General features: G+C 69.9%; 33 protein-coding genes and 1 tRNA gene (1 of these 34 running past the window's edge). 16 read left to right on the forward strand and 18 right to left on the reverse strand.

Translation table 11 applies throughout. The annotated features are described in order from the left end of the window. Positions 1-817 precede the first annotated feature (817 nt). The 3 genes from ABGB10_RS19975 to ABGB10_RS19985 form a co-directional block, all read right to left on the reverse strand. A complete protein-coding gene (locus ABGB10_RS19975; RefSeq protein ID WP_347662367.1) occupies positions 818-2,977 on the reverse strand; it encodes a hypothetical protein in 2,160 nt (719 codons plus the stop codon). A gap of 55 nt (positions 2,978-3,032) precedes the next feature. Then, positions 3,033-3,160: transfer RNA gene (locus ABGB10_RS19980), tRNA-OTHER, on the reverse strand. Then, the gene (locus ABGB10_RS19985) at positions 3,138-3,566 is read right to left on the reverse strand and encodes a hypothetical protein (RefSeq protein WP_347662368.1); all 429 of its coding nucleotides are present in this window, start codon (positions 3,564-3,566) and stop codon (positions 3,138-3,140) included. Before ABGB10_RS19985 ends, ABGB10_RS19980 begins: the two co-directional genes overlap by 23 nt. 38 nt (positions 3,567-3,604) lie before the next feature. Between ABGB10_RS19985 and ABGB10_RS19990 the strand changes: the two genes are divergently transcribed. Both ABGB10_RS19990 and ABGB10_RS19995 read left to right on the forward strand, forming a co-directional pair. Then, positions 3,605-4,072, forward strand: coding sequence for a hypothetical protein (locus ABGB10_RS19990; RefSeq protein WP_347662369.1), 468 nt, complete (start codon positions 3,605-3,607; stop codon positions 4,070-4,072). After that, positions 4,065-4,991, forward strand: a complete 927-nt coding sequence (locus ABGB10_RS19995) for an alpha/beta hydrolase (protein WP_347662370.1) — start codon at positions 4,065-4,067, stop codon at positions 4,989-4,991. Before ABGB10_RS19990 ends, ABGB10_RS19995 begins: the two co-directional genes overlap by 8 nt. A 40-nt stretch (positions 4,992-5,031) precedes the next feature. On the opposite strand, the gene ABGB10_RS20000 is transcribed toward ABGB10_RS19995, so the two are convergent. Continuing rightward, entirely contained in the window at positions 5,032-5,571 is a 540-nt protein-coding gene (locus tag ABGB10_RS20000; protein WP_347662371.1) for a DUF664 domain-containing protein, read from the reverse strand. 196 nt (positions 5,572-5,767) lie between these two features. On the opposite strand from ABGB10_RS20000, the gene ABGB10_RS20005 reads away from it, so the two are divergent. Further along, on the forward strand, positions 5,768-7,450 hold the full coding sequence (locus tag ABGB10_RS20005; protein ID WP_347662372.1) for a hypothetical protein: 1,683 nt from the start codon (positions 5,768-5,770) through the stop codon (positions 7,448-7,450). Positions 7,451-7,604: 154 nt separating this feature from the next. On the opposite strand, the gene ABGB10_RS20010 is transcribed toward ABGB10_RS20005, so the two are convergent. From ABGB10_RS20010 to ABGB10_RS20025, 4 genes are all read right to left on the reverse strand, one after another. Further along, entirely contained in the window at positions 7,605-8,432 is an 828-nt protein-coding gene (locus ABGB10_RS20010; RefSeq protein ID WP_347662373.1) for a metallophosphoesterase, read from the reverse strand. A gap of 186 nt (positions 8,433-8,618) precedes the next feature. Further along, positions 8,619-19,460: an amino acid adenylation domain-containing protein gene (locus ABGB10_RS20015; RefSeq protein WP_347662374.1), complete on the reverse strand. Its 10,842-nt coding sequence runs from the start codon at positions 19,458-19,460 to the stop codon at positions 8,619-8,621. Continuing rightward, complete coding sequence (locus tag ABGB10_RS20020) at positions 19,457-20,722, reverse strand: MFS transporter (protein WP_347662375.1); 1,266 nt, start codon at positions 20,720-20,722, stop codon at positions 19,457-19,459. Before ABGB10_RS20020 ends, ABGB10_RS20015 begins: the two co-directional genes overlap by 4 nt. Before the next feature lie 39 nt (positions 20,723-20,761). Further along, positions 20,762-21,793 carry a MupA/Atu3671 family FMN-dependent luciferase-like monooxygenase gene (locus ABGB10_RS20025; protein ID WP_347662376.1) on the reverse strand — a complete coding sequence of 344 codons (1,032 nt, stop codon included), beginning with the start codon at positions 21,791-21,793 and terminating at the stop codon, positions 20,762-20,764. A gap of 516 nt (positions 21,794-22,309) precedes the next feature. Here ABGB10_RS20025 and ABGB10_RS20030 point away from each other — a divergent pair. The 11 genes from ABGB10_RS20030 to ABGB10_RS20080 all read left to right on the forward strand — a co-directional run bounded on the left by ABGB10_RS20030 (position 22,310) and on the right by ABGB10_RS20080 (position 45,230). After that, positions 22,310-25,795: a condensation domain-containing protein gene (locus ABGB10_RS20030; RefSeq protein ID WP_347662377.1), complete on the forward strand. Its 3,486-nt coding sequence runs from the start codon at positions 22,310-22,312 to the stop codon at positions 25,793-25,795. Continuing rightward, positions 25,785-31,253 (forward strand): SDR family NAD(P)-dependent oxidoreductase, encoded by a 5,469-nt coding sequence (locus ABGB10_RS20035; protein WP_347662378.1) that lies wholly within the window; start codon positions 25,785-25,787, stop codon positions 31,251-31,253. Before ABGB10_RS20030 ends, ABGB10_RS20035 begins: the two co-directional genes overlap by 11 nt. A 28-nt stretch (positions 31,254-31,281) precedes the next feature. Beyond that, positions 31,282-33,633 (forward strand): lantibiotic dehydratase, encoded by a 2,352-nt coding sequence (locus ABGB10_RS20040; RefSeq protein WP_347662379.1) that lies wholly within the window; start codon positions 31,282-31,284, stop codon positions 33,631-33,633. Further along, entirely contained in the window at positions 33,634-34,059 is a 426-nt protein-coding gene (locus tag ABGB10_RS20045) for a phosphopantetheine-binding protein (RefSeq protein WP_208648746.1), read from the forward strand. Then, complete coding sequence (locus tag ABGB10_RS20050; RefSeq protein ID WP_347662380.1) at positions 34,056-36,809, forward strand: amino acid adenylation domain-containing protein; 2,754 nt, start codon at positions 34,056-34,058, stop codon at positions 36,807-36,809. The genes ABGB10_RS20045 and ABGB10_RS20050 overlap by 4 nt, the downstream gene beginning before the upstream one ends. Further along, entirely contained in the window at positions 36,806-37,621 is an 816-nt protein-coding gene (locus tag ABGB10_RS20055) for a hypothetical protein (RefSeq protein ID WP_347662381.1), read from the forward strand. Before ABGB10_RS20050 ends, ABGB10_RS20055 begins: the two co-directional genes overlap by 4 nt. Positions 37,622-39,933: 2,312 nt before the next feature. Then, positions 39,934-41,058: a branched-chain amino acid aminotransferase gene (locus ABGB10_RS20060; protein ID WP_347662382.1), complete on the forward strand. Its 1,125-nt coding sequence runs from the start codon at positions 39,934-39,936 to the stop codon at positions 41,056-41,058. 274 nt (positions 41,059-41,332) lie between these two features. Next, positions 41,333-42,541: a histidine kinase gene (locus tag ABGB10_RS20065; RefSeq protein ID WP_347662383.1), complete on the forward strand. Its 1,209-nt coding sequence runs from the start codon at positions 41,333-41,335 to the stop codon at positions 42,539-42,541. A gap of 17 nt (positions 42,542-42,558) precedes the next feature. Further along, on the forward strand, positions 42,559-43,167 hold the full coding sequence (locus tag ABGB10_RS20070) for a response regulator transcription factor (protein ID WP_347662384.1): 609 nt from the start codon (positions 42,559-42,561) through the stop codon (positions 43,165-43,167). Between the two features lie 234 nt (positions 43,168-43,401). After that, entirely contained in the window at positions 43,402-43,875 is a 474-nt protein-coding gene (locus tag ABGB10_RS20075) for an acyl-CoA thioesterase (protein WP_347662385.1), read from the forward strand. Continuing rightward, complete coding sequence (locus ABGB10_RS20080) at positions 43,872-45,230, forward strand: cytochrome P450 (protein ID WP_347662386.1); 1,359 nt, start codon at positions 43,872-43,874, stop codon at positions 45,228-45,230. The genes ABGB10_RS20075 and ABGB10_RS20080 overlap by 4 nt, the downstream gene beginning before the upstream one ends. Positions 45,231-45,303: 73 nt before the next feature. Here the strand turns inward: ABGB10_RS20080 and ABGB10_RS20085 are convergent, their stop codons facing one another. Beyond that, positions 45,304-46,110: an AfsR/SARP family transcriptional regulator gene (locus ABGB10_RS20085; RefSeq protein ID WP_347662387.1), complete on the reverse strand. Its 807-nt coding sequence runs from the start codon at positions 46,108-46,110 to the stop codon at positions 45,304-45,306. 261 nt (positions 46,111-46,371) lie between these two features. Between ABGB10_RS20085 and ABGB10_RS20090 the strand changes: the two genes are divergently transcribed. Then, on the forward strand, positions 46,372-47,337 hold the full coding sequence (locus tag ABGB10_RS20090; RefSeq protein ID WP_347662388.1) for a DUF1702 family protein: 966 nt from the start codon (positions 46,372-46,374) through the stop codon (positions 47,335-47,337). A 72-nt stretch (positions 47,338-47,409) separates the two neighbouring features. Here the strand turns inward: ABGB10_RS20090 and ABGB10_RS20095 are convergent, their stop codons facing one another. Together ABGB10_RS20095 and ABGB10_RS20100 are read right to left on the reverse strand one after the other, a co-directional pair. Next, positions 47,410-48,285, reverse strand: a complete 876-nt coding sequence (locus ABGB10_RS20095; RefSeq protein ID WP_347662389.1) for a MaoC/PaaZ C-terminal domain-containing protein — start codon at positions 48,283-48,285, stop codon at positions 47,410-47,412. A gap of 33 nt (positions 48,286-48,318) precedes the next feature. Further along, positions 48,319-49,659 (reverse strand): extracellular solute-binding protein, encoded by a 1,341-nt coding sequence (locus tag ABGB10_RS20100; protein WP_347662390.1) that lies wholly within the window; start codon positions 49,657-49,659, stop codon positions 48,319-48,321. 192 nt (positions 49,660-49,851) lie between these two features. Here ABGB10_RS20100 and ABGB10_RS20105 point away from each other — a divergent pair, with 192 nt between their 5' ends. Then, complete coding sequence (locus ABGB10_RS20105) at positions 49,852-50,727, forward strand: alpha/beta hydrolase (RefSeq protein WP_347662391.1); 876 nt, start codon at positions 49,852-49,854, stop codon at positions 50,725-50,727. An 85-nt stretch (positions 50,728-50,812) separates the two neighbouring features. Here ABGB10_RS20105 and ABGB10_RS20110 read toward each other — a convergent pair whose 3' ends face one another. The 7 genes from ABGB10_RS20110 to ABGB10_RS20140 all read right to left on the reverse strand — a co-directional run. Then, on the reverse strand, positions 50,813-51,982 hold the full coding sequence (locus tag ABGB10_RS20110) for a pyridoxal-phosphate dependent enzyme (RefSeq protein ID WP_347662392.1): 1,170 nt from the start codon (positions 51,980-51,982) through the stop codon (positions 50,813-50,815). A 17-nt stretch (positions 51,983-51,999) separates the two neighbouring features. Continuing rightward, entirely contained in the window at positions 52,000-52,983 is a 984-nt protein-coding gene (gene sbnB, locus ABGB10_RS20115; protein WP_347662393.1) for a 2,3-diaminopropionate biosynthesis protein SbnB, read from the reverse strand. A gap of 9 nt (positions 52,984-52,992) precedes the next feature. Continuing rightward, positions 52,993-53,958, reverse strand: coding sequence for a 2,3-diaminopropionate biosynthesis protein SbnA (sbnA, locus tag ABGB10_RS20120; RefSeq protein ID WP_347662394.1), 966 nt, complete (start codon positions 53,956-53,958; stop codon positions 52,993-52,995). Between the two features lie 69 nt (positions 53,959-54,027). After that, complete coding sequence (locus tag ABGB10_RS20125; RefSeq protein WP_124773869.1) at positions 54,028-54,237, reverse strand: MbtH family NRPS accessory protein; 210 nt, start codon at positions 54,235-54,237, stop codon at positions 54,028-54,030. Between the two features lie 111 nt (positions 54,238-54,348). Continuing rightward, positions 54,349-55,404: a phosphopantetheine-binding protein gene (locus ABGB10_RS20130; protein WP_347662395.1), complete on the reverse strand. Its 1,056-nt coding sequence runs from the start codon at positions 55,402-55,404 to the stop codon at positions 54,349-54,351. A 4-nt stretch (positions 55,405-55,408) separates the two neighbouring features. Further along, complete coding sequence (locus ABGB10_RS20135) at positions 55,409-56,989, reverse strand: AMP-binding protein (RefSeq protein WP_347662396.1); 1,581 nt, start codon at positions 56,987-56,989, stop codon at positions 55,409-55,411. Beyond that, a protein-coding gene (locus ABGB10_RS20140) for an FAD/NAD(P)-binding protein (RefSeq protein WP_347662397.1) crosses the window boundary here: on the reverse strand, positions 56,986-57,671 show its 3' portion. It continues 1,177 nt past the right edge of the window; the window shows 686 of its 1,863 coding nt (coding positions 1,178-1,863); the start codon falls outside the window, past its right edge; its stop codon occupies positions 56,986-56,988. Before ABGB10_RS20140 ends, ABGB10_RS20135 begins: the two co-directional genes overlap by 4 nt.

Below are 57,671 nucleotides of genomic sequence, written 5' to 3' on the forward strand. Positions count from 1 at the left end.
GCCGACCACCAGTCACCACCGACGGCAGATACCGCGACAACGCATCCCACTCAACGTCAGACAACTCATAGCGACGACCCACGCCCTACATCATCCGACACCATGATCCTTTGAAGACACTGCCTAGGCCGGCAGGTGCGCCGGCTGGATCTGGAACCGGTAGCCGGGCGGTGCTGGCCGGGTTGTCGAGGTTGTTATCGCGGGCGCGGTGATCGGCGTCTTCGTCACCCCGGTCACAGTCGACCCGGGCCGGACTGGATATGACGCCGGGTCTGAGCGAGCCCACCGAGCATGCCCACATCGCGGACAGCCTGACTGGCGACATGCTGCGAATGCTCGGCGCCCACGAGACGCTCGTGGCCGAGTCACTGGCCGCCCCGTGTCCGCCCACTTCGGACGTGTCAGCCCAGCCAGCCCAAGCGTGACGTGAAGAAGCATAGAGCTCGGCGTACTGGTCACAGGTCGGGTGCAGGGCTGCGGCCGCGCTGCAAAGGTTGAGCTGGAACTCCTGCTCGGCCTCGGCCGCCCGGCCCCGCCACACTTCCGGGACGTCTCCAGCGGTGGTGACGACATTACGGCCGACTTCGAGCAGCGCGTTGCCGATGATCCGCCAGGCCGAATGAGGTGCGCCGTCGAGGCAGCGTTGCGCTGCTTCGACGCTCGGATCGCATGAGGATGAGGCCACAGGATTCCTGTGGCTCGCCCGAGAGCCGAGGAAAGCGCAGGGGCTGGAATAACCACATCCTCCGCTTGCGCGGAGGTTCCCGAGTTGAACGGGAATAGAAGGAAGCACCTGCATGGCCTCGGCTGTCGCCGCTTACTCAGGGATCAGCTCACTGAGTCGATCCAGTGTATATGCCTCCGACCCGTCTGGCAGGTCCTCGGGCGCCTGAATGCCGATGAACGTGACCGGCTCGTCCGGTAGCCGACCGTCCCACGTCATCACCTCGGCCCGTGCGCGCCAACGGTCGACAAGGTGGGCGACGGTTAGGTAGCGCCGCTCCATCAGTGCTCGTACTCGGTCGGCTGTGGTGAACGTGTTGTCCTCCACCCGGTTGAACGACGGCGTACCCCGCAGGTACAGGTGAAGCCAGACAGCCTGCCAGCCGTCCTCGCTCCTGGCGAACACCATCGGCAGCGCGACCCGGCCCTGGCCGCGTAGGTGCGAACGCGCCCGGACCGTGCGTGCGTCAAATGGGGCACCGAGCTGGCCCTGTGTGCGGGTCTGGTAGCCGAACATCGACTCGGCGACGTCGTCGAACGACTCACCCGCGTAGATGTAGACCTGCGGAACAACATAGTGCCCACCGGCCGTCATGGGCATGTCGATGAACTCGGTCGCACCGTTCGCCGCGTCGGTGATGTCGCCGGAATGAACCACACCGTTGTGGCGGTAGTTCGTCCACGACACTTGGCCTGCACTGTGGAACTCGTCATCGAGAAGCAGCACCGACAGGTCATAGTCGGTACGACGACTTGCCTGACGCCAGTACAGGAAGAAGCGCAGCAGCTCACCAGACACCGGTGCCCGCGAGCCCCTTGGCAGGACCGCGAAGCCGCCCTCTGCCGCCTTGCCGGACAGCGGCAGTGCGACGTCGAGCACCTCCGGGTCCACTAGCAGCGGCCGGTCCTGCTGCGGTAGTCGGGCGCTGATCTCGGTGTCGAGCAGCGACGACAGCTCGGCCACCAGTTCGGCCGGCAGCGGTGGCCGCTCGTCGGGACCTACCCACGCGCTGCGCGAGCGGCTCGCGTACATCCGGGCCGACGCGGGCGTCAGCCGGTTGTCGACATGCTCCCGCAGCGAGAGCAGCACTCGACCCGACGCCGAGCCGAGCGCGTCGGTGACTGCGTCGACGACAGCGGTTCGCTCCGGCTCCGACGCCAGCCGCAGCAGCCGGTCCGCAGATCGCAGGAGAAGGCCCGGCGCCGCGGACAGCACCGAGGTGGCCGAACTGATGGCCCCGGCGCGGATCGCCGCCTCCGCGCGACCGGCGAGGTTGCGTACTCGCCGCTCACCACGCGCGACCTCGAACACCGCCTGTGCGTGCGGCCACTGGTCGTACTCGTGCGGATGCAGCCGTTCCCCCAGCCGCTTCCACCGCTCCGCGTAGCGCACGACATCGCCGAGCTTGCCTGGACTCGCGCCGACGACATCGTTCAGCGCGGCGAGAAGCACCCGCCGCTCCGGGCGTCGGAAGGCGCGGAATCGCGTGGGTGTCACGAGCGATGCGTCCCCGCCCGAGACCTGGCAGGCGAGGCGCAGCACGTCGGTCGTCGTGTCCACGCCGACCAGCGGGCGGCCGAGGACGAGCCGGATCCCGTTGAGCACGGCGCGGTTCTCCCGTACCGGGATCTCGGCCGGCTGCGTGCCGTCCACGCAGGCGACCGCGAGCTCGCTGAGGATCGCGAGGTCCGCTTCGCCAAGCGGCGTTGAGCTACCGGCCAGGGCCAGATACAGCCGCGTTGCCTCCACGTCGACGGCGTCGCCGAGGCGTAGCAAGGTCACCCGGTCACCGGCTGCGGTGATCAGTTCGTCGTGCGCGGCCAACAGGTCGGCATAGGTGTGCTGGTAGGTCCCATAAGCCGGCAGGTCCAGCAGGTTCACCGCACCCGAGGCGGCGGCGTCCCGCAGCTGCTCGTCGGTTGCCGTGCCTCCGCCGGCGAAAACGGCCGCCCGCAGCCGGTCCGTCCAGAACTCGGCGGTGTCCGGCACGGCATCAGGGAAACCGATGAAATATGCGTTGTGCTGGACATGGTCGCCCACCAGCTCGCGCACCGCCGAGACGACCAAAGCTGCCAAGTCCATCGCCGACGCGGGGGCCAGGGCGCCGATGTGCTCCAGCAAAGCCCGCGACGCCGAAAACCCGACATCGAGCAGGGCCGCATCCAGTTGCCGGGCCACCGCCGTGCCATCGCCGGCCGCGCCTGTGCTGGCCGGCACGCGCAGGGTCTTCTGGATGATCAGCTTCTCGAGCACGTGGTTCCCCGTTCCGCTCAACTCCGGCTGTTGCCGGCCCGCAGCTGCGGCACAGTGGGTCGCCGGGGACTCGAACCCCGAACCCTTCGATCCCCTAGGAGAAGGAAGCGCACCCATCACCGCGCAGGCGGAGAGCGGACGCGCTACTCAATCGAATGCTCTATCCAGTTGAGCTAGCGACCCAGATGTCGATCATCGCACCGGCCGGGCTGACATGGCTATCCCGTTTCGAAGTCACTGCCGGATCACGGCTCCGGCAAAGTCCTGAGGTGCTCGGCTTGAGGTGGTTGGTGTAGAGGCGCCTTTCCTGGTGGCAGCAGGTCGGGCGTGACCGGTTCAGAAGGTCATCGAGGTTCCTGCGCCTTGTTGATCTGTCCGAAGTGGGCATGCCCGCGCCGAACGGTTCCGCCAGTTCCCGCGCGTCTACGGAGCCGATCCAGGCGTGGAACTCGTCCGCCGATCGGATCAGCCGGCCCGCGTCGCCGCGCAGCGCCACCGCCGCGATGTCCGGCGGTCCCACGTAGCGGTAACGCCACCGGCCGACCGTCCCGCTAACCGGCTCGCCATCGCGCTTGACACCCATCGTCAAGTACTTGACGATGGGTGTCAAGTAACGGAGGAGGCAGCATGTCGCCAACCCACGAGGAACTGACCGAGCAGCTCATCCGGTTGATCGACATTCGCCTGCTCGACCCCCTCGAAATCCTGGTCGACGGTCACGACGCCATCGACCCGTTGCGCGCCGTCATCCGGGAGCGGGCCCGATCCTGGGCCACCACGATCGTCAGCGGCGACGACCGGGCCGCCGTCAGCGTGGTCATGCGGGCGATCTGCACCCTCTACCCGGGGGACGGACCGTTCGACCCACCCGCCGACTGGTGGCGCAGCCCTTTCGGTCAGGCCGTCGCGCGACGGGTCGGCCACCCGACCGCCGAATCCGTGTCGTACGCGGTGGCCGGCGCCATGCTCGGCATCACCCGCCAGGGCGTCCACGACCTGGCCTCCCGCGGCAAGCTCTCCCGCCACCCCGAAGGTGGCGTGCGCTCCGCCTCCGTACGCGACCGACTGCTCAACGAAGGATCCCGACGTGTCTGAGACCATCATCGACTCCGGGACCGTGCCCATCGCGATCCGCGACGTGGGCGGACCCGGACAACCGCTGCTGCTCCTTCACGGCGCTGGCGGCAACCTGGCCCAGATGACCACCCTCGCCGAGAACCTGCGTCCGACCCACCGGGTCGTCACCGTCGACCTGCGCGGTCACGGCCGGTCCGGAGACGGCCCGTGGCGCTGGGACGACGTACTCGCCGACCTGGCCGCCATCACCGACCGCCTCGGCCTCACCTCCCCCGCGGTCGTCGGCGCCTCCCTGGGCGGCATGCTCGCCACCCTCTGGGCGCAGCGTCACCCGGAGTGCCCCGGTGCCGTCAGCCTGGACGGCAATCCGCCGTTGAACCGTCCGGACCAGCTCGCCGGGCTGGATCCGGAGCAGGCCGGGACCGAGCTGGCCAAGTTGCGGGCCGTGTTCGACGGGATGGCCGCGATGCTGGCCGAACCACTAACCGCCGAACAGGTGGCCGCCATGCTGGCGGGGCAGCGCGCCATGGCACAACGCTACGGCGGCGCACCCGACGACTGGGCGGCGGCCTTCGAACGCAACCTCATGCCCGGCGACGACGGCCGCGGCCGGCTGCGGCCCGGCCCGGACCTCACCCGGCAGCTCCGGGACGCCATGGACTCCCTCGACCTGATGCCCGCCTACCGAGACGTCCGCTGCCCGCTGCTGCTCGTTCTCGCCACCGAGGACCTGCCCGAACAACAGCCGTTCCACAGCCTGTACGAGGCGTACCGCAAGGTCATCGCCGAACGGCTTGCCACCGTGAACAACTCGTCTCTGCGGGTGTGGCATCTCGCCGACGCCAGCCACGCGATGGTCGCCGAACGCCCACAGGAGCTCGCCACCCTCATCACCGACTTCCTCAGCCCTCGCGCCGCACGCGGGATTCAACCCTGATCCTGTTCGGATCGCTCGGCTGGCTCGACGGGCGGGGAGCTCAGTCGCCGGTTGCCGCATCGATCTGTTCGGGCAAGGTGTCGGCACGACCGGCGTGCCGGGCCATCTCCTCGATCATGTGGACGTAGGTCCAGCACAGTGATACCCAGCCGAGTCGATGGTGCGGCACGGTGTCGTCGAGGGCGCAGCGGGCCGCGATCCGCCGGGCCTCAGTGCACGCCTCGATGTATTCGGCGACCACGTCGGCGATCATCCCGTCCGCGGTGACCTGCCAGCTGGCGCCATCGCCGCGGGAGTTCCCGCTGATCTGTTCGCGGGGCTGTTGAGCGACGTTGATCTGCGCCAGGACGATCTGTTCTGCCTGGTGCAGTGCGGCCAGCAGGTGCACCTGGGCCCTGGTCGGCCCACTGCCGCGCAGTGTCCTGCCGTCGACCGCGATCACTCGTCTGCCGGCCCCGGTCAGACGCCGCTGCACCGATCGCGACTCCTGCGTGACCAGGCGCCTTTGATAGACAGCGTAAGGCCCGGCTGCCGGAACGACATTGATCGACGTCTTGACTCTATGCGCCGCCCTGCTCATGATTTACTGCGGCGGTTCAACAGTGAGGGTCAATGTTATGACGCAGGTAGAGCCACCGGCAGGAGGCCCCACATCAGCCGTCACTCTCAGCGAGCCTGGAAAAAATAGCCGACTCGCGCGCGCCGGTCGAGGCACGAGGGACTGGCTGACACGTGGGGCGCATCGGCGGGAGTTGAGCATCGCGAGCCTCGGTTCAGTGCTCCTCGCTGTCGCGATGATCTGGCTGATTCCGCCGTACGCGATTCGCGTGATGACTGCCGGCGCCAGGACTGTGCCGATCGCCGACCCGGCCCACACCATCGTCGGTGACGCGGGTGACCCGACGGCCCAAGCATGGCTGGTGGGATGGGGTGGCCACGCTCTCACCCACGGTCTGCGTGGCCTGTGGGATACCAACGCTTTCTATCCCGACAAGTACGGCCTAGCCCTGAACGACAGCCTGCTCGGCTATGCCCCGGCAGGGCTGATAGGCAGCGGTGTAGTCGGTGCCGTGCTGCGCTACAACATCCTGTTCGTGCTGGCTTTCGCGCTCGCCTTCCTCGGCGGCTACGCGCTCCTGCGCCAACTTGGCGCGAACAAGGTCGCCGCCGCGGTGGCCGGGGCCGCCCTCGCCTACGCGCCCTGGCGCTACGGCCACGACGGCCATTTGAATATTCTCTCCACCGGTGGTATCACTCTGGCCCTGGCGATGCTGGCACGCGGTCACGGACTCTCGTTCACCCGCGGCTACCTTGCCGAACGAGTCCGGCCGGGATGGGCGTTCGCTGGCTGGCTGGTCGCGGCCTGGCAGGTCAGCCTAGGCTTCGGCGTGGGGCTGGGATTCGTATACGTCCTCGCCGCCCTCTGCCTGATCACACTGACAGCCTGGCTGATCCACCGCCCACGCCTTGGCCGCCGGCTGATCGTCGGTGATCTGATCGGCGGGCTGGTCTTCACCGCGGTGACCGGATACTTCGCGTACGCGTACCAAAACGTGCGCGAGCTCAACCCAGCTGTCACCCGGGACTGGGACTACGTTGCGCACTTCTCCCCGACACTGCGCGGACTTCTCGTGGCGCCGCAGTCCTCGCTGCCCTGGGGCACCCTGCACAACGACGCCCGCACCGCTCTTGGTGGCGTACCGACTGAGAAAGTGCTGCTATGCGGGTATGCACTGTATCTACTGGCCTTCGCCGGCCTGTTCCTATCCCGCTGGTCACCGGTGCAACGGCTTCTGCTGCTGTTCGGGGCGGTCGTCGGAGTGTTGCTCGCGCTGGGCACGAACGGGCCGATCTACCGCCTGCTCTATCTTTACGTGCCCGGGTTCGATGGATCCCGTACACCAGGCCGCTTGATCTTGTGGCCCACTCTCTGCCTGGCCATCCTCGCGGCCGGCCTGGTTACCCACCTGGCCGAGGTGGCTCGCAGGGGCGCCAAGCCGAAATGGTCGGTGGGAGCGGCACGGCTACTGACCGTTCCGTTGCTGGTCCTCGTCCTAGCTGAGGGCCTGCCTGACCTGAACCACCCCCAAACCCCAGCCAAACCGGCCGCGATGGCGCTAGCCTCCGCGCACGCTCCCATCATGGTATTGCCGTCCAACGACGGCATCGACCTCAACGTCCTACTTTGGTCGACCGACGGTTTTCCCACCATGGTCAACGGTGCGGCCAGCTACACCACACCCAACCGTCAGGCGATCCGCGACGTTATGGCGACCTTCCCCAGCGAGCCGGCCTTGGATCGGTTGCACCAACTCGGCATCCGCAGCGTCGTCCTGCTGCGCGACCGGGTCCAAGGCACCCCCTACGAACCACTGCTTAACATCCCCGACGTACCCGGCATCACCCGCCACGACGTCGGGTCAGACGTCGTTTTCACCATCGACACCAACACGAAGTGATCTTGGGCGTGTCCTCGGGATACGAGGATCGTTCTGTCTGAACGTGAGGAGGGTGAGCAGCCGCCGTGGATCGTCTCGGACGAACTCTGGGCCGAGGTCAAACGAGCCAGACGAACTGGGCGACCTCTTACGCCGAACGGCAGCAGCCGCGCGATCACCGCGATCCCCCGAAGATCCGCCGCATCGGCTGGGGCGTGTCACCGCGCCGCCGCCACTCCCGGGGGTAGCCCAGCGACACCTCCTCGAAGCGCACGCCATCGTAGTAGGTGGTGCGCGGGATGTGCAGGTGCCCGTACACGGCCACGGCGGCACGAAAGCGCAGGTGCCAGTCCGCGGTGGCGACGGTGCCGCACCACTGCGCGAACTCCGGGTACCACATCACCTCGGTAGGCGCCCGCACCAGCGGCCAGTGGCTGACCAGCACCGTGGGCAGCATGGGGTCGACGGCGGCGAGGCGCCGCTCGGTCTGCGCCAGTCGGGCGTGGCACCAGGATTCCCGGTCCGGGTACGGGTCGGGGTGCAGCATTCTCTCGTCGGTGCACACGACGCCGACGTCGTACGCTCGCCGCAGCGACTCCTTCTTCGTCATCCCCGGCGCCCGGAACGTGTAGTCGTAGAGCTGGAAGAGTGGAGCCACCGTCACCGGCCCGCCCGTTCCCCGCCACACCGGGTAGGCGTCCTCGGGGGTGAGCACGCCGTTGTCGCGACACATGCGCACGAGCGCCTCGTAGCGCGCCACGCCGCGCAGCTGTACGGGGTCGGAGGCGTGCGTCCACAGCTCGTGGTTGCCCGGGGTCCAGATCACGGTGTGGAACCGGCGGCGCAGTTGCCGCAGGATCGCCTCGACGTCACCGAAGATCTCGCCGACGTCGCCGGCCACGACGAGCCAGTCCTCGTCCGACTCGGGTCGTAAGTCATCGGCGACCTGCCTGTTCTCGGCGTACGAGACGTGGAGGTCGCTGATCGCGAACAGGGAGGCCACCTCTACATCGGTCCTTCCGTGTACCTGTCGCCCAAGCGTGTCGAAAGGCGTTCCGGGATTGACAATGGACGACCACGATGCGCACCGTTTCGCGGAAGGCGTCCGCCGGTGGCCGCCCCACCCGCCTCCGGTGTTGAAGAGTCGGCCGTGCGCTCGCGCGCCCGACCTCGGGCGTCATCTGACGATTCACCTGGCCGCACCAACAATCTCGGCGAGGAGATCCAGGAACCTCCTACTCCACGTCTCGATCGTCGACTGGTCGAACAGTTCGGTGGAATACTCGACCACGCCACGCATGCCGTCCGCGAGAGGCGTGACGACCATCGCCAGGTCGCGCCGTGCGCAACCGAGTTCCTGGTCCGACACCTGCACGAGGAGGCCGGGCAGCTCGACCTGCGGCATCCCCGGGTTCATTCCGAACAGCATGGTGGCTACCGGCGGGGCGCCGGTGTGCCACTCGGGATCAACCGCCGCGTAGATCGCGGGCAGGGGTGCCGGCTGGTGTCGGATCGCGTCGAGGAACGCCTGCTCGGTGCCGGCCACCAGTTCCGTAAAGGACGCCGCGGTCTCGAGCGGTGGCCGCAACAGCAGAGGGCTGGTGAACAGACCGACCACCGACTCGTAGCTCTGATCATCGCGGTGGGCGTAGGGGCACGCGAGCACGATGTCGCCGCTGCCGGTCAGTTCGCGCATCAGGGAGGCGTAGGCCGCTGCCAGGACCGGGAAGATTGTGCTGCCGCTGTCGGCCGCGAAGGCTGTCAGCAGCGCGGTCAGGTCCGCGGGGATGTCGAAGGTGAACTCCTCACCGCGGCCGGACAGGCGGGCCGGCCGTGGTCGGTCCGTAGGCAGCGCCAACGTCCGGGGAGCGCCGGCGAGCTGGCGTCGCCAGTACGCGAGCACCGCGGGTTCCACCTGCGTGGCACGCTGCCGGCGCGCGTACTCCAGGTAGGTGGGGGCGGAAGGCGCTGGGACTGTTCGGCTCCCGCGCTGTGCCGCGGCGTACCCGAGCCCCAGCTCGTGGAGAAGCTGGAGCATGGACCACCCGTCGCCGTGCAGGTGGTGCACGACGAGCATCAGCACCCAGGTTTCGTCGTCGACCCGGGCGAGTCGGGTGCGGAGCCAGGGGCCGGCCTCGTCGGGGAACGCCTCCCGCCCGACCCGTACACACCAGTCGTCGACCTGGTCGGCAGGAAGGTCGGCCACGGGCAGCATCACCTTGCCCGCAGGCAGGACCTCCTGGGTCAGCTCGCCGTCACGATCCACCAGGCGGGTCCGCAGGGCCTCGTGCCTCGCGACGAGCCCGTCGACCGCACGTTCGAGAGCGGGCAGGTCGAGCCGGCCGGTGAGGTCCATCCGTACCGCCATGTGTACGGCGGCCGGGTTGGGTGCCTGGCGCTGGCGGCGCCACATCAGTTCCTGCTGGTACGTCGCTGGCGCCCGGTCCAGGACTGCGTCGCCATCCGCCGGCGACAGGGCCGCCGCCATCTCCCGGATGCCGCGGCTGCGCAGCACCTCGTGCACGCTCACCTTGACCTCGGCGAGCGCGGTCAGGCGGTTGGCCAGACGTACGGCGGCGAGCGAGTGGCCACCGGCCGCGGTGAAAGGCACGTCCACCGACAGCCGGGGCAACGCCAGCTCGGCGCACCAGGCGTCGTGGACGAGCTGTTCCCGGCTCGTGCGGGGCCGCTCGTCGCCGGGCGCGGCGGCTGGCGCCGGCAGTCGGGTGGTGTCCACCTTGCCGGCTTCGGTGGTGGGCAGGGCCTCGAGCAGCACCCAGGCCGTCGGCATCAGGTGGTCGGGGAGGCGTTCGGCCAGCCGGGCGGCGAGCCGCGCGGTGCGGGTCTCGGCCGACCCGTCGTCATCATCGGTCACCACGTACGCGGCCAGGTAGGCATCGTCGCCCCTGTCGTGGCGTGCGATCACCGCCGCCTGCCGTACGCCGGGGAGCAGTGCCAGCTCGGCGGCCGCCTCGCCCGGCTCCACCCGATGTCCGGCAATCTTGACCTGCTCGTCCACCCTGCCGACGAACTCCAGGGTGCCGTTCCCGCGCACCCGGACGAGGTCCCCGGTGCGGTACATCCGGTCACCAGGCTGGTGCCGGTCCGCCACGAAGACGGCCGCGGTGTCGGCCGGTCGTCCCAGGTAACCCCGGGCAACCCCGGTGCCGCTCACGCACAACTCCCCGACCGCCCCCGTCGGCACCGGCAGGCCGGCCACGTCCAGGACGTGCAGCCTGTGATTGTCCACCGGGGTGCCGATGTCGATCGGCCCGGACCCGTCCGGCGACACCGGGCCGGCCGTGGTCACGATGCTGCACTCGGTCGGCCCGTAAGCGTTGATCACCTCCGCGGGGAAACCGGCGGGTGGGCGGCGCCGCAACTGGCTGCCCCCGACGACCAGCGTCCGGAGGGTGGCGGACGGCCGGGCCGGCAGCGCGAAGACGAGCTCGGCCAGGGGTGCCGGCAGTAGTGCGACGGTGACGCCGTGGCGGGACCACTCGTCGACCAGGGCAGCCGGATCGGACCGGACCTCTGCGGGGACGATGTGGACGGTGGCGCCGGCGGCGAGCGCCGGGTGGATCTCGGCGAGGTTCGCGTCGAAGCCCAGCCCCAGGCCGTGCGCCACGGTGTCCGCCGAGGTGAGCGCGAGTGCCCGCACGTGCCAGGACACCGCGTCCACGGCGGCCTGGTGCGGTACCAGGACTCCCTTCGGTCGGCCGGTCGAGCCCGAGGTGTAGACGCACCAGGCGACGTGCTCTGGTGAGGGCACCCGGTCGGGCAGCGGCAGGGTGGGATCCACCGGCGCTTCCACGAGGACGTACGCCACATCGGTCGGGTGATCGATCTCGGCGGTGGTGAGCAGCAGCCGCGCGCCGCTGTCCGCCAGCAGGGCGTTGACCCGGGCGATCGGCAGCGCCGGGTCGAGCGGGAGGAACCCGGCACCGGCCATCAGGACGCCGAGCTGCGCGGCGATCAACTCGGGCCGGCGTGGCAAGAGCACCGCCACGATGTCGTCCGGTCCCACCCCGGTACCGGCGATTCGTCGGGCCAACAGCTCGGCCCGCCGGTGCAGCTCCCCGTAGGTCCACCGGGTCTGCCCGCAGACCACCGCGACGGCGTCGGGCGCGCGGTACGCCTGCCTGACGAACGGGTCGTGCAACCGATCGGCGAGCGGTTCGCCGCGTGGCCCACGAAGCTGATCGGCGGGTGCGTCCAGAGTTGTCGCCAGGCGGGACAGGTGATCCCCCGGCTGCCGGGTCGCCGCGTCGAGCACCCGTCCGAAGTAGTCGAGGAACCGCTGCACAGTGGTGCGGTCGAACACCTCGGTCCGGTACTCCACGTGGCAGTGCACGCTGTCGCGGTGGGAAAGGTAGACGATGAGATCGACCGGGGCCTTGTCCAGACCGACTCTGAGGGGCGTGGCCGTGACCCCGGGCAGGTCGAACGCGAAGAGTTCCTCGCCGCTCTCGTACTCGACGACAACGTCGAAGAGCGGATGGTGACCGGCCTGCCGGTCCAGGGCGAGTGCGTGGGCAAGGACGTCGAACGGGACGACGTGGTCGTACCCGTCGACCGCGCTGGCCTGGATCCGGGCGACCAGCTCCCGGAACGTGGGGTCGCCGCTGAGGTCCAGTCGCAGCGGCAGGGTGTTGACGAAGAACCCGACCAGGTTCTCCGATGTCTCGTCCCGTCCGCTCGTGCCGGTGCCCACGACCAGGTCGGGCTGACCACTGAATCGGAACAGCATCACAGCGAACGCGCTGAGCAGCGTGCTGAAGGCGGTAACTCCCTCTGCCCTGCTGAATCGCCGGATCCGGTCGCTCAGGTCGGGGGGGAGGTCCACGAAGAGGCTCTCGCCGGCGGCCGACGGGACGGCTGGCCGCTGCCGGTCGGACGGCAGGACCAGGGTGGGCGGCAGCGGGTCGAGCTGGTTGAGCCAGTAGTCGAGATGCTTGTCAGGCTCGTCGGCGACGGCACGAGCCCGGGTGAGTTCCGGGTAGCTCACCGACAGCGGGGGCAGGTGCGGCTTACGGTCGGCGACCCGGGCCTGGTAGCACGCCGACACCTCTCGGGTCAGCACAGAGTACGAGCCGCCGTCGGTGGCCAGGTGGTGGAACGACATCACCAGCACGTGGTGCGTCGGGGAGAGGCGCAGCAGCTCGAATGCGAACACCGGGCCGTCGAGGAGGTCGAACAGCCGTACGCTCACCGCGGCCATCGCCGCCCCTACGACTGTCTCCTCGTCGGCTCCCTGGTGGTCGCGTACGGGGATGTCGACCTCCAGTCGCGGATGGATGATCTGGCGGGGCTCCCCGTCGATCTCCCGGTAGGTGGTCCGCAGCGGGGCGTGCCGGTCCACGACGTCCTGCACGGCGCCGCGGAGCGCAACCGGGTCCAGCGCGCCCTGCAGCCGTACCGCCGCACCCTCGGTGTAGGCCGAGGTGCCGGGATGGATCTGTTCCGCCAGCCACAGCCGCCGCTGGCCCGGGGAGAGTGGTGCGATGTCGACGACGTCAGCCCTGGTCCGGGAAACCTGGCGGCGGGTCGACCGGCGTAGCGTGTCGATGACCGGCAGCCCGTTGCGGACCGCCTGCGCCGGCAGGCCGAAGTCGACGAAGCAGGCGACCTCGTCGGCACCGGCCTCGAGGATCTGGTCCAGCACAGGCCGGCAGCTCTCCGGCGAGCCGATGAGCGCCCGCTGGTCGCAGTACCGCTCGTAGGCTCGGGAGAGCACGAACCGTACGTCGTCGTCGGGGGTGTCAGCGAGGTCGATGTTCATCCCGAGGCTGTTGACCACCTGTCCGAGCAGGCTGAATGACGAGCGTAGGTACGCGCAGAACGGCTCGAACGCCGTCGCGCGGGCCTGCTCGGCGTTCTCGTCGAGGTACGTGTGCATCAACACCACGACCCGTCCGGCATCGGGGTCGAGCCCGTGCTCGGCGCGGGTGCGGCGGTACAGCGCGATGTTCTCTGCCAGCTGCGCGACGTCCTGCGTCATCAGATTGGTCACCACACCCAGATCGCGGCGGGCGGCCTCGCGGTAGCTGTCCGGGTTTCCGACGATGGCCGTGAAGATCGGCGGCTCGGCCTGCACGGGGCGAGGGAATAGCCGAACGTCGATGTCGTCACCGCTGCCGGACCGGGCCCGGACGGCCTCGCCGCGCCACAGCCGCCGGACGGTGTCCAGGTTCTCGTACATCACCTGCTTGTGGCGTGGGTAGTTCTCCGGAAAGAACACGAAGTCGTTGGCGTGCCAGCCGGATGCACAGCCGATGCCGACCCGGCCTCCGGAGAGGCGGTCCACCATGGACCATTCCTCGGCGACCCGGATGGGATGGTGCAGCGGCAGCACCACCGACCCGGCGTTGAGCCGCAGCCGGTGGGTCCGCACCGCGAGAGCTGCGGCGAGCACCGAGGGATTGGGAAAGATCCCGCCGAACGAGTGGAAGTGCCGCTCCGGCAACCACACGGCGTGGAAGTCGTGGGTGTCGGCGAACTCGGCCGCGTCCAGGATGACCTCGTACGAGTCGTCCCGGTCCTGGTCTGCGTAATCGCCGAAGAAATAGAGGCTGAAGTCGACGGTGTCGGCCGCCTCGACGTCCCGTGCGTCCGGCACCCGCCGCGGGTGGACCGCCGGCCGCGGGACCGGAACAGGCTGCGGCGGTGGCACGGGTTGGATCGATGGGGCTGACGGGGCCGGGACCGCACTCCCGAGCAGAGCCAGCTGTTCCCGCATCAGTTCGAGCTGGCCGCGCACCACAGCGACGAGATCGGCCGACACCTCCCGGGTGTCGTCGACCGGTGACACAGGCAGCGGTGCGGGCAGCAGCGGCGCTGCCGTCGCCGGCTCCGCCGCCGGCCTCGGCACCGTCACCCGCGAGGTCGACGGGGTTGGCGGACTCGACTGGGCCGCCGAGGTCGCCGCCGCCGAGGCACCGCCGACCACCGCCTCGGCGAGCAGGCGGGGCGTGCCGACGGCACCGAACAGGTCGCGTACCGGCATCCGGACGCCGAAGGCATTGTTGATCTCCCGAGACATCGTCATCAGGAGCAGCGAGTCGGCACCGGCCTGCAAGAACGTCTCGTCCGGGTCGACCTCGTCCGCGCCCACGCCCAGCCGCTCCGCGGTCAGGGCCAGAACCCGCGCCAGCGCCGACTCCACAGCCTGGTCGGAGAGCTCTTCCAGCGCGGGCGCGGCCGACGCGGCGGCCAGTGGCGGCGACCCGCTGCCGTTCGCGAGCGCAGCGGTGGCCACGGACGGGGTCGCATCCGCGTCTGCGGGTGACGTCGCAGGTGTCCGCGTCTCGGCCCAGAACCGTCGCCGCTGAAAAGGGTAGGCCGGCAGCGAGGTCCGCCGACCGCCACAGTCGGCGGTGATCGCCGCCCAGTCCACCCCGACGCCGGCGACGTGCAGCTCGGCAACGGCCTGCCAGAGTCCGTCGACCGGCTCCAGGTCCTTGCGCTGGGATGGCACCCATCGCAGCTCCGACCCGGAGCCCCGGGCGATCCCGGTCAGCACACCGTCCGGCCCCGCCTCCACGACCGTGGTGACGCCCTGCTCGAGGAGGGTCCGCACCCCAGTGTCGTACGCGACGGGCTGGCGGGCCTGTTGGCACAGGTAGTCACCGTCGAGCAACCAGCCCGGCTGCCGCAGCTGTCCGTCCACGGTGCTGACCATCGGCAGCCGGGTCGGTCGCACCGTCACCCCCTCGACCACCCGCCGGAACCGGTCGAGCACCGGCTCCACCGCCGCCGAGTGGAACGCGCGGTCCACCGGGAGCCGGCGGGTCACCACTGCGAGTCGTTCGGCACGGTCGGCCAGCGCCTCCACCGCCCCGGGTGGCCCGGACACCACGTACTGGTTCGGACCGTTGCGGGCCGCGACCTCCACCTCGCATCCGGTGAGTAGATCCTCGATGACCTCGGCATCCGCCAGCAGCGCCAGCATCGCGCCAGGCGGCAGGATCTGCTGCATGAGGCGGCCACGGTGAGCGGTGAGCGTGACCGCGTCGGTCAGCGACAGTGCGCCCGCGGCGACCAGGGCGGCGTACTCCCCCACGCTGTGTCCGAGGAGGTACCCAGGGTCCACCCCCCACGACCGCCACAGCTCCGCCAGCGCCACGCCGGTGATGACCAGGGCCGGCTGTGCCACCGCGGTCGGGTGGCTGCCGACACCCGGCCGCTCCCGCAGCAGGGCGACAAGGTCGCCACCCACCACCCGCCGGTACGCCTCGGCCCCCTCCTCGAGCACGTCCCGCACCACCGGGAAGCGCTCGGCGAGATCGAGGACGACCCCGGGCAGGTTCCCCTGACCCGGGAAGGCCAGTGCGACCGAACCAGGCGCGACCACGCCGACCTCCCCGGTCAGCACCCTGCCGAGGCTGCCGCCGCGCACGTACCCGTCCAGAGCGTCGACCAGCGCGGCGGTGGAGCTGCCGCGCGCGACCAGGCGGTGTCGCAGATGACGGCGACCCCGGCCTGCGGTCGAGATCACGTCCGTCAGCGGCAGCCCCGGCTGGGAACGCAGCCGATCGCGGTACCGGACAGCGAGTTCCCGTAGCGCCACGGGGTCGGCAGCTGAGAGCGGCAGCAGTCCCGGCGCCGGGTGAACCCGGGTCTCACCGGCCAGGACGGGCGTCGCCTCCGGCGGCTGCTCCACGAGCAGGTGGGCGTTCGTGCCGCCCACCCCGAGTGCGCTCACCGCCGCCCGGCGCGGGTGGGAGACCTCCGGCCAGTTCGTGCGGCTGGTCGCGATGGTGAAGGGCCCGCCGGACAGGTCGATCGCCGGGTTCGGTCGGGTGAAGTTGATCTGTGGAGGGAGCTGGGCGTCGCGGACGGTCATGATCACCTTGATCAGCCCGGCCATGCCGGCGCAGCAGTCCAGGTGACCGATGTTGGCCTTGACCGATCCGAGGAACGGTCGGGCGCCCGCGTACACCTCGGCGAGGGCGTGATGCTCCACCGGGTCGCCGAGGGCGGTGCCGGTGCCGTGCGCCTCGACGTAGCCGATCGACTCGGCCGGCACCGATGCGGCACCGAGCGCCCGTCGGGCGACGTCGACCTGGCCCGAGACGCCTGGTGCGGTGAAACCGACCTTGCCGGCACCGTCGTTGTTGACAGCCGAGCCGAGGATCACCGCGTGGATGCGGTCGCCGTCGGCGAGGGCGCGGTCGAGCGGTTTGAGGACCACCGCGGCGACACCGTTGCCTCCGACCGTGCCGTCGGCGTCGGCGTCGAACGGCCGGCACCGCCCGCGGGCCGACAGGATGGATCCGGGAGTGGAGTGGTAGCCGGTCACCTGCGGTACGTGCAGTGCCACGGCCCCGGCGATCGCCAGCTCCGCGTCCCCTTCGAGCAGGGCCCGCACGGCCAGGTGCACCGCGACCAGGGAGGTCGAGCAGGCGGTCTGCACGTTGATCGCCGGCCCGGTCAGCCCGAGGCGGTAGGCGACCCGGGTGGCCAGGAAGTCGGGCTGATTGCCGAGCGCCGCGCCGATGGAGGCCACCGGATCGGCGGACCCGGCCAACTCCCCGAGTTGGTGCCGCAGGTAGGTGTGGTGCGGGTAGAGGTTCATCCCGCTGCCCGCGTAGACCGCAGTGCGAAGGCCCGGGCCGTCGCCCGGGTGCCCCGCGTCCTCCAGCGCGTGGTGGCAGGTTTCGAGGAACAGTCGGTGCTGCGGGTCCAGCATCTGGGCCTCCCGACCGGTGATGCCGAAGAATCCCGCGTCGAAGCCGGTGATGTCGTCCAGGGTTCCGCTCGCGGCGACGAAGTCGGGCGCGGTAGCGGTCTCCGGCGGAATTCCGGCCGCCAGCAGCTCGTCCGGGGTGAAGGACCGGATGCTCTCCACCCCGGCGAGCAGGTTGGCCCAGTACCGCTCCACGCTGTCGGCACCCGGGAATCGGGCAGCCATACCGACCACCGCGATGCGTCGATCCCTCGGCGGCGTCTCGATCGGCTCCGATGACGGTGACGGTAAGGCGGGGGCGGGGGCGGGGGCGGCGAGGTGAGCGCTGAGTGCGTCGACCGTGGGGTGGGCGAAGAGCGTGGGTGCGGAGACTCGGCGGCCCAGCGCCCGTTCCAGGTGCGACCGGAGCTTGACCATCTCGACCGATCCGACGCCGAGTTCGTAGAACGGCACGGCAGGATCGACCCGTCCTCCGGTCAGGCCGGCGAGGATGTCGGCCACCAGGGCGTGCACCTCGGCACGGCCGTACGCGGCCGGCCGGCCACCGGCCGGGGCAACCGCGCCGTCGTCGGTGGGGCCCGCGACCCCGTCGTGGTCCGGCGTCCGAAACTCCCCGGCCAGATAGCGCCGGCGCAGCTCCGCACGTTGGATCTTCCCGCCCGACGTCCGCGGGAACCCCTCCGCCGGTACCGCGAGGATCTGGGCCGGCGTGACCTGCCAACTCCGGGCGACCACGGCGCTGACGGCCCGGGCCACCCGCACGACGGGTACGTCACCGTCGGAGACGTAGAAGATAACCAGCGATTCCGTGCCGGTCCGAGAGTTCGGTACGCCGACCGCGGCGACCAGCCCGTCGCGCACCCCGTTCACCCCGCCGACCACCCGCTCAACCTCATGGCAGGGGAGGTTCTGCCCGTTGAGGATGATCAGGTCCTTGGCCCGTCCGGTGATCGCGATCTCCCCATCGCGCATGAACGCGAGGTCACCCGTGTCCAGCCAGTCGTCTCCGTCCGGGAAGGCGAGCTGGGACGCCACCGGATCATCGAGGTATCCGCGAATGACCCGGGCCGACGAGAGCTGAAGGCGACCGATGCGACCCTCGGGGAGTACCGCCCCGCTGTGGTCGACGATCCGCGCGGTCGCCCCCGGGGCCGGCCGTCCGACGGAGAGGAACTCGGTGACGGTTTCCGAGGGGTCCTCCCCGGATGCCCATTCCAGGTCCCCGTCCAGACTGGCCGTACGGAGGCGGTGCCGGGAACCGGGCGCCCCGTAGGAGGCGTACGTGATCCCCGTGGTGGTTTCGGACATGCCCCAGGCCGGGCGCACAGCGGCCGCCGGCAGCCCGCTGGCGGCCAGGAAGGCCTCGATCGTCTCGGGCAGGCACTGCTCCCCACCGCTGACCATGCATCGCACTCCGCGAAGGTCCCACTGCCGCTCCGGCGTACGAGCGGCCGCTTCGGCCACCAGCCGCAGTCCGAAGTTCGGCGCCCAGCTGTGCGTCACCCGGTGCCGCCGCATCAGCTCCAGCCAGCGCAGTGGGTCGGCGAGCACCAGCTCGGTGGCGACGTTGACAGAGGTGACGCCGAGGAAGACTCCGGCGACGTGGTAGAGCAGCAGGCCCGCGGAGTGGTCCAACGGCAGCCAGTTGAGCAGGACGTCGCTCGGGCCGATGTCGAGCATCTCCCGTGCGCCGATGGCATTCTCGGCGAGCGCCCGGTGCGTCAGTGGCATGATCTTGGGCGTGCCGGTGCTGCCGGAGGACAGCTGCAGGAGTGCCACCGACGCGGGATCGGGGTCGTCCTGTCCCGCCTCGCCGGGGATCCGCCCCGGCCGGCGATCTTCCCCGACGGTGGTCAGCTCCGACACCGCCACCACCCGGTCGCGCAGCGCCAGGCGACCGAGCACCTCGAGGTCATCCGAGCCACCCACGACGACCGGCTCGCCGAGCTTGCGCCACGCGTGCAGGAGAGCACCGACGCCCGGTGCGTCCGAGTCGTACCCGCTGAGCGCTCCCACGGTGAGCGGGACCATGCCGCCCAGCACGCAGCCGACGAAGACGGGCCAGAACTCGCTGCCGGCCGCGATCCGCAGGATGACGTACGAGCCGGACTGCAACCCGCGTGCCCGTAGACCGGCCACTGTGGCCTCTCCCCTCGCCAGCAGGCTCGGATAGTCGAGGAACTGCTCGCGTCCGTCCGCGTCCACCACCCGGATACCGCACTCGGGGAAGTCCCGGGCCGCCCGGATGAGCGCGGCCCGGAGAGTGCGGGGGTGGGCGGCATCGATCGGCACGTCGCCGCCGTAGCTGATGGAGGGACGCCGGTCGGGCGATGCTGGGTTCACGGGGCAACCTCGACTTTCTGCGCAACGGGTCGGTGCGGCCGGCTCTGCCGGGAGCGGACGTGGGTGATGACGAACACCACGGCGACGGCGAGCGCCAGCCCGTGCGCCGCAGCGACCACCGGTAGGGGAGAAAACTGTCCGAGGGCGAATGCGCCGACGATCATGCCGAGACCGAATCCGGCGTTTTGGACCGCCGCGGCCAGGCCGAACAACTGGGCCCGCCGGGACGGCTCGACGTTCTGCAGGCGCATCGTGTAACTGATCTCGGCATAGCCGTCCGCCATCCCGGCCATAACCACCACCGCGGCCAGGAGCCACAGCGGCGGACCAGTGAAGGCGATGACGAACAGCACCGACATCGCACAGGTGGCGACCCCGAAAGCAACCGGGGAGGAGGCCTCGGCGTTCCGTCGCCCGGCCCGCCACGCGAACCAGCGGCCGACGACCAGGCTGCCGACCGCCCACGCCGTGGTGAACAGAGCGGCAAGCGAGGCGGGTGCGTCGGGTCGGGTCAGACTCGCGTACACCGGCAACCCCACGTTGTGCGAAGCGGAGCCGAAAGCGTCGGCTGCCCGTACCGCGATCATCGCCAACACCACGGGGGCGATCCCGGACAGCGCCTGCGAGAGACGTGGGCCACGCGGGCGGCCCGCCGGCCGCTCCCGAGCCGGCGCGATCGCCGGACGCCAGCTACCCACCCTGGTCAGCAGCAGCGCGGAGACGACGTAGGACGCTGCGTCGACCAGGAACGCGGCGTGGTAGCCGAGCAGAGTGACCAGCAGGCCCGAGGTTCCGAAACCGAGCAGCATGGCCGTCGAACGGACCGCGACGAGATGCGCGTTGGCCCGGGCGAGCCCTTCGGGCTCGACCAGTTCCGGAAGCCCACTGCGCAGCGCGACCCCCCACTGGGCCTGACCGGCGCCGAGCACGACGGCGAGCGCGTAGAGCACCGCCGGCTTGGCCTCCATCGGAACCAGGACCAACAGCACGAGGACGCAGGCCGAGAGCAGGTCGGCGGTGACCATCAGGCCGGTCCGGCTGTAACGGCCCACGAGCACTCCGGCAATCGGCGCCATGAGGACGCCGGCAGCCAGGCGGACGGCCATGAAGAGCCCCGTCTGCACCGTGGAACCTGTGACGTCCAGGGTGAACAACCCCAGCGCCACCATGTTGAGGAAGCTGCCGTAGGTGGACGATGCCTGTGCGGCCAGGACTGGGCGGAGGGGTCGTGCCGTGCGGACCCCCGTCGTTGGCAGGCGCAAGCTATGCCGCCCTCGTGCCGCTCGTCGGAGACGCCCGGATCAGCCGTCGCATGACTGCTTCAGGTCCCGGAGATGGCGCAGTCCTTCCATGACCGTCGAGTCGGGCAGTCCGAAGTCGATGAGGCACGCGATCTCGTCGACGCCGGCCGCGCGCAACTCCTCGACCCGCTTCCATCCGTCCTGCACGGTGCCGAACAGACCGGTGTCGGCGAAGTAGCGTTCGAAGGCCTGCTCGAGCAACTCGTTCACCACCGCCTCGACCATGACGGGATCGAGGTCGTCGTCGTCGGCCGGCATGTGCGACATGAGATCCAACGAACTCCGTAGGTATTCCTTCATCGGAGCCTCAACCAGCGAACGCACCTCCTCACGGGAGGTCCCGAGCAGGGTGTGCAGCATGACGACCACGTTCGGCTGGGCGGACGCGGCCTCCGCGGCCTGTCGGTAGACCTCGATCTTCTGCGCCAGCTCCTCGATGTCCTGACCGAACAGGTGGGTCAGGACACCCGCGCCGAGGTGTCCGGCGACCTCGAAGGTCTGTGGGCTGCCACCGCTCGTGATCCAGATCGGCAGTTCGTCCTGCACCGGCCGCGGGTACAGCTGCACCTGCCGGGTCTGCCCCTTCCCGTCCACCACATTCGCCGGCTCGCCGGCCCAGAACGAGCGGACCTGACCCACGGTTTCTGCCACCACCCGCGCGCGCTCCGCGAACGCCTCCGGGCGGAAGGCGAAGTCGACCGGGTTCCACCCGGGAGCGAAGGCGACGCCGGCCCGTCCGCCCGACAGGTTGTCGACCATCGACCACTCTTCTGCTATCCGCAGCGGATGGTGCAACGGTGCCACCACGCTGCCGGCGCGGACCTTCACACGCTTGGTGACCGCAGCGACGGCGGCACCGGTCACCGACGGGTTCGCATACGGGCCACCGAAAGCGTGGAAGTGCCGCTCCGGCGTCCACACCGCCTCGAACCCGTGCTCATCGGCGAACCGTGCGCCGTCGATGAGGAGACGGTAGAGACCCGCGTCCCGTCTCGGGGCCGCATCCGCGAAGTAGAAGATACTGAACTTCATGCTGTGGTAACTCCTGGCTCGGAGCAGTCATCTGCATGAGTGCTGGGCGGTTGACTATTCCGTTCGAGTTGCGGGTCGACGCTCCCAATGCCGGAACCAATTGGCATCCATCCACCTTCCCCGGTCGACACCGACGGGTCCATCGTGGCGTGCGACGGGTGGGCGCGCTTACTCTCGTTTGCTGTCCGTCACCCGATCCTCGTGCTGCTCACAGGACCTGACCCACCTCGGTACGCGGGAGCAGGTCCGCACGAATGACTGGCTCATCGGCCGACCCGGTCGATGGGTGCGGAAAGCGCCGCAGCAACCCCAGGGCGGACACGTCGACCGGCGGTATTCGCCGCTGCGGCAATTGGCGAGAGGCTGTGCTTTCGAGAAATCAGCAACATTTCTCAGGCCGGCGTCAGACACGACGGACGGGACGCACCGAGGGTGCGGACGAGGCCGGCCGAGACCTCACACCAGCGACGCCACCGCACGCGCTCGCACGCGCTTTCAACGGACGGAGTACTACCGATGGCGGACCGCCCGCATGGATCGCCCGGCAGCGTGTCGCTCGACGACCTCTGGTGGGAGGCAGCCGGGCCACCGGAGAGCGAGGAGGACGAGGCCGAGGGTTTCCTCACGCTGGGTGGGCAGTCCCTCGCCGCCCTCCGGTTCGTGGCCGCGGCGCGGGAGCGGTTGGGCCAGGAGATTCCGCTGGCCCTGTTGATGCGTGACAACGCGTCTCTGGCTGAGGTGCGAGCACAGGCCGTTCCCGCGCCGGCGCCCGCCCCCGCGGAGCAGCGCCGCGCCCACGACCGCTCGCCGCTGGCCCCCAGCCAGCGCCGGCTGTGGGTGCTGAGCCGGCTGCACCCCGAGTCGGCCGCCTACAACGTGGTGACGGCGCTGCGCCTGCGCGGCCATCTTCAGGTCGACGCGCTGCGCGCCGCTCTTCGTGACGTCGGAAGGCGCCACGACGCGCTGCGCGCGTGGGTCACCGACGCGCCGGAGTTGCGGTACGACGACGGTGCGCGGCCGGAGTTGGCGGTCGAGGAGGCCGACGGTGTGCTCACCGACCCGGCGGTCGCGGAGTTCGTACGCCGGGTCGCGGCGGTCACGATCCCGATGGACGAAGCGCCCATGCTGCGGGCGGGGTTGCTGCGCTCGGCCGACACCACGGACGCGTGCCTGGTGCTCTCGATGCATCACATCATCTCCGACCAGGCCACGGCGGACATCGTCGTGGCCGATCTTGCCACCGCGTACGCGGCCCGCTCGGCCGGGAAGGCACCCACCTTCGATCCCGCCCCCAGCTTCGCCGAGTACGCCGAGGCCGAGAACCGGCTGGTGGGCGGCACCGCCTGGCGAGCCGACCTGCGTTACTGGCAGGACCTGCTGGCCGAGGTGCGGGACACGCCAAAGTTGCCGGTCGCTCAGCCGATGGCCCCCTCGTTGCGCGGCGCGAAGCAGGAGGTGGCGCTGGGTGCCGAGCGGACGAGCCGGGTGGATCGGTTCCTGCGTACACACGGATTCACTCCGGTGGTGCTCCTGCTGGGTTGCCTGGCCGTGGTCCTGACGCGCTGGAGCGCGACGGAGCAGGTGGTGATCGGTATGCCGGCCAGTCGGCGCCGCACGGAGACGGAGCACCAGGTGGTCGGCTTCCTGATCGAGACCGTCCCGCTGGTGTTGGAGACCGGTGGTCGCTCCGATCTGCTCGACGTCCTGCGTCATGTCCGCGACCGCCACGTCGGCGCCATCACTCACGCCACCCCGACCTTCGACGCCCTGCTCGCCGAGCTGAACCTGCCCGTACGTCCTTTCGGCAATCCGTTGTTCCAGGTCTGGTTCAACGACCTCACGCAGAGCGCTGAGCTGCCCCGCCTTCCGGATGTCGAGGTGCGGGCGCAGCCGGCGCCGGGAACGGGTGCGCTGTTCGACCTCAACCTCTACCTGCACCGCGACGCCGACGGGTTCCGCCTCGAGCTGGTCCGCGCCGAGGACCGGGTCCGGACAGGTGTGGCCCGGGAGCTGCTCGATCAGTGCCTGCTCGTCCTCGACCAGATGCTGATCGACGCCCACGTGTCGCCGCGGGCGGTCTCCCTGGTCAGCGCGGACCGGCGGGCGCACTCGCCGTTGGCCGATCCGGCACCGGCCATCGCAGGTGCCGACGCCTGGTCGCCGGCGCGGGCCCTGCGCGGCAGCGGTGACGACACCGCGCTGCACACGGTCGAGGGTCCACTGAGCTACGGCGTGCTCGACGCCGCCGTCGAGGACCTTCGTGCCCGGCTGAGCGCCGCCGGTGTCACGCCGGGGCAGGTGGTGGAGATCCGGGGCCGCCGCAGCGCTGGTCTGGCCACGGCGCTGCTCGCCGGCTGGCGCGCGGGGGCGGTGCTCGCGTTGGTCGACGCGGCCCTACCCGAAGCTCGCCTGGCCGAACAGCAGCAACAGCTCCAGCCTGCGGCCGTGATCGACGTACCGTCGGAGCCGCGAGCGGCGCCCGCGCTCCGCAGCGGCGTGCCGGAGCCGCGGACGCTGCCCGGCGCGAGTCACATTCTGTTCACCTCGGGCAGTGGCGGACGCCCGGCCGGCGTGGTGGTCGGTCCGCAGCCGTTGAGCGCGGCGCTTGCCTGGTACGGGGCGACGTTCCGGCCGACCGCCGCGGACCGGTTCGCGCTCGTCGGCGGGATCGGTCACGACCCGGTGCTGCGCGATCTGCTCGTCGCACTGCACGCCGGGGCGAGCGTCGCGGTACCCCCGGAGGCGGTGCTCGCCGACCCGGCCGCACTGCTGCGCTTCCTCGCCGATCAGCGGGTCACCGTGCTGCACGGCACCCCCGGGCTGTTGGAGATGCTCGTCGCGGCGCACCACTCCGCGCCCCAGGTCCGGTTGGACATGCTGCGGCTCGTGCTCAGTGGGGGCGCACCACTGACCGCCGGGCTGGTCCGGCGGCTGCGGAAGCTGACCCCGGCCGCCGTGGTCAACGGCTACGGCACCACCGAGACGCCGCAGCTGGCCGCCTGCCACCAGGTGATCGGTCACGGCGAGTCCGCCGAGGAGGCGCTGTCACGGTGGGCCGACGACGAGGTGCTGCCGCACGGGCGCGGCGTGGCGGGCAACGAGCTGCTGGTCCTGGCGGACGACGACCGGGACGTCGGAACAGGTGAGCCGGGCGAGATCGTGGTGACGGGTCCCCTGCTCGCCGAGGGATACCTGGACGACGGTCGACCTGCGGACCGCTTCGTCACCGGCCCGGACGGTCGACCGGCCTTCCGGACCGGCGATGTCGGCCGCGTCGACCCGGACGGCGGGGTCCAGTTCGTCGGCCGGCGGGACCGCCAGGTCGACGTCGACGGTCACCGCCTGGACCTGGCCGAGGTGGAGAGCGCCGCGCTGCGCGCGGGTCCGGTGGCACAGGCCGTCGCCGGGACCATCGCCACCGCGGCCGGACCGGTCCTGGCCCTGCAGGTCGTCCCCCGGCCCGAAGCCACGATCGACCCGCAGGCGCTGCGATCGCACCTGCTGTCGCTGCTGCCGAGGCACGCCATGCCTGCCCGGATCGACATCCGGCACCGCCTCGCCACCAGCGCCAACCACAAGGTGGTGTTCCACCCCACCGAACTCTCACCCACGGACACCGGCGACACGGCGGTCCGGCAGCGTGGCCGGGACGTCCCGGCCACCGACACCCAACGCTGGCTGGGCGATCTCATCGCCGGGGTCATCGGCCGGCAGATCGGTCTCGACGAACACTTCTTCGAAGCCGGTCTCACCTCGATGAGGCTGCTGCAGGTGCACGCGCTGCTGGCCGATGCGATGCCCGATCCGCCTCCGGCAACGGCGTTCTTCGCACATCCGACCGTTCGCCAGGTCAGCGCGCTGCTCGCCGGAGCGGACGCGGCTGCCGGGCCGATGGCGCCCCTGCGTTCCGCGGCCGGGCTCGGGAGTGCCGGTGACCGACGCCGGGCCGTCCGAACCCAGTTGAACCAGGACCGGAAAGGGAGGTCGGGGGATGACCGATGAACTCGAGCCCATCGCGGTGATCGGCATGGCCGGGCGGTTCCCGGGCGCCGACGACGTGGAGCAGCTCTGGCAGAACCTCAGCGCGGGTCGGGAGTCTGTCCGCTTCCCGTCGGAGGACGAGCTGCTGGCTGCCGGAGTTCCCCGCTCCACCCTGGACGATCCGACGTACGTGCGGGCGGTCGCCGAAGCCGCGCAGCTGGACATGTTCGACGCGGCGCTGTTCGGGATGACCGCGCGGGAGGCACGCACCAGCGACCCGCAGTTGCGGCTGTTCCTGGAGACGGCGCACGCCGCCGTGGAGAACGCGGGCTACGACCCGGACTCCGTGACCGACGTGGGGGTCTTCGGCGCCGCCGGCACCAACCGGTACGTCGACCTCTACCTGCGCCCGAAGCCGGGGACGCCCACGGGCATCACCGGACTCGCGGTCGGCACCTGGAACAACCTTGGCTCGCTGGCCACCATGGTGTCGTACAAGCTGGATTTCACCGGGCCGGCGATGAGTGTGCAGACCGCGTGCTCCAGCTCGCTGGTCGCCATCCATCAGGCGGTGGCCGCCATCCGCAACGGGGAGTGCGAGATCGCTCTCGCCGGCGGCGTCGAGGTCGAGATGCCGGTGACCCACGGGTACCGGTGGGCGATGGACGGACCGTTCAGCCGGGACGGGCACTGCCGGCCGTTCGACGCCGCCGCCAGCGGCACGATCTTCGGTAGCGGCGTGGGTGTCGTGGTGCTCAAGAAGCTCTCCCAGGCGCTCACCGACGGTGACGCGGTCCGGGCCGTCGTGCGGGCCACCGCCGTCAACAACGACGGCGCCCGGAAGGTCGGTTTCACCGCCCCCGGCGTGACCGGCCAGACCAACGTGGTGCTGGAGGCCATGATGATGGCCGGGGCGGACGTGAACCACGTGGGGCTGGTCGAGGCGCATGCCACCGGGACGATGCTCGGCGACCCGATCGAGGTCGCGGCCCTGCTGGCCGCGTACCGCCGACTGGGGCACCCGGGTGACGGCACCGTGGCCCTCGGCTCCGTCAAGGCCAACGTCGGTCACCTGGGGCACGCGTCGGGTGTCACCTCGTTCATCCGCGCCGTGCTCAGCCTGGAGCGGGAGCGGATCGCGCCCACCATCAACGTGAGCGCCGTCAACCCCAAGCTCGAGCTCGACGGCTCGCCCTTCCACCTGCCGAGCGAACCCACCCCCTGGCCGCGCCGCTCCGACCGGCCCCGGCTGGCCGCCGTCAGTTCCCTCGGCATCGGCGGGACCAACGCCCACGCGGTGCTGCAGGAAGCGCCCCTACGGGTGGCCGAGCCCGCCGTCGCCCGGCCTCGCCTGCTGGTCTGGTCAGCAGCGACGACCAGCGCCCGGGACACCTACCAGGAACGGCTCAGAAGCCATCTGGCCGACCACGGTGAGCGGACCTTCGCGGCGACCGTCTCGACGCTTCAACACGGCCGCCGCGCCTATCCGCACCGGGCCGCCCTGCTGGCCGAAACCGCCGCGGAGGCGGTCACCGGCCTCGCCGCGGGCGACGTCAACTCCGTGGTCCGGGGCTCCGGAGACCGGCGGGAACTGGCCTTCCTCTTTCCGGGGCAGGGCGCTCAGCACGCCGGCATGGTGCAGGACCTGTATCAGCAGGAGCCACGCTTCGCCGAGGCGCTCGACGAGACGCTGCACCTGTTCTCGGCGGCCGGCACGGACGTCGCGCACGCCTGGCGTACGGGCGACGACACCCAGTTGGCGGCCACCATCGTCGCGCAGCCGCTGCTGTTCGCGGTGGAGTACGCCCTGGCGCAGCTGTGGCGCTCCTGGGGCGTCGTGCCGCACCGCCTCCTGGGCCACAGCATCGGCGAGCTCACCGCGGCGGCGGTCGCCGAGGTCGTCAGTCTCTCCGACGCCGTCGCGCTGGTGGCGATCCGTGCGCGGGCGATGAACCGGATGCCGGCGGGTGGCATGCTCGCGGTCGCCGCCAACTCCGACGACCTGGCCGACCTGCTGTCGGTGGAGGTCGGGATCGCGGCGGTGAACGGGAGCCGACAGACCGTGCTGGCCGGTCCGCGCGACGCGCTGGAAGGCCTTGCCGGCACGTTGCGGGAGCGCGGCCTGCGCAGTCGGCCGATCCGCACCGCGCACGCCTTCCACACGGAGGCCATGCGGGAGGCGGCCGACGAGTTCCGCTCCGCTTTCGGCGACGTCGCGCTGCGCGCGCCGCGTATCCCCATCGTCTCCGCCGCCACTGGCGCGACGATGACCGCGCAACAGGCGACGGACCCGACGTTCTGGGCCGATCAGCTCGTCGATCCGGTGCTTTTCGGACCCGCGCTGGAGCATCTGCTCGCCCAGGGGCCGCAGATGCTGATCGAGGTGGGGCCGGGCCAGACCCTCACGTCGTTGAGCCGGTCGCACCGCGCCCTGGCCGACGGGGGCCACCTGGCTGTGGCGTCCCTGCCGCCCCGACGTCCGAACCCGGGCGAGGACCAGAGTGCGGTTCTGCGTTCCCTCGCTGCCGTCTGGACCGACGGGCACGACGTGGACTGGAACGCGGTGGGTCACGGAGAACAGGTCGTCCGTACGCCGCTGCCGGTCTACCCGTACCAGCGGGAGCGGTTCTGGGCGGACCCGTCCGCGACCGCTGCGGTGGAGGGAACGTTCCCCGCGCCCGACAACCCACCGACGTCCGAGAGGGATCACAGCGTGGCGGCACCCGACACAGACGACCCGACGGAGGAGCAGTTGACCGGCGACACCCCCGTGGACGAGTCCCCGTTTTCGGTGCCCTGCTGGATACCGGCGCCCCACCGAGCGGACGGCAGCCCCGACACCGCGCCGTACGCGCTGTTGCTGGCCGAGGAGGACCGGGCACGCGATCTGACCATTGCCCTGCAACGGGCCGGGATCAGGATGGTGCCCGTCCCGGCCACCCGGGAGTCCGGCTCGACCGAGCGCTCCTTCCACCTCCCCGTCCGACGTCAGGCTGAGCTGGGTGACCTGCTGCGGGACGTCGCGGCTGCCGGCCGGCAGCCGCTCATGCTGGTGCACGCGTGGGGTCTTTCCGGTACGGCTGCCGAACGCACCGATGTCGCCGCGCTCCAGCGCCCCTTCCGACAGCTGCACGAGGTGGCGCGGCTGGTGTCCCGGGTCTCCGGTGTGGCCGACAGGGCTCGGATCGTCGTACTGACCCGCCAGGCCGTCGACATCAGCGGCGCCGAGGGCGTACGCCCGGAGCACGCCCTGCTGCCGCCCTTGGCCGCGACGATCGCGGAGGAGGACCGGCGACTCACCATACGACTGATCGACCTCGGCGGGCGGGTAGCCGACGACGATCTCGCCGCGGAGCTGGCGGACCAGGACGGATCGCCGGTCGTCGCACTGCGCGGCGAACTCAGGTGGGTGCCCGCCGAGCGGCGGCTCGAGGTGGTCTCCGGTACGTCACCGACGGTCCGGCGTAACGGCGTGTACCTGATCACCGGCGGCGGTGGAGGGCTCGGCATCGAGGTGGCCCGCGGGCTCGCGAGGACCGGTCAGCAGCCGGTTCTCGTCCTGGTGGGGCGCAGCGGGTCGGTGTCGGGCGAGGTGGTCGAAGAACTCGGCGCGCTCGGCGCGACGGTGGAGGCCCACGGCTGCGACGTCGCGGACGCCCCCGCACTGGGTCACCTGGTCGACGAGGTGACCAGCCGGTGGGGGCCCGTCAATGGCGTCCTGCATCTGGCCGGCCGGATCGGCTCCGGCACGGTCCAGTTCACCGACGCGGCGGACAGCGAGGCGACGTTCGCGCCCAAGATGGCCGGTGCGCTGAGTCTCGAGTCGGTCTTCGCCAAACGCCAACGGCTGGACTTCTTCGTCTGCTTCTCCAGCAGGGCCGCGCTGGGAGGTCAGTCGGGGGGTGCCGACTACGCCGCGGCCAACGCCTATCTGGACACCTTCGTGCGCGACACGCCTCTCGTCGCGGATCGCCTGCTGAGCATCGACTGGCCGGCGTGGCGAAGCGTGGGCATGGCTGCGGGCGGAATGCTCCTCTCCGCCGCGGGAAAGGCTCCGGCTCGCCGGTGGCAGACGGTGCTGAGCGCGGAGAACGACCCGGCGACCGACGAACACCGGCTGGGCGACGTGCCGGTGGTGCCGGGCACCCGACACCTCGACCTGGTCGTCGACGCCTTCCGGGCCGAGATCCTGGACGGGGCGGACGAGCCGGTCCGGCTGAACGACGTCGTGTTCCAGCGGATGCTGGAGCTGACCTCGCCGCGGCGGGTGGAGGTGGCCTTCCACCCGGACGGTGAGAACTGGACCTTCGCGGTCTCCTCGGCACCGCTGACCACGTCCTCCCCCACCGACGTGCAGACCCACGTACGAGGGCGGGTCGCCGCGTGGCGGCCTGACGCGGACGCTCCGGCACCGCGCCACGTCGACCTGGCGGAACTGCGCGCCACGTTGACCGAGCACCGCCCCCTGCCACCGTTCGGCACCGACCGGCAGGCCTTCACGCTGGGCCCGCGCTGGCGCACCTATCAGCAGGTCCAGGCCCACCCGGCCGGTGACAGCCAACTGCTCGTCCTGGCGCTGCCCGAGGAATACCAGGACGAGGCCCTTCGACACGCGGTCCACCCGACGTTGATGGACGCCGCCACCACGTCGGTACGGGACCTGGACAAGGACGACATCCACGTCCCCTTCATGTACCGCTCGATGGTGGTGCACGGCCGGTTGCCGGGTCGCATCCTCAGTCACATTCGCCGCCGGCCGGACGCCCCGGCCAACAGCATCATGGCGGACCTCGACGTCCTCGACGAGGACGGCACCGTGCTGGTCGAGGTGCGGGGCTTCACCATGCGCCGCGCCACCGATCCGGCCGCCCTGGTGTCACCTCGGGGGGCCGACGGCGCCGCCGAGAGCGTGGGCATTCCGCCCGAGATCGGTGTCGACCTGTTGATGACCCTGTTGGCGGCGCGCACACCCCGACAGGTGGCGGTCCGCCGGTTCCGCGACGGTCGTCCCGAGCCGTCGTCCGCGGACCTGTGGACGACGGCGGCGCGGGAGGAGACGCGGGCACGGCGGCCGGTGCCGGTTCCTCGGCCACCCACACCGGCGACCGGCCGGCACGGCCCGTCCACGCCAGCGGGCGCCATCCCGACGGCGACGCCGGCACCGGCGTCCGCCATCGCCGAGCCGCCACCGGCGCCGACGATCGCCGAGCCGCCACCGCCACCGGCACCGGCACCGGCACCGGCACCGGCCGAGCTGGCCGACCAGGTCCGCGAACTGTGGACGGCTGCGACCGGCGTCGTCGACCTCGGCGACGACCAGGACTTCTTCGCGCTGGGCGGCGACTCGCTGATCGCCGTGGAGCTGATGTCACAGGTCCGGGACCGCTTCGGTGTGGACCTAAGCATCGGCGCCATCTTCGACTATCCCACCCTCGGCAGCTTCATCGAGGAACTGCGCCGACTGGGAGCGGGCCGATGACGCGGCGGCAGGGTCGGGGGTGCCGGCGGTGACGGCCGAGCACCTGCTCCGCCTCGGCGGCAGCGACTGGTCGATCTGGAAGCAGTCGGTGCTGCGAAGCGCCGGCTTCCCGGCGGCCGAGGTCGACCGCCTCAGCAACGTCGAGCTGGCGTCGGCGGCCGACCGGTCCACGACGGGCGAGGGCAGCCGCGAGGACTACCAGGCCGCCTATGAGCGCGCGACGGCCCAACTGTCGGAGCAGATCCGCCACATCGCCCGCGACCCGGCGTTCCGCGAGGCGGTGGCCTGGCAGAACCGGGCACTCATCGCCGACTGTGTCGACAAGGCCGCAGCCGGGGAACCGCGCAACGTCCGGGGCCGCAACCACGAGTCGGCGATCGCCAGCTACTGGCAGCGCTACTGCGTCAAGAACGACACCATCGGCTTCTTCGGTCCGGTCGGCTGGGCGCACTGGTCCGCCGACGACGCGGCGACACACGTCACGCCCGGCCCCGACCTCCTCGCCCGACGCACCACCTACTTCGAGGTCTGGGCGGTGGACGCCGTCGCGCATGCCTTGGAGCAGGACCCGCAGCTGTTGCCGTGGCTGCCGCCCCGCCGGGTCAGCTCGTTCGACCTCGTCGGCCGGACGCTGCACCGCAGCAGCCGGCCGCCGGTTCAGCTGACCGAGGCGGAGGCCGAGCTCATCGACCTCTGCGACGGCGTGCGGACCGCCCGGGAGATCGCCGACGATTTCCTCTGGTCGGGCCACCCCGAGTTCCGCACCGAGCAGGACGTCTTCGACCAGCTCGTCACACTGCGGGAGCGCGGGCTCCTGCACCTCGGCCTGGAGGTGGCGGTCTCCGCCCACCCCGAGCGGGAGCTGATCGAGCGGCTCGACCGGGTGGGCGACCCGGTGGTGCGCAGGGAGGTCCTGAACCGCGTGGGCCGCCTTCTGGACGCCCGGGACGCGGTCGCCGCGGTGGCCGGCGACGAGGCGAAGCTCGTGGTCGCGCTGCAACACGCCGCCGGGGTGTTCGAAGAGATCGCCGGGGTGCGGGCGGCCCGGCGGCCGGGGCAGACCTACGCCGGACGCACCATCCTCTACGAGGACACCGTGCGCGACGTGGACGTCCGCCTCGGCGCCACGGTCCTCGACGCGCTGGCCCCACCGCTGGCGCTGCTGCTGCAGAGCGCGCGCTGGTTCGTCGCCGAGGTGACGCGCGAGTACCGCACGATCTTCGACGACGCGTACGAGGCGGTGCGCGCGCGCTCGGGCGACACCCCGCCGTCGCTGGCGGCGGTCGTCGCGGCCGCCACCCCGCAGTTGGCCTTCTCTCTCCGGGAGCTGCCACGACCGGTGGCGAGGGTCGCCGCGGAACTTCAACGCCGGTGGCAGGAGATCCTGCGGCCCCCCGTCGACACGCCCTGTCACCGGGTGCGCGCCGAGGACATCGCGGATCGGGTCGCCGAGCTTTTCGCGGCCCCGGAGCCGGCCTGGGCGGCTGCCGTCCACCACGCTCCGGACCTGATGATCGCCGCCGACGGGCCCGAGGCGCTGGCCCGCGGCGAGTTCCTGCTCGTCCTCGGCGAGCTGCACCTGGCATCGAACACCGTCGAGAGCCGCCTCTTCGTCGAGCAGCACGAGGATCCGTCCTGGCTGTTCCGGGCGGACGAGGCGGACCACGGCGACCGACGAATCTACCTGTCCTCGCCGAAGCACTGGCAGGCGACGAACTCCCGCACCTACCCCCCGTCGGCGTTGCTGTCGCCCCGGTACACGTACTGGTCGCTGCACCCGGACGCCGGCGGCACCCCGGGGGAGCCGCTGCCGGCGGCACGCCTCGTGGTGGAGCGCACCGACGGCCGACTGGCGGTCCGCACCCGCGACGGTGTCCGGCGCTTCGACCTGCTCGAAGTGGTGGGCGAGCTGCTCTCGGCCGCCACGGTGAACGGGTTCAAGCCGCTGCCACCCGCTGCGCACCGGCCCCGCATCGCCATCGATCGGCTCGTGCTCGCGCGCGAGTCGTGGACGCTGGACGCCACCGACCTACGATGGGCGTCCATCAAGAAGGAGCCGGACCGCTTCCTGGCGGCTCGCGCCTGGCGCGCCGAGCTGGGCCTGCCGGAAAGAGCGTTCTACAAGGTACCGGTCGAGGACAAGCCGGTCTTCGTCGACTTCACCAGCCTGGTGTTGGTGAACCTGTTCGCCAAGGCGGTACGGCGGACGGCCGAGGCGCGGCAGACCACTTTCACCGTCTCCGAGATGCTGCCGGACGTCGGCCAGACCTGGCTGACCGACGGTCACGGCGCTGGCTACACGACGGAGGTGCGGATCGTGGCTGTCGACCCGGCCGCCGGCGCGAATTCCACCGATCCTCGCACCGGAAGGGGGGAATAGGTGCTCGACGAAGAGCTGATCAACTATCTCCGTCAGCTGCTGCCCGATTACATGGTGCCGGCAGCGGTCGTGACGCTGGACGCCCTGCCGCAGACGCCGAACCACAAGGTGGACCTCAACGCTCTGCCGGCGGTCACTGTCGAGTCCCGTGCCGACGGTTCGCCCCGCGACGACCTGGAGCGGAACCTGGCCGGGTTCTGGGGGCAGCTGCTCAATCGCGACCAGGTGGGCATCCACAACGACTTCTTCCGAACTGGCGGCAACTCACTGCAGGTGATGCGGGTGATCGCGCACGTGCGCAAGACGTACGGGGTCGGTGTGCCCGCCAGTTACCTGTTCGAGCAGCCGACCGTGGCGGCCCTCGCCGCGCGGGTACGGGAAGCGTTGGCCGCGGGACCGGCCGACGCGGGAAGGCAGGACTCGTGAGGTCGACCACCGAGCCGTCGTTCGGGCAGGAGCGGATCTGGCTCCTGGAGCAGCTGCTGCCGGACACGGTGATGCATCACCTCACCATGGCTTACGAGATTCGGGGGCCGCTCGACCCGGCGGTGCTCAGCCGCGCCGCCGAAGCCGTCGTGGAGCGGCACGCGCAACTGCGCACCACCTTCCACGAACGCGACGGCCGTCCCTTCGTGACGGTGCACGACAGCGCGCCACCTGTGCTGCGCGTGGTCCCGGTGGCGTCGCTCGACGAGTGGGCGGGCCGGGCCGAAGAAGAAAGAGCCGTGCGGTTCGACCTCTCCGAGCTACCGCTGATGCGGATCACCCTCTACCCGATCGCCGACGACCACCACGTCCTTCTCATCGTCCTGCACCACATCCTCACGGACGGGGCGGGCATGGGCGTGCTCCTCGACGAGCTCTCCGACGCGTATGCCGCGCTGCACGACGGCGGCCGGTGGCAGCCGGCGGATCTGCCGACCACCTATCAAGAGCACGTGGCGCAGGAACGGACAGCTGCGACGGACGGCTCCTGGGCGAAGGACCTCGCCTACTGGCGCGAGCGCCTGCACGACGCCCCTGCCGTTTTCACGATGCCGGGCGCGGCCCCGCGCCCGAGTCGACCGACGCTGTCGGCGCACGTGGCGCAGGTGTCGCTCACCGATGCCGACGTCACCGCGCTGCAGGAGTTCGCCCGTCGACACCGGGTGTCGCCGGCGATGGTTCTGTCGGCCGCGTGGGTGGCCACCCTGAGCCGACACTGTGGGGACCGGGACATCCTGGTGGGCACCTCGGTGTCCGGACGCGACCGGGCGGAACTCCGAGGGCTGATCGGGCTCTTCATGAACGTGGTGACACTGCGGGTGCAGGCGCCCGCCGGCACGAGCTTCGCCGACCTGGTCACCCGGGTACGCGACGAGACACTCACAGCCATGGTGCACCGGCGTCCACCGTTCGCCGCGGTGGTGGCCGAACTGGGCCGCGAGCGGAGCCTCGCGTACAACCCGGTCTACCAGATCCTGTTCAACAACGCCTCACGGTCGGCGCAGGCGTTCGCCGGCGTGCCCGAACTGACCTCTCGGCGGCTGCCGTTGGCCTCCACGGCCCTCCAGACCGACCTCGAACTGGTCGTGGCTCCCGAAGCCGACCAGCGGACGCTGCTGAACCTGGAAGCCAGCGCGGACATCTACGAAGAGGCCACCGCCGCCCTCCTGCTGGAGCACATGGTCAACCTCCTCCGCCACGGAATGGCCGCGCCGGACACCCCGGTGGACCAGCTCAGCCTGGTGACCGAGGAGCAGCATCGGGACCTGCTCCGCCTCTGCGCGCCGCCACGCACTCCCCTGCCCGACGTGGGCAGCGCCCTGGAGCTGATGCTCGCCTCGATCGACAAGAATCCCGACGCGCCCGCGGTGCACAGCGGGAGTCGCCGGTTCACCTACGCCGAGCTGGGGCGGCACGCCGGGCAGCTCGCCGAGCGGCTGGCGCGGGAGGGGGTGACCCGCGGCGACGTGGTCGCCGTCCACCTCGACCGGTCCGTCGAGGCCCTGCTCGCGATACTGGCGAGTTGGCAACTCGGCGCGGCGTACCTGCCCGTGGATCCGACGTACCCCCGTCGCCGGGTCGAGTTCATCCTGCGCGACGCGCGGGCTCAGGTGATCGTCTCCGGCCCGGGCACCGCGCCGGACACCTTCGCCGCCCTCGGCACCCGGGTCGTCGTGGTGGACGAGGTCGACGGCGACGCCGCGGACGGCCCGCCGCTGACCGTCAGCGCGGGGGGCGACGGCGAGGACTCCGCGTACGTCATCTACACCTCCGGCTCCACCGGCCAGCCCAAGGGCGTGAACGTGCCGCATCGCGCGGTGGTGAACTTCCTGACCTCGATGGCGGAGCGCCCGGGGCTGACCCACGACGACGTGATGCTCGCACTGACCAGCCCGTCCTTCGATATCTCCGTGCTGGAGCTGCTTCTGCCCCTGATGGTCGGCGCACGGATCGCGCTCGCCTCGACGGAGGACGCACGTGACCCCCAACGTCTGCTCGACCTGGTCACCAACGAACGGGTGACCGTGATGCAGGCGACTCCGGTGACCTGGGACGCCGTCCTGGCCCTGGCCCCGGCGCACCTGCGACTGCGCCTGGCGCTCTGCGGCGGCGAGGCGCTCACCCGCCCGTTGGCCAACCGGCTCTGCGCGGTCGCCTCCCAGGTGTGGAACATGTACGGCCCGACGGAGACGACCGTCTGGTCGCTGATCGCCCCGGTACGTCCCGGACCTGACGACGAGGTCGTGCCGATCGGCCGCCCGATTCGCAACACCTCGGCCTGGGTGCTCAACCCCGACGGCGGTGTCCTGCCGGCCGGTGTGGTGGGCGAGCTGCACCTGGGCGGGAGTGGACTGGCGCTGGGCTACCGGGGTCGTCCGGGCCTGACGGACCAACGCTTCGTCGCCGGCCCTCCGGAGACCGGCACCGAGCGCCTCTACCGGACCGGCGACCTGGTCCGACTGCGTCTCGACGGCGACTTCGAGTTCCTCGGGCGGGCCGATTCGCAGGTCAAGATCCGGGGCCACCGGATCGAGGTGGACGAGATCGCCAGCCTGCTGCGCCGGCACGCCCGGGTGAAGGACGCCGTGGTGGTGGCCCGCGACGACGGTGCCGGCAACCGCCAACTGGTGGCCTACGTGGTACCCGCCGGGCTCAGCGCGCCGACTGCCCAGACAAACGAATCGAGATGACGATGCAGTCCACATGGCGGGTTCTCGCCCCCGGGCTCAGCGATCGCGTACTGCTCACCGTGGACTTCGGTCCCGGTCGTCGCGAGGCCGGCTTCAGTGATCTGGTCGCCAACCTCGCGCCGGAACCGGTCGTGTGGGAGCCGGTGTTCGCTCCGCAGACCGCTGACCCGGTCACCGGCACAGATCCGCACGGCTGCGTCAGTCGCTGGCTCGACGACGTCAGGAACGCCGGGCTGGAAGTCTGCGGGGTGCTCGGCTACTGCGCCGGGGGCGCGTTGGCCCGCCAGACGGCGGACCTGCTGCGCACGAGGGGCCTGCCTGAGCCACCGGTCGTGCTGCTCGACCCCAGTCACGTCGACGGCGACCTGATCCAGGAGCTCTTCGCCACGTCGGTGCAGGGTTATGCGGAGCTGCTGTCGGAGGACCAGATTCGGGCCGCCCTCGCTGCCGCGGCCGGTTTCACCGGCGCCCTCGGGTCGAACATCGGCACACAGGCTCCTGCGGAGCTCGCCGAGGCCATGCGCAGCCTCCAGGCCCTGTACGACGGCGTCGTGCAGACCGTGTGCGACATGTTGGACGCCGACGAGGAGGTGAGCCGCGGGTTCTCGGAGCGGTTCGCCGCCTTCCTCAGCTACCTGGTCACCGCCGGACGTGCGAGCGGGGCGCGGGGCGGCTCGGCGACGGTCATCGTGTCCGGAAACCACCACCTGCCCGACGGGTTCGGCGTCGAGAAGCACCGCCTCCCGGTGTCCCGCGCGGCACTGCTGGCCGACCCCGCCGTCGCCCGTATCGTGGCGGAGGCACTGCGGTAAGCAGCAAGCTTCGCGTCCACCACGACCTAGTACGCGAACCGACCAGCCGTCGCCGCACACCGCCGAGCTATCTGCCAACGCCTCCTTATCGAAACGGCTGCCGTAACCGGGTCCCCGGTCGCCGGTGGCGGAAGCCGCCGGGTCATCGCCGTGGCGCTGGCCATCGTAGGATTGGATCGACTCCGACCAGTGATCGGGCGATCTCAAGTGAGCCGCCCTCGCCTGATTGAGGGTTGCTCACGGGTCGCGCAGAACGTGGAGCACTCTCGCGGAAGTTCCCTGTCGGGAGGTGATTGCCCTACAGAGGAAACCGACACTGATCGAGGGTTCGTAGCCATGCCAGCGACGTCACCAGTTAGCCTCATTTGCGCTAGTCAAGTTCGGTCACGGGGCTGCGCGGGCGGCCCTGATTCAGGCACACCGACGGCTGTGGTTGCTCACACGCGAGTTCGAAGACGACTCGCAGACGGGACACAGAGGCGGATGCCCAACTGGTACGTCGGTCCGACGGCCAGCGACACGTTTGCCTTCACGATGGATCACGATGCCACGACAGGCGACTGGCAGAGCTGCAGCACCGGGCATATGCGGTCTTCATCGACTGAAGATACTCGCCGGCAGGTCACCCTTGGCCGTCACTTTCCTTCATCATGAGGTCACGGCAATTCGGTCGACATTCGGCCCCCGGAGTGCCTGCGCCGCGCCGCGTCTCTCCTCGACGCGGATTCGGGCAGTCCACGGACAGCGGGCCGCTCAGTTGTTCAGCGCCAACCGCAGTTGCTGCCGATCCTGGCCGGCTTAGTCGGTGGCGTGGGCACTGACACTGGCTATTCGTCCGCGGGCCATACCTCGCGCACCTCGGCGTCGCGCCGTCTCCGCGGGTCCCGCACCTGATGCGGTTTGACCTTCTCGCCGGCCTGCGCAGGCAGTGGCCGCTTGAGGTGCCGAAGGACTCCAGCATTCCCATCGGCGACTCTCGACGACGGGGCGCGGGCCGACGGCCAGGTCCACGCCGCGCCGGTGCCCGTCGAACGACTTCAGCACCGACTGAACGGGGCCCGCGCCGACGCAGGTGTCGCTGATCAACGGGCTCAGTGGGCACCATCCGGACCCGAAGGTCGGACGCCTTTCACCAATGACCTGCCGGAGCTACTGACTCATTTACCCGGTGTTCATCATCGGTGCACCTGTATCGATGTCGAACGCTCGGCCAGTACGCCGATCACCGCTTCCGGCGAGGACCGATTCCTGGCTCGCAACGACGACCTCGACTCCTGGCCGCCCCCGTCAAGCCCGCCCTCGCGCAGACCAGACGTCGACCCATCCTCCGCCGGTCAGCACGCACCCCCGCCCTCCGGCCCACGGTGAAAATTTCGGACGCGTCGATGACGCCACGGAGCCTGCCCGTCGGCGAGTCACGTGCACCGAACTCAATCTCGTCCGTCCCCTTGGGAACACGATCGACGCGATGATCGAATACCGACTGATCCCTTTGACCGACGCGCCGCCTGACGGGGGGGTCGACGCTCTTCAGGCGGTCCCGATGGTGGCGTGGCGAGACAGCGTCGTGGCACCGGAGCGAGGCGGGCCACCCGAGACGAACGCCGTGCGACGAACGGTTCGGCCAGCAGTTGTGCGCCTCAGGATCTCAGTGCCCACGCTCCGCCTCCTTCGGGGCAGGAAAATGGCGGAAGATCGGCGTCGTCAACGCGTCGACGCGTCGGGATAATAGAAATTCATGCCGCCCGGCCGGCCAGAGATTCGAAGACTTTGAGTGAACACCGCCCGGCGCGGAAATTACCTCTCCTATGTTGCGCTGGAAGAAATCGTCCAGATATCGATAATTGCCCCGGTCGGCAGGGGCATCGAGCGATCGGACACGCCCTCTTCCAGCTGGAGGCGCGGAAACCGACTCCATCCCGAACCGGTGCCGATCGTCTCACCTGAGGGTCGAAGAAAATCTTGAGCTGTGCCCTGACCTGGTGCTTAGCCGAGGAGCAGGAGGTGGTGGCCGATCGAGGTCCAATCGGCGGGACTCGACGCAAGAACGCCACTCGATCTAGGATGGATGTCGAGGTAGTTCGATACGACCCCTGAACCCAGGAGAGGGAGGCGATCAGTGCATATCGGACCTTCCCGTCGCAAGGAGCACTACCTGGCGCACTTGTCCAGGTGAAGGTAAATTGTCGGGTCTCGTGCTGAGACGCCGACCGGCCTACGGTTTTCTCGACGACGAGAAGTCGTTTGTGTCGAATAAATTACTGGCAACTGATCAGTAACAGAAATAGCCGCCAAAACACACATCACATGCCATGGGGAGGGCAGTAGTCATACTAGATTTCGACGTGCGTCCAAACCGTAATCCCTTGTCCCACACCGACCGGCAGGCGGTGCTCAACGCACCGGTCTTCGGTAAGGTGTTCACCGACCACATGATCACCCTGCGCTGGGACGCCGAGCGCGGGTGGCACGACGGACGCCTCGAAGAGTTCCAGAGCATCGCTCTGCCACCGTCGGCATCCGTCTTCCACTATGGGCAAGAGATCTTCGAAGGCATGAAGGCGTACCGCCAGCAGGGCGGGTCGATCGCGCTGTTCCGCCCGGAGCGCAACGCCGCCCGGTTCAACGCCTCCGCCCGGCGACTGGCGATGCCGGAGATCCCGGTGGAAACCTTCGTGAGAGCCATCGAGCTGCTGGTCCGGCAGGACCGACAGTGGGTGCCGCACGGTGCGGGCACCAGCCTCTACCTTCGCCCCTTCATGATCGCGACCGAGCCCACGCTGGGGTTCACCCTCCCGTCCCGCAGCTACCTGTTCTGCGTGATCGCCTGCCCGGCGTCCGCCTATTTCAGCACCCGGACCGGCCCGCCCGCACTGACCGTGTGGCTGTCGCAGGAGTACACGCGCGCCGCGTCCGGCGGGACCGGCGCCGCGAAGGCCGGCGGCAACTACGCCGCCGCCTTCCTCGCCCAGCGAGAGGCGGTGGACCAAGGCTGCGACCAGGTTGTCTGGCTGGACGCGGTCGAGCGCACATGGGTCGAGGAGATGGGTGGGATGAACCTCTGCTTCGTCCAACAATCCGCGGCCGACGAACCTGCCTCCCTCATGACCCCCGCGCTGACCGGCACCCTCCTGCCGGGGGTGACGCGGGATTCGCTGCTCCAGCTGAGCGGGCGGCTCGGCCTCGGCCGCAGCGAGGGGCGCATCAACGTGCAGCAGTGGCGCAAACAGTGCGAGGCTGGCCAGATCACCGAGGTCTTCGCCTGCGGCACGGCGGCGGTCATCGCACCGGTCGGACGCGTACGCGGGGCGAGCGACGAGTGGACGATCGGCGACGGTCGCCCTGGTCCCGTGACCATGCGACTTCGTGACGAACTGCTCGGCATCCAGTACGGCCGCATCCCCGATGACCTGGGCTGGACGCGCATCGTGTGCTGACGGTGAGGGACTCTCCTGTCGGGCTCCGACAGGAGAGGTGTCTCTCCGCACGCGTCTGGCGGCCCATCGGCAGTCCGCCGATCCGGCTTGACCGTGGGCCACCACCAGCGCGCTGCGGCAACGAGACCTGCTCCGACAGCTGAGGCGCCGGCCCGGGTACGCCATCGGTCCGGTCGCGTCGCCGCAGGCCCACAGCGCCTTCATCGAGGAATGGGCCACTGAACCTTCCACGAAGACCTGGTTTCGGGGGTTTCCGAATGACATCACAGATGCCATGAAGCTGATCAGTTCCATGCCGTCGGCCGAGGAGGCTCAACGCGAAGACGCAGTGCCGGGGGTGGCACGTCTGCGGCTGGTGATTCTGGGCGTGCTGCTTGCGGTACAGATCAGCGCAATCCTGATCGCACCCATGCCGTCGCGGCGGGTGGCCGTCAGTCTGGTCGCGGTCACCACCCTGGCAGTCCTGCAGACCCGTCACATCAAAGTGACAGCTGCGGGCCCACCGTGGCCGCGGATGGGGCTGTTGGCCGTCGAGGCTCTCACCACCTACCTGCCGATGCTGGCCGTCGGCGCGGTCTGGCCCGGCACGGGGGGATTCCTCGCAGCGTCGGTGCTGCTCGTGGTTCCCGGTCGAGCCGCATGGGCGCTGTTCACCACCGTGGTCATGAGCACGTTCGCGGCCGCCGTGACGATAGGGCCCGGAGTGCGGTACGCCGGCACGATCGCCATCGCCAGCATGGCCATCGGCCTGACCATCTATGGCATGTGCCGCCTCAACATGATGATCAAGCAGGTGCAGGGCAGGCACACCGAGGCGGTACAACTCGCCGTGGTCAGAGAGCGGATGCGCTTCGCCCGGGACCTGCACGATCTGCTCGGCTACAGCCTGGCCGCGATCACGCTTCGGGCCGAGTTGGCCGGACGGCTCACGAAGAGCGACCCGGCCACGGCCAGCGACGAGATGCGCGACGTGGTCGCCATGGCACGGCAGGCCGCCGCCGAGGTACGGCAGGTGGCCGACGGGTACCGCAACATCTCACTGGCCCAGGAGGCGGCGGCTGTGGCCTCGCTGTTCGCCAGCGCCAACGTCACGGCGCGGGTCGAGGTGAACTGCGGAGTCCTGCCCGACAAGGTGGACTCGGTCCTCGCCATGCTTCTGCGTGAGCTGACCACGAACATCCTGCGCCACAGCAGTGCGCGTAACTGCTGGATCACTCTCGAACAGAGCGATGAACACGTGACACTCTCCGTCGCGAACGACGGGGTTCCGCGGACCGCAACCACCTATCGCGACGGCGGCGGGTTGGAGAACCTCGCCTTCCGCCTGCAGGCGGTCGGCGGGACATTGAGCGCGTCGGTATGCGGTGACGGCCGATTCCACGTGCTCGCCGAGGTCGCCGTCAAGGCTGACGCGGCCCTGGGCACCCGGATACATCGCGTCGGATGCAGCTCGTCGTCGGCCCGGCATGCGCCGGCCGCGTGAATTGAGGGGAGTTGCGCGTGCTGCGGATCCTGCTCGCCGAGGACGTCGCCATGGTCCGCGGGGCGCTGGTAGCCCTCATCGAACTGGAGCGGGACCTGAGGGTGGTCGCGGCCGTCGACAACGGCACGGACATCGTCTCCACGGCGCTGGACTGCCGGCCCGATGTCGCGGTCCTCGACGTCGACCTCCCGGGTCTGGACGGCCTGTCGGCGGCAGCACAGCTCAGGACCGAACTGCCCTGCTGTCGCACCCTCATCCTCACGAACCTGGGACGGTCCGGAACGGTCAGCCGCGCGCTCACCGCCCAGGTGTCCGGCTTTCTGCTGAAGGACTCTCCGCCGGAGGACCTGGCCAACGCCATTCGTGCCATCGCCCTGGGCCGCCGGGTGATCGACCCGCAGCTGGCCCTGTCCGCTTGGGACTGCGGCCAGAACCCGCTGTCCACACGGGAGCACGAGGTGCTGCGGATGACGGCCAGAGGTGCGGACCCGGTCGAAATCGCCGCTAATCTGCACCTGTCGGTCGGGACCGTCCGCAACTACCTCACAACGGTCGTCACCAAACTACATGCCCGCAACCGGGTTGAAGCGGTCAAGATGGCTTACGACTCGGGCTGGCTGCCCTAGGGCGCCGACAGTCGACCGGCGGGAATCCGCAACTCCGAGTGATCGTGGATTGCTGTTTTTGTGAGCAAGGTCCGAGGTGGAGCGGCGTACGACCTTCCCGCAATCTGATCACAGGTCAGCGGAACAGCCTGCGGCGCAGCACGCAGAACCACGTTCAGCACAACCTGCGGCACAGCCGGTGAGCCGGCGCTGCCGCTCCTTTGAGCTGCGTAAGCGACTCTGACGGAGGCGGCCATGAGGAAGCAGTACTACGAATACCGGCACGTCGTCGGCTTCGAGGAGACGAACCTCGTTGGCAGCGTCCACAACGTCTACTACACGCGTTGGCAGGGCCGGTGCCGCGAGATGTTCCTGCTCGAACACGCTCCGGACGTGCTCGACGAGTTGAGTGACGACCTGGAACTGCGCCCGATCGAATCCGAGTGCGAACACCTGGCCGAGGTTTCTGCCTTCGACGAGGTGTCGATCCGGATGCGGCTGAAGGAGCTGACGCAGACCCAGATCGGCTTCGCCTTCGACGTCGTGCGGGTACGCGAGGGAGTGGAGGATCTGATCGCTCGGTGCCGCGAACGCGTGGCGTGCCTGCGTGGTGCCAACGGTACCGCCACCCCGGCACAGGTACCGCCGCAGCTCGCGTCGGCGCTGAGTGCCTTCGCGGTTGCCCCCACCACGCAACCCCGGGGCACCGGCACCGGAGGCAGGGCATGAGTGTCGCCGCGCATGGCCGACGGACCTTCCCGGGGCCACCGCCGTGGGCGACGCCCGGGTTGCTGCGCAAGCTGTGGGGTGACCGGCTGGGTCTGCTGTCCGATGCGGCCGACAAGTACGGCGACGTGGTCCGGTTCTCCATGGGGCCCAAGACGCTCTACTTCTTCAACCATCCGGATCACGCCAGGCATGTGCTCACCGACAATGCCGCCAACTATCACAAAGGGCTGGGCCTGGCCGAAGCCCGACGGCGGATTCTCGGCGACGGCCTGCTCACCAGCGAGGGCGAGACGTGGCGCGGTCAGCGGCGCGTCATCTCGCCCGCCTTCCGCCGGGAGCGCATCGCGGGTTTCGCCGGCGTGGTGGCCGACGCCGGCGCCCAGCTGACCGAGCGCCTGGAGGCGCAGGCCGGAAACGTCGTCGATGTGGCCGAGGAGATGACCGCGCTCACGATGGATGTGCTCGGCAGGACCCTGCTCGACGCCGACCTGAGTCCGCTGAGCTTCCTGGGGCCCGCGTTCGAGGCCGCGCAGGAGCAGGCAATGTTCGAGATGGTCACGCTGGGCGCGCTGCCGTTGTGGATGCCGCTTCCGCGCCACCGCCGCTTCCGCGCCGCCAAGCGGCAGATCGAAGACGCGGTGCGAACGCTCGTCGAGTCCCGCAGACATGACACGGGCACGGACGGGTCCGACCTCATGTCGGTGCTGCTGCGCGTCAGCGAGAGCGAGCAGGACGCCGATGCCCGCTGGCGTGGGCTGCGCGACCAGATCGTGACGATGCTCCTGGCCGGGCACGAGACCACGGCCAGCACGTTGTCCTGGGCCTGGTACCTGCTCAGCCGGCATCCGCAGGCTGCCGAGCGACTGCGTGCCGAGGCGATCATGGTCCTCGGCGACCGCACCCCGGAGTACAGCGACCTGGTCAAACTGCCGTACACCACGATGGTCATCCAGGAGACGATGCGGCTCTATCCCGCGGTGTGGGGGTTACCGAGGGTCGCCCTGGCCGCCGACGAGATCGGCGGATACCCGGTCCCTGCCGGCGCGGACATCATGATCAGCCCCTACACGCTGCATCGGCACCGCGACTTCTGGGACGAGCCGGACCAGTTCCGGCCGGAGAGGTTCGCGGCCGACGCCCCGCCTGTCGGCCACCGGTACGCCTACATACCCTTCGGGGCGGGCCCCCGGGTCTGCGTGGGAAGCCACCTCGGCATGCTCGAGGCGACCCTCATCGCGGCCATGGTCGCGCGCCGCTTCCGGTTCGAGTTTGCCGGGCCGACCGACCCGGTGCCCGAGGCCATGCTGTCGCTCCGGATCCGCGGTGGCCTGCCGGTGCGGGTGAGGCGGGCCTGACCGCTGCGGCGTCTCCGTGGCGACCGACCGTCGGGGCCACGACGTGACGGCGGAGGTCGCCGGGCGGTTCGGGCTACGACGCGAGCCAAACCGGCTCGAAGTCCAGGGCGCCGGCCAGGATCGCCTGATGAAGTCGCTGTAGCCGCGGGCCCGGCTCCACACCCAGTTCATCGCGGAGTACGGCCCGTATCTGCCGGAAGGCCTCCAACGCGTTACCGGCGCGCCCGGAGCGGTAGTAGGCGACCATCAGCAAGGCGTAGAAGTTCTCGTGCATCGGATGCTTGGCCACCAGCATCGTCAGCTCGCCCAACAGGTCCGCATGACGGCCGAGGTCGATGTCGGCCTCGATCCGGCGTTCCAGCACGCCGATCCTGTTCTCCTCGAGCGATCCGACCTCCGCACGCAGGATCCGGCCGACCGGGACGTCCACGAGGGCCGGCCCGCGCCACAGTGCCAGTGCGCAACCCAGCAGTTCGGAGCTGCCTTTCGGGTCTCCTGAATCCACGGCTCTGCGACCTGCGCGTGCGAGGTTGTCGAACTCCGCCACGTCGGTCTCGCACAGCTGCCCGTCGAGCTGGTAGCCGGAGTGCCTGGTGCCGAGCAGCCGTCTCGGCCAGTCCCGGTCCCGGGCAGCCGTCGCCAGCTTGGCCCTCAGCTGGAATATGTAGGTCTGCAGGGTGGTGGCGAAGCTGCGTGGCGGCTGGTCCCCCCAAAGTTCCTCCACGAGTGTCTGTGTGGTGACCACCCGCCCGGCGTTGAGCGCGAGCAGCACCAGGATCTGGCGCTGCTTGGGCGCGTTCGGCATCACCGGCTGGTGGTTCAGGTGTGCGGACACCGGGCCCAGCAGTTGGAAGACGACCTTCCCATTTTCCCTGTTCATTTCTCAGCTCCAAGGGTTGACACCGGATGACTTTCGGTTGCTCGATCGTCCCTCGAGCGGAACCCCAGCTCCCAGAGATCTGGTCACGACCCGGAGGGTGAAAAACTCACCCCACAAACATGACATCGCAACGTGCGACCACCAATGGCCGATCCTGTGACGAAGTCGGGCGACGAACAGCAACCGAGAGTAAGCGCGCCCGCATTCCTCACGCCACGATGGAGAGGTGACGCGTCGGTGTCACCCGCGGAAGGTGGATAGATGCCAACTGTCTTCGGCTCGATGCGCAGGCTCATGCTGAGCCCTCAGCTCGCCGACGTGACCTTCGCCAAACGGGGCTTCCCGGGCGAACCGTCCCCCGGCGTACGGCACCTGGAGGCTGTGCCCCAGGCCGTCATCTGCGGGTTCGAGTGGGGAATCGATGCCCGCGACCAGTGGGAGGTCGAGCGCCGGCTGGATCTGGTGAGCGAGGAGATGCGCGGATTCGCCTACGAGGGGGTGACGATGGCCTTCACCGTTCTCGACGCCATGGGACGTGGCCACCGAACCCGCGATCTGCTCCTCGGGCCCGGGCGTCCCCATGTTTTCCTCGCATACATCGGTATGGGTTTCGCGATGGCACGATTGCCCAGGAAGTTGTGGAACAAGGCAGTTCCCAACCTCGCCGGCGACCCCTATTACCCGACGATGAGCTGGTTGGCTGTCGACGGGTACGGATTCGATCGCGCGTATTTCGAGACGCCGCGCTGGGTCGATGCGCAGAAGGTGCCGAAGCCCTATCCCTGGGAAGGTTCGCCGGACTATTTCCTTCGAGCCGTCGATCAGGGAGTCGGACGGGCCCTGTGGTTCATCTGTGGTGGCCGCGCCCCCGATGTCGCCGCCGCGGTGGGGCGTTTCGCCGAGCACCGCCAGCCGGACCTGTGGAGCGGCGTGGGGCTGGCCGCGACCTTTGCCGGAGGAAGCGACGCGGAGGGCCTGGCCGCCCTGCGGCGGGCCGCCGGCGAGCACTGGGCGCAGTTGGCACTGGGCGTGGTGTTCGCGGTGAAGGCGCGTACCCACGCTGGCCTGGTGCCGGACTACACCACCGCGGCCTGCGAGACCCTGGCCGGTCTCACCGTGGACAAGGCGGGCGCGCTCGCCGACGCCACGGCGGTGCACTCCCCTGGATCGGTGCCCGCCTACGAGCTGTGGCGCCAACGGATCCGGGCACACTTCGACAACGCGTGACCGGTGACAGCTCGTACCCGAGCTGTCACCGGTCCGCCGGTCTGGTGGAAGACCGCCGCCCGGCCGCCGGCCCTACGAAGGGGCCTGGTACGAGGACAAGGCGCGATACCTGAACCGACCCCGGTCGATGACCACGGTCCCGTCTCCCCTGGCTGTCCGGAACGAGGCGGTGCCGTCAGCACCGCGCCAGATCGAGACGACCAACGAGTCGCCTGGGGTGACCGGGGCGGTGAACCTGCCCGACATCGCGATGAAGTTCGCCGGGTCGGCGCCGCACAGTTGATGCAGCAGCATCCGCCCGGTGAAGCCGAAGGTGCACGGACCATGCAGGATCGGCCGGCTGAAGCCGCCGCGTGCGGCGAATGTCGGGTCGCTGTGCAGCGGGTTCCGGTCGCCGGAAAGCCGGTACAGCAGTGCCTGCTCCGGCCTGGTCCGCTCCACCACCTGGTGGTCCGGGTCCCGGCTCGGCGGCTCCCACGGCTCGGAGGTGCCGCGGTCGCCGCCGAACCCGCCCTCGCCCCGGATGAACATCCCTGACCGGGTGGTGATGTAACGCTCGCCGGTGGCGGGGTCGACCGCGACGCTCTCGGACTCGACGAGCGCACCCGAGCCCTTGTCGTACATGCCGGTGACGGTGGGCGAGGTGAGCACCGTGCCGCTGACCGGTAGCGGCCGGTGCAGCTCGACGTACTGCTCGGCCATCACCAGTTGGGCGCGATCGAAGTCACCGATGCTGCGCGCCGGTGGGATCTGTGCGATCACCACGCCGTAGGTGGGCAGCACCCTCTGTGCGATGCCGTCGCTGTTCTCGGTCGTGAACTGGAGATCACGCAGTGGATCGCCGAGACCCGCGCCGACGCCCAGGGCGTACAGCAGCGCGTCCTTCGAGGTCCAGGTTCGCTCGCACCGTTCCCCCGGTTCACCGACGAGACTGTGATCGAGCGACATCACGACCTCCAGACGGTGACGCCAGGGCGTCGGCTACAGGCTGACGGCGAGGTCATTGGGGGTGCGGCGGGGAGGCCCGTCGCAGTACGAGTTGTAGGCGTCGAGGATCTGCTGTGCCCGTCGGGTCGCCTCGGCGAACCTGGCGTGGGGCTCGGCGCCATTGGTCAGGACGTCGTGCATCGCGCTGGTGATCTCGCCCATGATGCCCGCCTGCCCTCCGAGCAGAGGACCCAGCGCCGCCGGCGAGCCGTCCGCGGCCTCGAGCTGTTCGCCGGCCACGCGAAGACGCGGGTTGTCGCGGTACCAGCCCTCCTCGTGGAGGACGTCGACCGCCGCCCTGCTGATCGGGATGCGGTGGTGGCGTTTGGCCCACTCCGCGGCGCTGCTCGGCCGGTTCAGGTACTGGATGAACGCCAGCGCACCATCCTGTTTCGCCTGGCTCAGGCCCGCGGCGAGCCACAGCGCGAATCCGCCCATCATGTTGCCGGCCAGGGGAACATCGTCGTTGTAGGGCATGGGGCTCACCGCCACGGTGAACCCGTGCCGCTCACCCCGGTCCAACAGGTGCGACGCGTCCACCGAGGAGCTGAGGAAGAGCCCGATCCGCTGCTCCTCGAACGCGGCGTAACCGCCCGCGAAGTCCAGGAGCTCGCCCGTGTAGAGGTAGTGGCCGTCGCGGTGGAGGCCTTGCCACCACCGGACGTAGTTCATCATCTCGGCCGAGGCCAGGTTCACCTTCTCGGCGCGGCCGGACCGACCGTTGTCGCGATCCGTGATCAGTCCACCCTGCTGGGCGACCGACTGGAGGAAGACCCAGTAGAAGTTGGGCCAGGCGATGCCGTGCGTGGGCCCCGGCAGCTTGGCGAGTGCCTCGCAGGCCGCCGTGACCTCGAGCCAGGTTCGGGGCGGCTCGGTGATGCCGGCCTTGGCGAGGAGGTCCATGTTGGCGTAGAGCACGATCCCGGAGGCCGTACGCGGGATGGCCATCAGCTCGCCCTGGTAGCGGAAGTAGTCGCGCGCCGCGGGCACCATGTCGTCGAGCACGACGCGCTCACCGAGGATCTCGCTCCGCCCCGCGATGGCTCGCCCGACGGGCGTGAACAGGGGGTTCCCGTCCGGCCCGAGCATGTCCATGGCGGCGCGGGTGGCGGTGAAGTGGTACTCCGCGATGTCGGGCGTCTCCCCGTGCTCCGCCGCTCGCGCCACCTCGGCGGGCATCGTACGGAAGTCGTGTCGGTTGATCTCGACCTGGTACTCCGGGTGCGCCTCGTTGAACTCAGAGGCAGCGGAGACCGCGATGTCCGCCTCGTTGGTTGCCCAGCTGGCCGGATCCGTCAGCCACACATTGATCTTGGTCTTCGGCTGTTGCGTCATGTCAGCTCCTTCATCCATGCCGGCAGCGCGGGGTGGTGAGCAGGCGTGAGTCGATCGTGTCAGCGGGGCGCAGTCGACCGCGCCTTCGGTTTTGCTCACCCCGGCAGAGGTCGGGCAATCGTGAAGGTTGCCGCTCCGCGCCACCGTGCTCTGATGGCTACGGCTGTTCGAACCCAGCGCGAAGGAGGCAGGATGCGCCACACCGTACGGACGTCGGATGGTCGGCTGTTGGCCGTCGAGGAGTGGGGCGATCCCGCCGGCTGGTCGATCCTCGCCCACCACGGCACGCCGAGTTCCCGGAGAGCCACTTTCCACGGTCCGTGGGTGCGCGACGCCGCCGCGCGAGGGCTGCGGCTGATCAGTTACGACAGGCCGGGCTACGGTGACTCCTCGCCAGGGCCGGGCCGCACCGTCGCCGACACCGCCGACGACGTCCGCGCGATCTGCGCCGAGCTGGACATCGACCGCCTGGGGACGTGGGGGTTCTCAGGCGGTGGGCCGCCCGCGCTGGCGTGCGCCGCCCTGCTGCCGGATCTGGTGACCGCCGCCGTCGTGCTGGCCGGGATGGCGCCGTTCGAGGCCGAGGGCCTCGACTGGTTCGCCGACATGTACCGGGACGACGTCGACGACACCCGCATGTACCTCACCGACCCGGACGCGGCGCGGAAGAAGATGGAACAGGACCGGGAGGAGTTCCTCCTCGCGTCGGCGGACGATGCGGTCGACGCCGACGCGTGGACGCCCGCCCGGGAGGATGCCGCGGTCACCCTCGGCAGGTACCACCAGTTCCTGTCCTCCTGCCGGAGCGCCGGCCTGGCGCCGGGCATCCAGGGATGGTGGGACGACAGCGGCTCCCAGGTACGGCCGTGGGGGTTCGACCTCGCCGACGTCGCTGCCCCGGTCCTGCTCATGTACGGCCGACGGGACGTCTTCGTGCCGTTCGCGCACGGCGAATGGCTGGCCCGGCAGATTCCCGGAGCGGACGCCCGGTGGTTCGACGACGGGCACGGGACGCTGGCGCAGAGGCGCCTGCCTGAGGCGCATGCGTGGCTGTCCGAGCGGAAATAGCCCGGTCGCGGCCGGGGTCAACCTCGACGGTGGGGCGGCGGGTGACCGCCGCCCCACTCCCATCCGGCAGGCGCCCTGGCCGGGTTCAGGTGACCCGAACTGACGTACCGGCCAGCGCCGCGGCCACCGCGTCGAGCCCGGCCGAGATGGTGAAGACCGCGCCGGGCCGGTCCACCTCGACCGGAGCGGCGGGCAGGTTCGCGCCGGTCACCCAGGCGACCACCGTCTCGTCCGGAGCGACCAGCCCTGCGGCGCACGCCCGGCGCAGACCCGCGACCGCCGCGGCCCCGGCAGGCTCAGTCGCGATCTGCGCCGCGTCGGCCAGCAACTCGACCGCGTCCAGGATCTTGGCGTCGCTGACGGTGACGAAGTCGCCGCCGGAATGACGAACTTCGTCGATGGCCCAGTCGCCGAGCATCGGCTCGGGAACCTCGATGCCGTCGGCGACCGTGCCCCGCCACCGCGCCGGCGCCTGGACGCCATGCCACTGCGCGGCCAGCGGCGCGCAGTCTCGCGCCTGCACCGCGACCACCCGGGGAACCCTTTCCAGCGCGCCGCAGGCGACCAGTTCCCGGAAGCCCTTGGCTGCGCCGATCAAGGTCACACCGTCACCGACGGGCAGCACCACCACATCCGGCGTACGGTCGCCGAGCTGCTCCCAGACCTCGAAGGAGGCCGTCTTCTTGGCCTCGATGGTCAGCGGATTCAGCCCGGTGCAGCGGTCCAGCCAGTGGAAGTGGGCCGCTGCGCGCCGGGACAGCTCGAACGCGGCCCGATAGCCCTCGCGGACCCTGAAGACGTACGCACCCATCGCCGTCATCAGCTCGACCTTGGCCGGCGCGCAGTCGGCGGGCACGAAGATGACGACGGCCATTCCCGCGGCCGCGCCGCCGATGGCGGTCGACAGAGCGGCGTTGCCGGTCGACGCCGTCGAGACGACACCGACGCCGACACGCAGTCCCTGGTCGATCACGAGAGCCGTCGCCCGGTCCTTGTTGGAGGCGCTCGGTCCCACTGTCTCGTCCTTGAGCCACAGCCCCGGCAGTCCGAGCCGCTGCCGCAGCTCCCGCACCGGACGCAACGGCGTGCCGCCGACCGGTAGCGGGTACCGGGTCGGCACGTCGGGGCGTGGCAGCAGGCGCTGATACCGCCACATGCCGGCCCCGGAGTCGGAGCCGGGCAGCAGCGTCCTGTCGTAGTCGTAGGTGTACGTCTCGTGTCCGTGCACACCGGACTCCAGCCGTGCCTCACCCACCGGTGCCTCCTTGCGGGTCAGTCCTCGAAGAAGTTCGCCACCGTGACGGTGCGCGAATCGCTCTTCGCGTGGTCAAGGACGATGGCGCCGAGTGCGATGTCGAGGACGCCGAGACCGAACGGCGAGAACACGACCGGTTCCCGCGTTCGCAGTTCGCACCTGCCGAGCAGGACGTCGGCGAGTGTTCCCGTGACGAAGTCACGTCCGCCGGAGAGCTCCTCGGCCAGATGGGGTGAGGTCTGCGCGCGCAGGCAGTGTTCCACGTCGTCGACGATGTTCTGTGCGGCGAGCAGGGTCTGCGGGTGGATGTCGCGCAGCGAGATGTTGAGGACGGTCTGTCCCGGTGCGAAACGCAGGGTCTCCGGCAGGTAGGGCTTTCCCGCAGTGGTCGCGAAGACGATCACGTCGCAGCCGAGTGTGGCATCCAGGTCCGCGACACCGCCGGACCCGGGCCAGTGCTTCTCCCCGTGACCGACGAACTGCTGGGCCCGCTCGGGCACGAGATCGTGGCACAAGAAATGGGTCACCGGCAGCCCTGTGTGATGGAGGAAGTCAGCGATGGTGCGCGCGATCACGCCAGCACCGACGAAGCCGACACTGGCCGGACCGTTCCCGGGTCGAAGAGCTCGCGCCGCCAGAGCTGCGGACGCGGCGGTACGCACGGCGCTGATCTGGGCCGACTCGAGACACGCCACGGGTCGACCCGTCCGGTCGTCGTTAAGCAGCAGCACGGCTGACGCTCTGGGCAGGCCGAGTTCGTGGTTGCCGGGAAAGCTGCTGATCCATTTCAGCCCAGGCATCCCGACCTCGCCGCCCAGGTACGCCGGCAGGGCGATGATGCGGTCCGCCGGCCGGTCCGGGAAACGAAGGAAATGGCTGGACGGGTTGACGGTCTGACCTCTGTCATGGGCGAGATACGCCTTCTTGACCGCGGTCAGGACGGCGTCACGGGAGCCGCTCAGCGCATCGACGGCGACCGCGTGCGGCACGATCTGAAACATTCGGACTCCTCACCACCGAGCCAGGACCGAGTCGATTCCCGGGAAGTGCTCAGCCACCCACTTCTCGGAGTAGATGGTGTCGACGTACCGTTCCCCGGTGTCTGGCGAGATGGCCACCACCGGTTTCCCGTTCCGGAACGTCGGTGCCAGGCGACGCACCGCGGCGAGCACCGTACCGGTGGACCCACCGACCAGCAGTCCGTACCGGCGCGCCACGAGGTGGCACGCGGAAACCGTCTCGACTTCGGGCACCACCACCCGCTCGTAGTCGCCGCCGTCGACGAGCAGCTCGGGACGGAGGCTCGCGCCCAGGCCGGGAATGAGGCGCGGAGCGCCCTGATCCGCGAAGAGGATCGATCCTTCGGAGTCGACGGCGATGATCCGGGTGGTCGGGCGGTGCTCGCGGAAGAACTCCAGACAGCCCATGAGTGTGCCGGAGGTGCTCACCCCGATGACCACGGCACCAACATCGGGCAGTTCGTCGAGGATGCTGCGGGCTGTCTGCCGGTAGTGCGCAGAACTGTTGGCCCGGTTGGCGTACTGGTTGGGCCAGAACAGCTTCCGGTCCTGCTTCAGCTGGGACCGGATGTAGTCGATCCGGGTTTGCAGGAATCCACCGTTGGCGTCCCGTTCGGTGACGACCACGACAGTGGTGCCCTGCGCCCGCATCGTGCGGATGGCCGCCGCGTTGGTGTTGGGATCGGCGACGATCGTGAGACTGATCCCCCGGGTGACGCACACGGTTCCGAGGGCGATACCGAGGTTGCCGGAGGACGATTCGATCAGCCGGTCGCCGGGGCCGATGCCGGATCTGCTGATCAGGTCTTCGATCAGCCCGACGGCGGTCTTCAGCTTGATGGACCCGGCGGGATTCAGGCCCTCCAGCTTCAGGTTCAGATCGACCCCGGGAACGAACCCGGCCAGGTCGAGAAAGATGTCGTCGGTGACGATGTCGTACGCAGCGTTGAAGATCATCGGTCCTCGCTACGCCAGTGGTACGCGGGCGGCATCAGCCGGTGGGCCGGCACCGTACCCGCTGGGCTCTCAGCCATCCTGGGAGCGGACGAGGCTTGCCGGACGCATGTCTGTCCAGTGATCCTCGATGTACTCGAGGCAGGCAGAGCGGGAGTCGTCGTCATGGACGACGACCCAACCGTCGGGACAGGCGATGGCGGCGGGCCACAGTGAGTACTGGGCTTCGTCGTTCACCAGAACGCGATATCGAGCGTCGGCGTCGTCAAACGGGTTGGACACGGGTGCTCCTCGCTTCGCTGTTGATCACTTTCGCTCGAGTGCCGGGCCAGCCGTCCGCATCGATCGTGCGCGTTGCGGACAGACCGGGAACCTTGCCCGTTGCCGACCACCTCATCGACGGGATCCGGTGGTCGCGGCGCCGACCAGCACGTCGATCCGGTCGGCCAGATCCTTGAGCACCGGCGAGTCGACGAGCACCCGGACGCTGAAGTCCACGTTCCAGGTACGCCGGGCCGACAGCACCAACCTGGTCGCGAGCATCGAGTCCCCGCCGAGGTCGAAGAAGTTGTCGCCACGGCCGACGACGTCGACCCCTAGGACGTCCGCCCACATCCGGGCCAGGGCGAGTTCGGTCTCGGTGACAAGGTCAGCCTGCACGTTCTGTTCCTCGCCTTTCGTCTCGATCGAGGCCCCGGCGGTGATCCCGTGGAGGAAGTCGAGGACCGCCGCCCGAGCCTCGGCGTCGGCAGCCAGCTCCGGTCGGTCGCACGACACGCGGACGGTTCGGAGGTCGGTCGCGCCCAGCCAGCCGGCGTCGGCCGGATGACCCTGTGAGATCACCTGCAGGATCGGGCCCCGCGGCGCCGGCTGCTCGTCGTGGTGCGCGGCTACGAGGAACGTGAGCCATTCGACGTAGACGCCGACCACGCCCTCGACCGGGCCGCTGACGTCGGCGTCGCCGAACCCGAACGCGGCCAGGGCCAGCCGCGCACGAAGGCGCAGGTCCTCCCCGATGCGCTTCACCAGCGTCTCGGGAGTGGCGAGCAGTCCCTCGATATCGAGCAGCGGCGGCCGCTCGACATTGGGCGCTCGGCCCTCGACCTGACGCACGACCTCGTGGTACTCGTGGAGGATCTCGGACGGTGGAGTCTGCTGCGGGTCGAGCAGCACGATGGGCACGGGACCGGCAGGGCCCGCCAGGAGTGCGGCCATCGCGACAGCCAGTGGCGCGGCGGCGCAGTACGCGACCAGGGCAACCGGGCGATCTGGTCGCTGCCGCGCGAAGAGCTCGCTGGCGTACGCCGGAGTCGTGAGCGCGGTCGGCATCGGGGACGTCAGCAGATCCTGGCAATCGAACCCGGATCGGTCGAGATGCATCTCGCTGATGTGTGCCTCGGGTCGCCGACCCGGGTAGTCGAGGACAAGAAGTCTTGGATTGGCGGACACGATCTCATCGCTCCCCTGCGTCGGCGGCTACCGCAGATCGGTTGCCCGGAGCCAGCAGCCGCGCGACGGCGGCTCGGTCGGCCTTTCCACTCGGCGTACGTGGGAGGGCGGGCAGCACCGTGATGGATGGTGGGACCGAGTACCAGGGAAGCTCCTCGCGGAGGGCGGCGAGCGCGGTGGCCGCGTCGAACTCCGCGGTGGCCGCGACCGTCACGGCTGCTCGTAGCTGACGGGAGCCGGCGCCCATGCTCACGGGGACACAGACGGCTTCCACCACTCCCGGCTGTCTGCCCAGGCATGCCTCGATCTCGAGCGGGTTGACCCGGTACCCGCGGATCTTGACTTCGTCGTCGGTACGGCCGAGAAAGTGCAGCACCCCGTTCTCCACGCTCACCAGGTCACCGGTCCGAAACGCCCGGGTGTGCCCGTGTGCTGTCCGGGCGACCTGCACATACCGCTGCGCGTTCAACTCCGGCTGGCTCAGGTATCCCAGTGACAGTGGCGATCCGGCCACGAGCAGTTCACCGATCTGCGAGTCACCGGGCTCGGCGGTGTCCAGCAGGATCTCGCAACCCGGCAGTGGCAGACCGATCGGCGACAGCGCGGGCCACGAGCTGCTCTCCCCGGCCAACGTGTGCACCGACACCGTATGCGACTCACTCTGGCCGTAGTGGTTGTTGAGAGCGCACTCGGGCAGGCGCTGGAAGAATTCCTTGATCGCCGGCGTGCAGACGAGTTGCTCGCCGGCGGTATTGATCTCGCGGAGGGCGAGGTTCGCCAGTGAGTCGAACGCCGTAGCCGCTGTCGCCAGCATGTGCAGCGCGACGCAGGGCAGGAACAGCCGCTCGATGCGCTCTCGCGCGAGCCAGTCCAGCAACTCGATCGGGTCCTGCCGCAACTCCTCGGGCATGATGACCAGCGATCCGCCGCCGCCGAGCGTACTGAGCGTCTCCTGGAACCAGATGTCGAAGTTCAGCGGCGCGAACTGCGCAGTGCGCAGGTCCTGGCGGACGGAGTGGTGCCGCTGCCAGTGCGCCATGTTGTCGATACAGCTGTGCGGGAGAGCCACCCCTTTGGGGTTACCGGTCGACCCGGAGGTGTAGATGACGTAGACGGGCGTGTCCGGCGTGCACGGGACGAAGGTCAGGCCAGCCCCTGCCAGCCGCTCCACCTCGGTCCACGCCGGGATGCTGACCCGACGAGGCGCCGGCAGCTCCGGGTCGGACCCCGTGTGCAGGAGGACCTTCGCGCCGCTCTCGGCGAGCATGTAGCCGAGACGCTTGCGGGGAAAGCTGCTGTCCAGCGGTAGGTAGGTGGCGCCCGCGCCGACGACGGCCCAGGCCGCGGCCACGATCGCCGCGGACCGAGGTCCGGTGACGGCAACCGTGTCGCCCGGGCCGACACCCGCTTCTCGCAGCAGACCGATGATGCGGGCGATCCATGCGGCCAGTTCACGGTAGGTCAGCTGGTGTTCCGGGTCGCTCACGGCGAGTGCTCCGGGCTGGCGGCCGACCGCACGCTCGAACGATTCGAGCACGCAGGGCGGCTGGGACACCCCTCCCCAGAGTCCGGTCTCGATGATCATCGGTGCTGACCTCCCTCGAACGCGCTCACGGTCTGCCCTTCCTGCCGGATCCCCTCGACGAGCTGGTGCACGGCGCGGTCGACGTCGAACTGGGCGCGCTCGAAGCGTTCCGGGGAGGTGAGGTAGCCGTTGTAGAACGTCGCACCCTCACAGAGCAGCCCGAAGACCCAGATCCGGGAGGCCGAGCTGCCGTCCTCTCCGACGGGATGACCCTGATCGTCGACATCGATGGAGGACACGACAGGGCTGTCCGGCTTGAATCGCCGGACCATGCCCCGCCGGGCCATCGCCCCGACCACGGTCGGGTCGTCCCGCAGGGATTTCAGGCGATCGGTGTAGCCCTGGTAGAGCCAGTCCGCGCTGACCGTGCTGCGGACCGGAAACGCCGTCGAGGACAAGGCCCAGGTGCGACTGTCGTCATCCCAGCTCACCAGGGGATTCGGCCCCAGGGACATCGACACCACACCCGAGCGGAGCAGCGTCAGGATGTTGGCGGACCGCTCCTTCTCCGGGCCGATCACCAGGCGGTTGATCGCTTCGACGTGGTAGCGGTAGAACCGGTCGAGCGAGGCGTCCGTCAGTCCGCCGAATTCGATCGCGTACCTGATGGTGTCGCGGACCTCGCGACACATCTCGGTTGCCGCCTTGAAGGGGCTGCCGTCGAATCCGCGGGCCGCGTTCG

Origin of the sequence: Micromonospora sp. B9E7 (assembly GCF_039871815.1) — a bacterium.
GTDB lineage: Bacteria > Actinomycetota > Actinomycetes > Mycobacteriales > Micromonosporaceae > Micromonospora.

Bases quoted from the DNA above. Each gene is read 5' to 3' on its own strand.
- ABGB10_RS20030 (WP_347662377.1), top strand. From the start codon at position 22,310: ATGGCGGACCGCCCGCATGGATCGCCCGGCAGCGTGTCGCTCGACGAC.
- sbnB (WP_347662393.1), bottom strand. From the start codon at position 52,983: ATGTTTCAGATCGTGCCGCACGCGGTCGCCGTCGATGCGCTGAGCGGC.
- ABGB10_RS20080 (WP_347662386.1), top strand. From the start codon at position 43,872: ATGAGTGTCGCCGCGCATGGCCGACGGACCTTCCCGGGGCCACCGCCG.
- ABGB10_RS20025 (WP_347662376.1), bottom strand. From the start codon at position 21,793: ATGAAGTTCAGTATCTTCTACTTCGCGGATGCGGCCCCGAGACGGGAC.
- ABGB10_RS19990 (WP_347662369.1), top strand. From the start codon at position 3,605: ATGTCGCCAACCCACGAGGAACTGACCGAGCAGCTCATCCGGTTGATC.
- ABGB10_RS20105 (WP_347662391.1), top strand. From the start codon at position 49,852: ATGCGCCACACCGTACGGACGTCGGATGGTCGGCTGTTGGCCGTCGAG.
- ABGB10_RS20095 (WP_347662389.1), bottom strand. From the start codon at position 48,285: ATGTCGCTCGATCACAGTCTCGTCGGTGAACCGGGGGAACGGTGCGAG.
- ABGB10_RS20075 (WP_347662385.1), top strand. From the start codon at position 43,402: ATGAGGAAGCAGTACTACGAATACCGGCACGTCGTCGGCTTCGAGGAG.
- ABGB10_RS20065 (WP_347662383.1), top strand. From the start codon at position 41,333: ATGAAGCTGATCAGTTCCATGCCGTCGGCCGAGGAGGCTCAACGCGAA.
- ABGB10_RS20090 (WP_347662388.1), top strand. From the start codon at position 46,372: ATGCCAACTGTCTTCGGCTCGATGCGCAGGCTCATGCTGAGCCCTCAG.
- ABGB10_RS20000 (WP_347662371.1), bottom strand. From the start codon at position 5,571: ATGAGCAGGGCGGCGCATAGAGTCAAGACGTCGATCAATGTCGTTCCG.
- ABGB10_RS20055 (WP_347662381.1), top strand. From the start codon at position 36,806: ATGACGATGCAGTCCACATGGCGGGTTCTCGCCCCCGGGCTCAGCGAT.
- ABGB10_RS20085 (WP_347662387.1), bottom strand. From the start codon at position 46,110: ATGAACAGGGAAAATGGGAAGGTCGTCTTCCAACTGCTGGGCCCGGTG.
- ABGB10_RS20060 (WP_347662382.1), top strand. From the start codon at position 39,934: ATGGGGAGGGCAGTAGTCATACTAGATTTCGACGTGCGTCCAAACCGT.
- ABGB10_RS20035 (WP_347662378.1), top strand. From the start codon at position 25,785: ATGACCGATGAACTCGAGCCCATCGCGGTGATCGGCATGGCCGGGCGG.
- ABGB10_RS20135 (WP_347662396.1), bottom strand. From the start codon at position 56,989: ATGATCATCGAGACCGGACTCTGGGGAGGGGTGTCCCAGCCGCCCTGC.
- ABGB10_RS20100 (WP_347662390.1), bottom strand. From the start codon at position 49,659: ATGACGCAACAGCCGAAGACCAAGATCAATGTGTGGCTGACGGATCCG.
- sbnA (WP_347662394.1), bottom strand. From the start codon at position 53,958: ATGATCTTCAACGCTGCGTACGACATCGTCACCGACGACATCTTTCTC.